General features: G+C 65.0%; 54 protein-coding genes and 2 tRNA genes (2 of these 56 cut by a window edge). 34 read left to right on the top strand and 22 right to left on the bottom strand.

Annotated elements, in window-relative coordinates; translation table 11 throughout:
• Positions 1 to 1,070: the 3' portion of a Hint domain-containing protein gene (locus SJY40_RS10915; protein ID WP_378946198.1), read on the top strand. Its footprint begins 97 nt before the window's first position; the window shows 1,070 of its 1,167 coding nt (coding positions 98-1,167); its start codon lies off the left edge, out of view; it ends in the stop codon at positions 1,068 to 1,070.
• 89 nt (positions 1,071 to 1,159) lie between these two features.
• Here the strand turns inward: SJY40_RS10915 and opgC are convergent, their stop codons facing one another.
• From opgC to SJY40_RS10875, 8 genes are all read right to left on the bottom strand, one after another.
• A complete protein-coding gene (opgC, locus tag SJY40_RS10910) occupies positions 1,160 to 2,302 on the bottom strand; it encodes an OpgC domain-containing protein (protein WP_378946196.1) in 1,143 nt (380 codons plus the stop codon).
• Entirely contained in the window at positions 2,299 to 4,392 is a 2,094-nt protein-coding gene (mdoH, locus tag SJY40_RS10905) for a glucans biosynthesis glucosyltransferase MdoH (protein ID WP_378946193.1), read from the bottom strand. Before mdoH ends, opgC begins: the two co-directional genes overlap by 4 nt.
• On the bottom strand, positions 4,368 to 5,936 hold the full coding sequence (locus tag SJY40_RS10900; protein ID WP_378946190.1) for a glucan biosynthesis protein: 1,569 nt from the start codon (positions 5,934 to 5,936) through the stop codon (positions 4,368 to 4,370). The genes mdoH and SJY40_RS10900 overlap by 25 nt, the downstream gene beginning before the upstream one ends.
• A 130-nt stretch (positions 5,937 to 6,066) precedes the next feature.
• Entirely contained in the window at positions 6,067 to 8,313 is a 2,247-nt protein-coding gene (gene ptsP / locus SJY40_RS10895; RefSeq protein WP_378946187.1) for a phosphoenolpyruvate--protein phosphotransferase, read from the bottom strand.
• A 67-nt stretch (positions 8,314 to 8,380) separates the two neighbouring features.
• Positions 8,381 to 9,637, bottom strand: a complete 1,257-nt coding sequence (locus tag SJY40_RS10890) for an aspartate kinase (protein ID WP_378946184.1) — start codon at positions 9,635 to 9,637, stop codon at positions 8,381 to 8,383.
• A gap of 84 nt (positions 9,638 to 9,721) precedes the next feature.
• Positions 9,722 to 10,132, bottom strand: a complete 411-nt coding sequence (locus SJY40_RS10885) for a DUF1178 family protein (RefSeq protein WP_378946181.1) — start codon at positions 10,130 to 10,132, stop codon at positions 9,722 to 9,724.
• Between the two features lie 35 nt (positions 10,133 to 10,167).
• Positions 10,168 to 11,370 carry a 3-deoxy-D-manno-octulosonic acid transferase gene (locus SJY40_RS10880; protein WP_378946179.1) on the bottom strand — a complete coding sequence of 401 codons (1,203 nt, stop codon included), beginning with the start codon at positions 11,368 to 11,370 and terminating at the stop codon, positions 10,168 to 10,170.
• A 27-nt stretch (positions 11,371 to 11,397) separates the two neighbouring features.
• Positions 11,398 to 11,471, bottom strand: a tRNA-Cys gene (locus SJY40_RS10875).
• 149 nt (positions 11,472 to 11,620) lie between these two features.
• On the opposite strand from SJY40_RS10875, the gene SJY40_RS10870 reads away from it, so the two are divergent.
• Genes SJY40_RS10870 through SJY40_RS10860 form a run of 3 tightly spaced genes read left to right on the top strand, consistent with a single transcriptional unit; the run spans position 11,621 to position 14,219 of the window.
• Positions 11,621 to 12,274 (top strand): protein-L-isoaspartate O-methyltransferase, encoded by a 654-nt coding sequence (locus SJY40_RS10870; RefSeq protein ID WP_378946176.1) that lies wholly within the window; start codon positions 11,621 to 11,623, stop codon positions 12,272 to 12,274.
• Positions 12,275 to 12,324: 50 nt separating this feature from the next.
• Positions 12,325 to 13,656, top strand: a complete 1,332-nt coding sequence (locus SJY40_RS10865) for a TolC family outer membrane protein (protein WP_378948392.1) — start codon at positions 12,325 to 12,327, stop codon at positions 13,654 to 13,656.
• A gap of 23 nt (positions 13,657 to 13,679) precedes the next feature.
• Positions 13,680 to 14,219: a hypothetical protein gene (locus tag SJY40_RS10860; protein ID WP_378946173.1), complete on the top strand. Its 540-nt coding sequence runs from the start codon at positions 13,680 to 13,682 to the stop codon at positions 14,217 to 14,219.
• 9 nt (positions 14,220 to 14,228) lie between these two features.
• On the opposite strand, the gene SJY40_RS10855 is transcribed toward SJY40_RS10860, so the two are convergent.
• The 3 genes from SJY40_RS10855 to surE are packed head-to-tail and all read right to left on the bottom strand — an operon-like array spanning position 14,229 to position 16,843.
• A complete protein-coding gene (locus SJY40_RS10855; protein ID WP_378946170.1) occupies positions 14,229 to 15,335 on the bottom strand; it encodes a LysM peptidoglycan-binding domain-containing protein in 1,107 nt (368 codons plus the stop codon).
• Between the two features lie 36 nt (positions 15,336 to 15,371).
• On the bottom strand, positions 15,372 to 16,028 hold the full coding sequence (locus tag SJY40_RS10850; RefSeq protein WP_378946167.1) for a protein-L-isoaspartate(D-aspartate) O-methyltransferase: 657 nt from the start codon (positions 16,026 to 16,028) through the stop codon (positions 15,372 to 15,374).
• Positions 16,025 to 16,843: a 5'/3'-nucleotidase SurE gene (gene surE / locus SJY40_RS10845; protein WP_378946165.1), complete on the bottom strand. Its 819-nt coding sequence runs from the start codon at positions 16,841 to 16,843 to the stop codon at positions 16,025 to 16,027. Before surE ends, SJY40_RS10850 begins: the two co-directional genes overlap by 4 nt.
• A gap of 207 nt (positions 16,844 to 17,050) precedes the next feature.
• Here surE and SJY40_RS10840 point away from each other — a divergent pair, with 207 nt between their 5' ends.
• A complete protein-coding gene (locus SJY40_RS10840) occupies positions 17,051 to 17,965 on the top strand; it encodes a sulfite exporter TauE/SafE family protein (protein ID WP_378946162.1) in 915 nt (304 codons plus the stop codon).
• On the top strand, positions 17,965 to 18,846 hold the full coding sequence (locus SJY40_RS10835) for a TIGR02186 family protein (protein ID WP_378946160.1): 882 nt from the start codon (positions 17,965 to 17,967) through the stop codon (positions 18,844 to 18,846). The genes SJY40_RS10840 and SJY40_RS10835 overlap by 1 nt, the downstream gene beginning before the upstream one ends.
• A gap of 105 nt (positions 18,847 to 18,951) precedes the next feature.
• Here the strand turns inward: SJY40_RS10835 and SJY40_RS10830 are convergent, their stop codons facing one another.
• Positions 18,952 to 19,908 carry an L-malyl-CoA/beta-methylmalyl-CoA lyase gene (locus SJY40_RS10830; RefSeq protein ID WP_378946158.1) on the bottom strand — a complete coding sequence of 319 codons (957 nt, stop codon included), beginning with the start codon at positions 19,906 to 19,908 and terminating at the stop codon, positions 18,952 to 18,954.
• A gap of 167 nt (positions 19,909 to 20,075) precedes the next feature.
• On the opposite strand from SJY40_RS10830, the gene SJY40_RS10825 reads away from it, so the two are divergent.
• Complete coding sequence (locus SJY40_RS10825; protein WP_378946156.1) at positions 20,076 to 20,936, top strand: D-amino-acid transaminase; 861 nt, start codon at positions 20,076 to 20,078, stop codon at positions 20,934 to 20,936.
• Between the two features lie 77 nt (positions 20,937 to 21,013).
• Here the strand turns inward: SJY40_RS10825 and SJY40_RS10820 are convergent, their stop codons facing one another.
• On the bottom strand, positions 21,014 to 21,754 hold the full coding sequence (locus SJY40_RS10820) for an N-formylglutamate amidohydrolase (protein WP_378946153.1): 741 nt from the start codon (positions 21,752 to 21,754) through the stop codon (positions 21,014 to 21,016).
• A gap of 114 nt (positions 21,755 to 21,868) precedes the next feature.
• Here SJY40_RS10820 and pyk point away from each other — a divergent pair, with 114 nt between their 5' ends.
• From pyk to SJY40_RS10775, 9 genes are all read left to right on the top strand, one after another.
• A complete protein-coding gene (gene pyk / locus SJY40_RS10815) occupies positions 21,869 to 23,314 on the top strand; it encodes a pyruvate kinase (protein WP_378946150.1) in 1,446 nt (481 codons plus the stop codon).
• Positions 23,314 to 23,544 (top strand): hypothetical protein, encoded by a 231-nt coding sequence (locus tag SJY40_RS10810; RefSeq protein ID WP_378946148.1) that lies wholly within the window; start codon positions 23,314 to 23,316, stop codon positions 23,542 to 23,544. Before pyk ends, SJY40_RS10810 begins: the two co-directional genes overlap by 1 nt.
• Positions 23,545 to 23,657: 113 nt before the next feature.
• Positions 23,658 to 23,858, top strand: a complete 201-nt coding sequence (rpmI, locus tag SJY40_RS10805) for a 50S ribosomal protein L35 (protein WP_378948389.1) — start codon at positions 23,658 to 23,660, stop codon at positions 23,856 to 23,858.
• Between the two features lie 15 nt (positions 23,859 to 23,873).
• Positions 23,874 to 24,233: a 50S ribosomal protein L20 gene (gene rplT, locus SJY40_RS10800; protein ID WP_108503121.1), complete on the top strand. Its 360-nt coding sequence runs from the start codon at positions 23,874 to 23,876 to the stop codon at positions 24,231 to 24,233.
• A 125-nt stretch (positions 24,234 to 24,358) separates the two neighbouring features.
• A complete protein-coding gene (locus SJY40_RS10795; RefSeq protein WP_378946146.1) occupies positions 24,359 to 25,456 on the top strand; it encodes a calcium:proton antiporter in 1,098 nt (365 codons plus the stop codon).
• Positions 25,456 to 26,799, top strand: a complete 1,344-nt coding sequence (locus tag SJY40_RS10790; RefSeq protein WP_378946144.1) for a cytochrome P450 — start codon at positions 25,456 to 25,458, stop codon at positions 26,797 to 26,799. The genes SJY40_RS10795 and SJY40_RS10790 overlap by 1 nt, the downstream gene beginning before the upstream one ends.
• 69 nt (positions 26,800 to 26,868) lie before the next feature.
• Entirely contained in the window at positions 26,869 to 28,275 is a 1,407-nt protein-coding gene (locus tag SJY40_RS10785; RefSeq protein WP_378946141.1) for an alanine/glycine:cation symporter family protein, read from the top strand.
• Positions 28,276 to 28,361: 86 nt separating this feature from the next.
• Positions 28,362 to 29,444: a phenylalanine--tRNA ligase subunit alpha gene (gene pheS / locus SJY40_RS10780; protein WP_378946138.1), complete on the top strand. Its 1,083-nt coding sequence runs from the start codon at positions 28,362 to 28,364 to the stop codon at positions 29,442 to 29,444.
• The gene (locus tag SJY40_RS10775; protein WP_378946136.1) at positions 29,441 to 29,731 is read left to right on the top strand and encodes a YrhK family protein; all 291 of its coding nucleotides are present in this window, start codon (positions 29,441 to 29,443) and stop codon (positions 29,729 to 29,731) included. Before pheS ends, SJY40_RS10775 begins: the two co-directional genes overlap by 4 nt.
• 5 nt (positions 29,732 to 29,736) lie before the next feature.
• On the opposite strand, the gene SJY40_RS10770 is transcribed toward SJY40_RS10775, so the two are convergent.
• Positions 29,737 to 30,036 carry a TM2 domain-containing protein gene (locus SJY40_RS10770; protein ID WP_108503115.1) on the bottom strand — a complete coding sequence of 100 codons (300 nt, stop codon included), beginning with the start codon at positions 30,034 to 30,036 and terminating at the stop codon, positions 29,737 to 29,739.
• A 237-nt stretch (positions 30,037 to 30,273) separates the two neighbouring features.
• Here SJY40_RS10770 and pheT point away from each other — a divergent pair, with 237 nt between their 5' ends.
• Complete coding sequence (pheT, locus tag SJY40_RS10765; protein ID WP_378946133.1) at positions 30,274 to 32,661, top strand: phenylalanine--tRNA ligase subunit beta; 2,388 nt, start codon at positions 30,274 to 30,276, stop codon at positions 32,659 to 32,661.
• 21 nt (positions 32,662 to 32,682) lie between these two features.
• Here pheT and oiaX read toward each other — a convergent pair whose 3' ends face one another.
• Both oiaX and SJY40_RS10755 read right to left on the bottom strand, forming a co-directional pair.
• Entirely contained in the window at positions 32,683 to 33,936 is a 1,254-nt protein-coding gene (gene oiaX, locus SJY40_RS10760) for a 3-oxo-isoapionate-4-phosphate decarboxylase OiaX (protein WP_378946130.1), read from the bottom strand.
• Positions 33,933 to 35,312, bottom strand: a complete 1,380-nt coding sequence (locus SJY40_RS10755; protein ID WP_378946127.1) for a four-carbon acid sugar kinase family protein — start codon at positions 35,310 to 35,312, stop codon at positions 33,933 to 33,935. Before SJY40_RS10755 ends, oiaX begins: the two co-directional genes overlap by 4 nt.
• Positions 35,313 to 35,401: 89 nt before the next feature.
• Here SJY40_RS10755 and SJY40_RS10750 point away from each other — a divergent pair, with 89 nt between their 5' ends.
• The 12 genes from SJY40_RS10750 to SJY40_RS10695 all read left to right on the top strand — a co-directional run bounded on the left by SJY40_RS10750 (position 35,402) and on the right by SJY40_RS10695 (position 47,824).
• Positions 35,402 to 36,232 carry a phosphogluconate dehydrogenase C-terminal domain-containing protein gene (locus SJY40_RS10750; protein ID WP_378946125.1) on the top strand — a complete coding sequence of 277 codons (831 nt, stop codon included), beginning with the start codon at positions 35,402 to 35,404 and terminating at the stop codon, positions 36,230 to 36,232.
• Positions 36,233 to 36,298: 66 nt separating this feature from the next.
• Entirely contained in the window at positions 36,299 to 37,276 is a 978-nt protein-coding gene (locus SJY40_RS10745; RefSeq protein WP_378946122.1) for a TRAP transporter substrate-binding protein, read from the top strand.
• Positions 37,277 to 37,327: 51 nt separating this feature from the next.
• A complete protein-coding gene (locus SJY40_RS10740) occupies positions 37,328 to 37,804 on the top strand; it encodes a TRAP transporter small permease (protein WP_378946119.1) in 477 nt (158 codons plus the stop codon).
• Complete coding sequence (locus SJY40_RS10735) at positions 37,801 to 39,078, top strand: TRAP transporter large permease (protein ID WP_378946116.1); 1,278 nt, start codon at positions 37,801 to 37,803, stop codon at positions 39,076 to 39,078. Before SJY40_RS10740 ends, SJY40_RS10735 begins: the two co-directional genes overlap by 4 nt.
• Before the next feature lie 106 nt (positions 39,079 to 39,184).
• Positions 39,185 to 40,126 carry a D-ribose ABC transporter substrate-binding protein gene (locus tag SJY40_RS10730; protein WP_378946114.1) on the top strand — a complete coding sequence of 314 codons (942 nt, stop codon included), beginning with the start codon at positions 39,185 to 39,187 and terminating at the stop codon, positions 40,124 to 40,126.
• Positions 40,127 to 40,189: 63 nt separating this feature from the next.
• Positions 40,190 to 40,819 carry a DUF2291 family protein gene (locus SJY40_RS10725; RefSeq protein WP_378946111.1) on the top strand — a complete coding sequence of 210 codons (630 nt, stop codon included), beginning with the start codon at positions 40,190 to 40,192 and terminating at the stop codon, positions 40,817 to 40,819.
• Positions 40,816 to 42,339, top strand: coding sequence for a sugar ABC transporter ATP-binding protein (locus SJY40_RS10720; protein ID WP_378946108.1), 1,524 nt, complete (start codon positions 40,816 to 40,818; stop codon positions 42,337 to 42,339). Before SJY40_RS10725 ends, SJY40_RS10720 begins: the two co-directional genes overlap by 4 nt.
• The gene (locus SJY40_RS10715; protein ID WP_378946106.1) at positions 42,336 to 43,397 is read left to right on the top strand and encodes an ABC transporter permease; all 1,062 of its coding nucleotides are present in this window, start codon (positions 42,336 to 42,338) and stop codon (positions 43,395 to 43,397) included. The genes SJY40_RS10720 and SJY40_RS10715 overlap by 4 nt, the downstream gene beginning before the upstream one ends.
• Before the next feature lie 4 nt (positions 43,398 to 43,401).
• Positions 43,402 to 44,424, top strand: a complete 1,023-nt coding sequence (locus SJY40_RS10710) for a Gfo/Idh/MocA family protein (RefSeq protein ID WP_378946103.1) — start codon at positions 43,402 to 43,404, stop codon at positions 44,422 to 44,424.
• Positions 44,424 to 46,193, top strand: coding sequence for a hypothetical protein (locus SJY40_RS10705; protein WP_378948386.1), 1,770 nt, complete (start codon positions 44,424 to 44,426; stop codon positions 46,191 to 46,193). Before SJY40_RS10710 ends, SJY40_RS10705 begins: the two co-directional genes overlap by 1 nt.
• Positions 46,194 to 46,216: 23 nt before the next feature.
• Entirely contained in the window at positions 46,217 to 46,942 is a 726-nt protein-coding gene (gene nanR / locus SJY40_RS10700) for a transcriptional regulator NanR (RefSeq protein WP_378946101.1), read from the top strand.
• Between the two features lie 24 nt (positions 46,943 to 46,966).
• A complete protein-coding gene (locus tag SJY40_RS10695; RefSeq protein ID WP_378946098.1) occupies positions 46,967 to 47,824 on the top strand; it encodes an exonuclease domain-containing protein in 858 nt (285 codons plus the stop codon).
• 8 nt (positions 47,825 to 47,832) lie between these two features.
• Here the strand turns inward: SJY40_RS10695 and SJY40_RS10690 are convergent.
• Together SJY40_RS10690 and SJY40_RS10685 are read right to left on the bottom strand one after the other, a co-directional pair.
• Positions 47,833 to 47,906 (bottom strand) — tRNA-Gly (locus SJY40_RS10690).
• Positions 47,907 to 47,951: 45 nt separating this feature from the next.
• Entirely contained in the window at positions 47,952 to 48,404 is a 453-nt protein-coding gene (locus SJY40_RS10685) for a nucleoside deaminase (RefSeq protein WP_378946095.1), read from the bottom strand.
• A 118-nt stretch (positions 48,405 to 48,522) separates the two neighbouring features.
• On the opposite strand from SJY40_RS10685, the gene SJY40_RS10680 reads away from it, so the two are divergent.
• Entirely contained in the window at positions 48,523 to 50,205 is a 1,683-nt protein-coding gene (locus tag SJY40_RS10680; protein WP_378946093.1) for a pseudouridine synthase, read from the top strand.
• A 34-nt stretch (positions 50,206 to 50,239) separates the two neighbouring features.
• Here SJY40_RS10680 and hemP read toward each other — a convergent pair whose 3' ends face one another.
• Together hemP and SJY40_RS10670 are read right to left on the bottom strand one after the other, a co-directional pair.
• Positions 50,240 to 50,419, bottom strand: a complete 180-nt coding sequence (hemP, locus tag SJY40_RS10675) for a hemin uptake protein HemP (protein WP_378946090.1) — start codon at positions 50,417 to 50,419, stop codon at positions 50,240 to 50,242.
• A gap of 139 nt (positions 50,420 to 50,558) precedes the next feature.
• Positions 50,559 to 51,509, bottom strand: coding sequence for a zinc ABC transporter substrate-binding protein (locus tag SJY40_RS10670; RefSeq protein WP_378946088.1), 951 nt, complete (start codon positions 51,507 to 51,509; stop codon positions 50,559 to 50,561).
• Positions 51,510 to 51,620: 111 nt separating this feature from the next.
• Between SJY40_RS10670 and SJY40_RS10665 the strand changes: the two genes are divergently transcribed.
• The 4 genes from SJY40_RS10665 to SJY40_RS10650 all read left to right on the top strand — a co-directional run bounded on the left by SJY40_RS10665 (position 51,621) and on the right by SJY40_RS10650 (position 54,076).
• Positions 51,621 to 52,124 carry a Fur family transcriptional regulator gene (locus tag SJY40_RS10665; RefSeq protein WP_378946085.1) on the top strand — a complete coding sequence of 168 codons (504 nt, stop codon included), beginning with the start codon at positions 51,621 to 51,623 and terminating at the stop codon, positions 52,122 to 52,124.
• Positions 52,118 to 52,873 (top strand): metal ABC transporter ATP-binding protein, encoded by a 756-nt coding sequence (locus tag SJY40_RS10660; protein WP_378946082.1) that lies wholly within the window; start codon positions 52,118 to 52,120, stop codon positions 52,871 to 52,873. The genes SJY40_RS10665 and SJY40_RS10660 overlap by 7 nt, the downstream gene beginning before the upstream one ends.
• Positions 52,874 to 52,890: 17 nt before the next feature.
• Positions 52,891 to 53,673 (top strand): metal ABC transporter permease, encoded by a 783-nt coding sequence (locus tag SJY40_RS10655; protein ID WP_378946080.1) that lies wholly within the window; start codon positions 52,891 to 52,893, stop codon positions 53,671 to 53,673.
• Positions 53,674 to 53,872: 199 nt separating this feature from the next.
• Complete coding sequence (locus SJY40_RS10650; protein WP_028725626.1) at positions 53,873 to 54,076, top strand: hypothetical protein; 204 nt, start codon at positions 53,873 to 53,875, stop codon at positions 54,074 to 54,076.
• Positions 54,077 to 54,239: 163 nt separating this feature from the next.
• Here SJY40_RS10650 and SJY40_RS10645 read toward each other — a convergent pair whose 3' ends face one another.
• On the bottom strand, positions 54,240 to 54,896 hold the full coding sequence (locus tag SJY40_RS10645) for a YjbF family lipoprotein (RefSeq protein ID WP_378946077.1): 657 nt from the start codon (positions 54,894 to 54,896) through the stop codon (positions 54,240 to 54,242).
• Positions 54,893 to 55,624, bottom strand: the end of a protein-coding gene (locus tag SJY40_RS10640; protein ID WP_378946074.1) for a YjbH domain-containing protein. Its footprint extends 1,476 nt past the window's final position; the window shows 732 of its 2,208 coding nt (coding positions 1,477-2,208); its start codon lies beyond the right edge, outside the window; it ends in the stop codon at positions 54,893 to 54,895. The genes SJY40_RS10645 and SJY40_RS10640 overlap by 4 nt, the downstream gene beginning before the upstream one ends.

The following is a 55,624-nucleotide window of genomic DNA, read 5'->3' as shown; positions in this document are numbered from 1 at the left end:
TTGGGTCCAGTGATCTGATCGATAGCTACAACGTGCAGGACGATACTTTGGGGCCGAATGTGGTCGTGGCGGGTGATTTTCTGGCGCCGGTGGTCGCAGGGACGCCGATACCCGGTACCTACCTTGGGTCGGGTGAACTGACGACATTGGCGATTGACCTAAACTTGATTGTCGCATCGGTCAGCGTAAAATTGAAACCGATCGCGGTCAACTATTTCCAGCGGGACGATGGCACCATCTTCGTCATCAGCGACGGAGAGATCTCGGATGCCGATCTGACCTTCGAGGTCACGACGACTACTTTTTTAACTGGATCCATAACAGCCGATGTGAACCTTTCGGGGCTGGATGCCGTAACCGGCGGCTTGCTGACCAACATTCTGGACACGGCGCTGATCCAATACGCCTTCGATGCCAACGGTCAGCTGACGCTGGATAATGCCGAGATCGATATCGTCTGTTTTGCCCGGGGGACCATGATCCGGACGATCCATGGCGATGTCGCGATCCAAGACCTTGCCGTGGGCGATATGATCGTAACCCGCGACGACGGCGCGCAGCCTTTGCGCTGGATCGGGTCGCAGCGACTGGATGCGATCGATCTGGCCGCGCACCCCCGCCTGACGCCGATCCGCATCCGTGCGGGGGCCTTGGGCGATGGCATGCCGCAGCGTGATCTGGTCGTATCGCCGCAGCACCGGGTGCTTGTGCGTTCAAAGATCGCGCAACGGATGTTCGGCGCGGATGAGCTGTTGCTGGCGGCCAAGCAGTTGCTGGCGCTGGAAGGGTTCGAGCTGGCGGATGATCTGGATCAGGTCGAATATTTCCACATCATGTTCGACCGTCACCAGGTGATCATGTCGAATGGTGCGCCGACCGAGTCACTCTATTGCGGTGCGCAGGCGTTGCAGATGGTCGGACCGGCGGCGCGGCAAGAGTTGCTGTCGCTGTTCCCGCAGCTTGCTGAAGACGACATGCAGGCCGAACCCGCCCGTGCCATCCCGCATGACAAGCGCGTCCGCAAACTGGCCCAACGGCATCAGGATCACGCCCGCGTGCTGTATCAGTAGGTGTCTCAGGCTCACGGGCCAAGCTCACGGGATGACATGAAAGGACCCTGCGCCGATGGTGCAGGGTCCTTTTGCGTTCATGGGGGCTGTCAGGCCGACACGGGTGGCGCGCTGCGACGTGACTTGCAGGCGCGCTGCCATGGCGCGCCATATTCCAGCCAGATAACCGATGCCCACCAGAGCGTCAGGCAGGCCCAAAGGTCGATGGCGAACCTGAGCCAGGCCGATTTGTCTTCGGGGTTCATCTGGAAGGCATCGCCCGACACCGACAGCAGCACGCAGATGGCAAAGGACCACAACCCGCCGCGCCCGATCTGCTGAAAGGCCACGCCCAGTCTGGTCGCCGAAAACCACTCCATCGGGCGGGCGAATGGCACCGCGACCAGCCAGGCGGCCGCGACGATGGCCAGATAGCGGGTACCGTCCAGGTTCCACTTGTCAACCTCGCCGTAAAGCGCCTTCATCGCGGCACGCAGGGCAAGGGCGGGTTCGCCGATCCGTGCGGCAATGACGATGGTGCAGCCAAAGACGAACATGCCAAGCGCGATGACTGTCAGGATGTGCCGATAGGGCCGCAGGCGGGGCATCATCTGTTGGCGGAAAAGCCCCATCGCCGTGCCGGTAAAGAACAGCATCTGCCAGCCGAAGGGGTTGAACAGGAATCCGTTGCGATTGCCGAAGGTCGGAATCAGGGCGTTCAGCTGCGGCGCGAACCACCACATGACGACCGATCCGATCGCCACCACCAAGGGCCAGCGCATCATCAGCGGCACCACCGCGATCGACGACGCAATCAGCACGACATAAACTGCCAGCACGTCGATGATATTGGGCTGCAGCCACATCGACCCGACGCCCGCGACATAAAACAGCGGGTTCTCCACGATCCAGATGGCGTATTGGTTCCAGATGGCGGTATGGGGCCGCCCCGACGCCCAGAGGACCGCCGACAGCGCAGCCATGACCAGCGCGCCCAGTATCATGGCGCGCCAGACCTCGAAGCTGCGGCGGGCAAAGCGGCGGCGGGCGGCGGGGCGACCCTCTTTAGCCTCGACGCTGCGCCAGACCATGCCGACCAGAAAGCCGGACAGCAGGACGAACAGCTCGGAGGCGTCGAAGATCGAGAAATTGGGCAGGGTGACAGACCGCAGGACCGACAGCGGCATGTGGTTCACCATGATGCTGACGAGGGCATAGCCGCGCAGCATATCAAGCGTGATCAGGCGTTTCATGCGGGTAGGCTGCTCCAACGGGTCAGCAGGGCAGGGTCCAGGACCATGGCATCTGTTTCGCTGCGGTCCATGTCGTCCAGCGCCTGACCGCGGGTCGCGGCATGGGCGATCTTGGCCTCGGCGGTGATGCGGGCAAGGCGCAGGCCACGCGGTTGGCTGTCAGGAAGGCTGTCCAGCATGGCGATGTGACGGTGCATGGATTGCGGATCGGCCGCAAGGCGTTGCAGGCTGTCGCGCCCGGTCACGGGTGCCGGCAGGCGGCGGGTGATGGCGGCGGCCTCGGTCAGGATGGCGGGGGGATTGCGTTCCTCGGGGGTCAGCAGCAGGCCGCGCATCCGGGCCCAACGGCCGAACAGCGGACTGGCCGACAGACGCGAGGTCAGCGGTGACAGGATCAACCCCGCCAAAATGGGCGACAGCCAGATCAGCTGCTCGGGCGAGAATGTGGCAAGAACGATCAGCGTGCCCAGACCCAGAACCACATGCGCCCAGTGATGGCGCAGCACGACGCCCCAGCCCGGCATGTGACCGGCACGGACCTGCGCGTTCCAGCCGCTGTCACGGCCACTGAGGATCTCGAAGATCTGGCGGGTCTGCACCAGCATCTGCACCGGCGCGATCAGGGCCGAAAGCGTCGTTTCGAACAGGGCACTGGCCAGCACGCGCTTGCGACCACCGGCCTGCTGGGCCAGGGGCCTTGAAAAGGCCCGGAAGGTCGCGATCAGTTTGGGCAGCAACAGCAGCGTCATGGCAGCGATGAACAGCCACAGCATGCGCTGGCTGTCGAAAACTGGCCATTCGGGGAACAGCTGATAGGAGTTCGGGAAATATTCGGGCGTCGACAGCAGCACCGTCGCCGACAGCACCAGACCGACAAGGATCAGCGCCAGCCACAGTGGGCTCATCAGAAAGCCCATGATGCCGATGAAGAAATGCGCCCGGCTTATGCCGCGCAGGCCACGCATGCCGAACAGGCGGCTATGCTGCAGGTTGCCCTGCGCCCAACGGCGTTCGCGGGCGGCCATGTCCAGAAGCGTCGGCGGGCAGCCTTCGAAGCTGCCGCGCAGGTCGTGGTCCAGACGCACCTTCCAGCCGGCGCGGCACATGGCCGCGGCCTCGACGAAGTCATGCGACAGAATGGTGCCACCAAAGGGCGGCTTGCCCGACAGGCGGGGCAGACCACAAGCCTGCACGAAGGCCTCGATCCGGATCATCGCGTTGTGACCCCAATAGTTGCCGGTATCGCCCGACCACGCCGACACGCCGCGGGCGATCATCGGCCCATAGACCCGGCCCGCGAATTGCGTCAGCCGCGCAAAGATCGTTTCGCCGCCAACCAGCATCGGCATGGTCTGGATCAGACCCATGCGCGGATCGGCGTTCATGCGCGCCGACATGTGGCGGACCGTGTCGCCCGCGATGACACTGTCGGCATCCAGCACGACCATCTGGTCGTAGCGGCCACCCCAGTTCCGCACGAATTCGGCGACGTTGCCGGATTTGCGGTCTTCGTTGGACAGGCGGCGGCGGTACCAGATCGGCAGGGGCGACATCTGTCGGGCCTGATGCACCACCAGCGTCTCATTCACCGCAATTTCAGGGTCGCGCGTGTCCGACAGGATGAAGATCTCGGTCCGGTCGGCCATGCCCTCGGCCTGCAACTGGTTGGCAAGTGCGACCAGCAGGCCGGTGCTGACAGCGACATCTTCGTGATAGATAGGCATCACGATGACAACGCGGGCATCGTTCGGGCCCTCGGGGGTCGTCAGCCGCGGCGCGAACAGCCCCGCCAGCACGCCGCAGAAGGAAAAGCCGACCCATGCAAATGTGGGCGTGAACAGCACCAGCAATGCGATCTGCATGGCGGTCGGATCATCGCCGAAGGCGGTCAGCATCTGGGTAAAGCCGATGATGGCAATGACCAGTGCGCCGCCGAAGGTCAGCAGTCGCGCCATCCATGTGCGCAGGTCGTTCATCTGGCGGGCGGGGCCACCCTTGGGCATGGCCTTGAAATCCTGCACGGGCATCTGCAGGGGGGCCAGGGGCGGGACGCTGGGGGTCACGTTCATGCCGTCCAACGGGTCAACCATGTTTCGCTGAGGGCGACGCCGTCCTCGGTGGTCAGCTTGGCCTGAAGTTCGGCGACCTGTTCACGGCCCGGTTCGAATTCAAAGGCCAGTCGCAGGACGTTCTGTTCGGCCAACGGCTTGATATAGGCATGGACGATCCGCCCGGTCGAGGCCTGGACCTGGAACTGGGGCAGGGTTTCGCGGAACAGGCCCAGATCGAAGTCGATGATGAAGCTGCGCGTGGTTTCCACGTTGATCGATCGTCCCGACCGCACCTGACGGACCTTGGCCAGCGGCAGATCGCTGGGGGGCAGGGCGGCAAACGACAGGCGATAGCGGTATTCGTGTCGCTGTCCGCGCACCAATGGCTCTTTGGGGGCCCAATAGCTGACGATATTGTCGTTGAATTCGTTTTCCACGGGGATCTCGACCAAACGGACCTCGCCCTCGCCCCAGTCACCTTCGGGCTGGATCCAGGCCGAGGGGCGCATGTGATACATCGCCTCGGCATCCTGATAGGTTTCAAAGTCGCGGGCGCGCTGCACCAACCCGAACCCCTTGGGGTCCTTGTCCACAAATCCGGAAATCTGTAGCGTTCGCGGCGCCATCAGCCCGCGCCACAGCGACTGGTCGGCGCCGGTCTGCATCTGCAGCCCGTCGCTGTCGTGGCAGGCGGGGCGATAATCGTTGACCGAGCGGCGACTGGCCGGGCTGAACCAGAACATCGAGGTCAGCGGCGCGATGCCGGTTTCACGCAGGTCGATCCGCGGGAACAGCGCCATGCGCGTGCGCACCATGGTCACCGCGCCGGGGGTCACGTCGAACTGGAAGGCGGCGCTGGCCGATTTGCTGTCCAGCACCGCGTGGATGCGCACGGTATCGGCATGGGTCTCGGGTTCATGGATCCAGAAATCCGTGAACAGCGGGAATTCCTCGCCATCGGGGCTGCCGGTCTTGATGGCAAGGCCGCGCGCCGACAGACCATAAAGCGTATTGCGCGCCACGGCCCGGAAATAGCTGGCCCCCTGGAAGACCAGAAACTCGTCCATGACGCCGGGGCGGTTCAGGAAGGTGCGCACGCGGAAGCCCGACCAGCCCATGTTGCCAACCGTTTCCAGATCGGGGCCATCGGGGAATTGCGCGGGGTCGAAGTCCAGCATGGACGGGTCGAAGGGGATCGGCTGGGGCATGCCGCCGCGCACCAGATTGATGTTGACCGGCTCATAGAAGATCATGCCGGGCGACAGCAGGTCGATGCCGAAACGGTCGCTGCCGGCCCAGGGGTCGCGGTCGCGCTTGAAGCGGATGCCACGATACTTGTCGTAATTCAGGTCCGCAAAGCTGCCGACCAGCTGCGAGACGGGCTGTTCATAGACCCGCGTCGCACGATCCTCGGCGATCTTGGCCACGGTTTCAAAGCTGAAAGCCTCGGGCTTGGCAGGGCCGAAGGCCTGGGCATCCTTGGCAGGATCGCCCTTGGTGTCCTGGGCTTGCGCCGGGACCGCCATCAGCGACCCGCCGGCAGCCATCGCGGTGGCAGCATTCAGAAATTGACGACGCTTCATATCGGGGGATATCTCAAGAAAACCGTGTGATCATAGGGTGCATGCGCGATTGCGGCAAGCATCAGCAAGTCCGGCGCGACGTATCGGCTGATACGCGCCATCTGGGCAACCCGCAAAACTGCGGTTTGGTTCACTGTTTAGCCAGCCATGCGGTGACCGGGCCACGCACGCTGTTCAATCCTTGGGCTTCTGCCTCGGCAATGACCTGTTGCAGTTCGGTGATGGACACCCGGCGGATCAGATGCTTGACCGGCCCGATGGAGGCGGGGCGCATCGACAGCCGCCGGATGCCAAGGGCGGCAAAGGTCAGCGCCTCGATCGGGCGGCCCGCGTCTTCGCCGCAGAAGGACACGGGCACGCGAGCCTCTTCGCATCGGGCAATGATCTGGCGCAGCAGGGCCAGGAAGGACACGTTCAGCGTATCGTAACGGCGACGCACCCGTTCGTTTTCGCGGTCTGCCGCGAAGAAGAACTGCTTTAGATCGTTGCCGCCGATGGACACGAAATCGCACATCTCGAAAAAGCGCTTGGGTGCGAAGGCCAGCGATGGCGTTTCCAGCATGGCACCCACGCGGATGTCGGTGGGCATGTCATGGCCAAGCCGCTGTTCGCGGGCCAGTTCCTGCATCAGGATGCGGTGGGCAGCCTCGTATTCGGTGATGTCGGCGACAAAGGGGAACATCACGTGCAAAGGCCGGCCCACGGATGCGCGGATCAGCGCCTGCAGCTGCATCCGCAACACGCCGCGCTTGTCCAGACCGACGCGGATCGCCCGCCAGCCCATCGCCGGGTTGGGTTCGTCCTGCGGCTTCATATAGGGCAGGACCTTGTCCGATCCTATGTCCAGCGTGCGGAACATGATCGGCTTGCCTTGGGCATTGTCCATGACGCGACCGTAAAGCCCCGCCAGTTCGGCCCGCCGCGGCACATGGTTGCGGATCAGGAACTGCAATTCGGTCCGGAACAGCCCCACGCCTTCCGCGCCCGACCCTTCCAGCGAGGGCAGGTCGGCCATCAGACCGGCGTTCATGTACATCTGCACCGTAGTGCCGCAGGTGCCGGTGGCGGGCAGATTGCGCAGGCTGGCATAGCGGTCCTGCGCCTCGGCCTGCATGGCGATCTTGTCCTGGAACGCCTTGGCCACCAATTCTTCGGGGCGCAGGTGGACGATGCCCTGATCGCCGTCGATCAGGATGGGATCGCCGTTCAGCGCCTCGGTCGTGATGCGGGTGGCGTGGATGACCAGCGGAATCGCCAGCGCACGGGCCACGATGGCCGCATGGCTGCCGACCGAGCCTTCTTCCAGCACGACCCCCTTCAGGCGGCGGCCGTATTCCAGCAGTTCCGCAGGGCCGATATTGCGGGCGACCAGAATCGGATTGTCGGGGATTTCCGCGCCGGTATCGCTGCCTTGGCCGGTCAGAATGCGCAGAAGGCGGTTCGACAGGTCGTCCAGATCGTGCAGCCGATCGCGCAGATAGGGATCGGCGGCCATTTCCAGACGGGCACGGGCGGCGGATTGTTCCTTTTCGACAGCGGCTTCGGCGGACAGGCCAAGGCGGATATCCTCGGCCATGCGTTTCAGCCAGCTGCGCGAATGGGCGAACATGCGGTATGTTTCCAGAACGGCGGTATGTTCGCCGTCGCCGTCCATGTCGGCGGCCGCCACCATCGTATCGACGCGGCTGCGCAGCTTTTCGACGCCCTCATGCAGGCGGGCCAGTTCGGTTTCCGGATCGTCGCCAACGGGGTTGGCGATGACGACGCGGGGTTCGTGCAGCCAGACGCAGCCTTCGGCGGCACCTTCCTGACCGGTCGCGCCACGGATCATTAAAGGGAAGCGATGCGCCAGCGGCATGCTGTCGGCATTGCTGCCCTGGAATGCGCCCAACTCGGTCATTTCGGCCAGAACCATGGCGACGACTTCCAAGCCATAGACCTCGTCCTCGGTGAACTGGCGGGCGGTCGAACATTGCACGACCAGCACCCCGAGCCGTTCACCGACGCGTTGGATCGGGACGCCCAGGAAGGCGGGGAAGACCTCTTCGCCGGTTTCGGGCATGAAGCGGAAACCCGCGGCCGAGGGTGCATCGGCGGTGTTCACATGCCGACCGGTGCGGGCGACGCGTCCCACAAGGCCCTCGCCAAGACGCAGGCGGGTCTGGTGGACGGCTTCGGGGCGCAGACCTTCGGTCGCGCAAAGCTCCAGCGTGTCGGCATCGCGGAACAGATAGATGGAACAGACCTGCGTCCCCATCGAATTGGCGATGTGGTGGGTGATCTGGTCCAGCCGGTCCTGCCCGCCACCGGCCGCAGCAAGAATTTCCTTCAGCCGCCTCAGCAGCTTGCGCGAGTCGCTGTCCGTGCGATCCTGCATCGCATGTCCGCCTTGTGCCTTGCGCATCAGCCCCGCCCGAACGGGCGAGGCCCCAGTCGAACCGGCCTTATGCCTGTTCCAATTCAAAGGCATCATGCAGTGCCTGCACGGCCAGTTCCATATATTTACGGTCGATCAGCACCGAAATCTTGATTTCGGAGGTGGCGATGACCTTGATGTTGACGTTGTCATCAGCCAGCGCCTTGAACATGCGGGCGGCGACGCCCGTGTGGCTGCGCATGCCGATGCCGACAACGCTGACCTTGGCGACCTCGGTATCGATGTTCAGGTCGTCATAGCTGATGGTGCCGGCCGCGCGGGCCTCTTCCATGGCCTTCTTGGCGCGTTCCACTTGGTTGATCGGAACCGAGAAGGTCATGTCGGTCACCGAACCCGGGTGATCGTCGTAATCCTTTTCCGAGATGTTCTGGACGATCATGTCCACGTTCACGCCCGCATCGGCCAGGGGCGCGAAGATCGCGGCAGAGATGCCGGGGCGGTCCTCGACCGTGACCAAGGTGATCTTGGCTTCGTCGCGCGACGAGGCGATGCCATTAACGACTTTCGATTCCATGATTTCATCCTCATCGCAGATCAGCGTGCCCGAAGTGTCATCCGTTTCCTCGAACGAGGAAAGGACGCGCAGGCGGACTTTGTAACGCATGGCCAGTTCGACCGAACGGGTCTGCAGCACCTTGGCACCAAGACTGGCCAGCTCCAACATCTCTTCGAAGGCGATGCGGTCCAGCTTGCGGGCCTTGGATGTGATGCGCGGGTCGGTCGTATAGACGCCGTTAACATCGGTATAGATGTCGCAACGCTCGGCCCCGAAAGCGGCGGCAAAGGCCACGGCGGTCGTGTCGCTGCCACCACGGCCAAGCGTGGTGATGCGGCCATCGGGCGCGACGCCCTGGAAACCGGCAACCACCGCGACCTTGAAGCCCTCGGCGAACTTCTGGTCAAGGTTGTCGCGCGGAATGTCCACGAAACGGGCGGCGGAATGCGCGGCGGTCGTGTTGATCGGCACCTGCCAGCCCTGCCAGCTGCGCGCCGGAACGCCCATCTCCTGCAGGGTCAGCGACATCAGACCGGCGGTCACATTCTCGCCCGAGCTGACGATGGCATCGTATTCGCGCGCATCGAACAGCGGAGAGGTCTGTTCGACCCATCCCACCAGTTCGTTGGTCTTGCCCGACATCGCGCTGACGATGACGATGACGTCATAACCACGCTCGACCTCGCGCTGCACCTTGCGGGCGGCGTTCTTAATCCGGTCCAGATCGGCCACAGACGTGCCGCCGAATTTCATCACCAGAAGCGGCATATTCGGGCCCCCAGCCAAAGGTTGTTTGTCGGCGGGGCTTGTATGGGTGGAAAGACGAAAGGGCAAGGCCCAGTTCGCGCAAGATCAGTTCGCCTTCTGGCGCGGCACGAAGGGCAGGGGGGCGATGGGGACGCCGTCCTCGATCAGCTTGCGGGCGTCTTCGATGCGGGCCTCGCCGTGGATGGCCCGTTCGGGGGCGCTGCCCTGATGCATGGCGCGGGCCTCGGACACGAAGTTGCTGCCGACGTAATCCGAGGTTTTCTCGACATGCTGGCGCAGCTTGTCCAGCGCGGTTTCCGCCGGGGCGCCGGTCGGGCGTGGTGCGGTGGTGGTCTCGGATACGGCGGGGGCCATCAGCGTCTTGTCGACATCGGTCGATCCGCAGGTGGTGCAGGTTACCTGACCGGCCGCGCGCATGGCATCATAGCCGTCCGACGACCGGAACCAGCTGTCGAAAACATGCCCGTTGGCGCAGCGCAGAGCATAGCGGATCATCGCGAAGCCTTTTTTGTCATGCAGTCTATATCGGGTCAGGCGGGCCGCTGTGCAAGTTCGGCCAGCGCGGCGACAAGTCCCGCCGGATCGCCTGCCCGCGTCATCAGCAGCTGTCGCGCTGCCCCGCCCATACGCTGTGCCCGGGCCGGATCTTGGGCCAGACGCAGGATCTGGTCGGCCATATCGTCGGCGGTTACGGCGCTTGCCGCCCCCGCCGCCTGCAAAGCGCCAAGGGATTCAAAGAAATTGCCGATATGGGGACCGTGCAGCAGCGCGCAGGCCCTTGCCGCGGGTTCCCAAGGCGTGTGACCGCCGTGATCCTGCAGCGATCCGCCGATGATGCAGATGCCCGCCGCCGCATACCAACGCGGCATCTCGCCCAAAGTATCAGCCAGCAGAACGCCACCGGCGGGGGGTAGATCGGCCCCGGCGCTGCGGCGCAGGACCGGCAGGCCGCGCGCGGAAATCAGGGCTGCAATGGCGTCGCCCCGGTCGGGATGGCGTGGTGCCAGAATCAGTCGCAGATCGGGGCATCGGGCCTGCGCCGCCTGGAAGGCATCGAGAATGGGTGCGTCTTCGCCGTCATGGGTCGATGCCGCCAGCAGCGTCGTTTCCCGCATCGTGTCATGGGCGGGGATGGGCACCGAGGCCGGATCAAGCAGCTTGAGGTCCAGCCGTGGCAACAGCGCCGAGGTCGGCAGCCCAAGCGTCAGCAGGCGCGCCTCGCTGGCCTGATCCTGGGCCGACAGCGCGTCGATGCGGCCCAGCATGGGCCGGATGATGCGCGGGAATCGCCCCCAGGTTCCGGCGGAACGCTCGGACAGGCGTGCTCCGATCAGCGCCTGCGCAACGCCGCGTTCGGACAGCAGGCGCGACCGCAGGGGCCAGAACTCGGCCTCGATGCTGATGGCAAGGCGGGGACGGCAGGCGTTCAGGAACCGCTCCAATGATCCGGGCAGGTCCAGCGGTGCCAGAATCGCGGGCAATCCCCAGCCGGCGGCCAGATCGCGGCCGGTTTCGCTGTTGGCGGTGATCTGCACCGAATGGTGTTGTGCCAGCAGTTCGATCACCCGTCGCGCGGATGTCAGTTCACCCACCGACGCGCCATGCACCCAGATGTCGGCGGGGCGGGGCTGGGGGCCGCAGGCCAGACGTTCGCGCAGGCTTTCGGAACCGCCCAGACCGGCGCGCAACCGCAGCGCGGCTTCTGCGATGCGGGTCGTTGCGGCATATATCATGGGAAGCACCCTCGGCTGGGGTCGAAGTGGAGGTGGGTACCGGAATCGAACCGGTCTTCACGGATTTGCAATCCGGTGCGTAACCTCTCCGCCAACCCACCGCCGTCGAGAGTGGGCATGGCTTAATGGATTGCTGCGGCCCTTGCAAGACGCGATCTGGATCATGCTGCAACGCGTCATGTCCGGCGTTGCCCAGATCGCCCAAACATGGCAATAAGCGGTCAAAGAGGTCGAGCAGAGGTTCCCCGACATGAGCGATTTCGCCGCCCGGCGCACGATGATGGTGGACACGCAGGTCCGTCCCAGTGATGTCACCAAATTTCCGGTGATCGATGCGATGCTGGACATCCCGCGTGAGGAGTTCGTCCCCGCCAGCCGCCGCGCCGTCGCCTATTCGGGCGAAAATCTGGACATCGGCAATGGCCGCGTCCTGCTGGAGCCGCGCACCCTGGCCAAGATGGTCGATGCGCTGGATATCCAGCCGAACGAACTGGTGCTGAATCTGGGCTGCGGCTATGGCTATTCGGCCGCCGTCGTGTCGCGCATGGCCGAAGCCGTCGTCGCCATCGAGGACAGCGAGGAACTGGCCGCCGAAGCCGAGGCCCGCCTTTCTGCCGCCGGCATGCACAACGTCGCGGTCCTTCGGGCCGATCTGACCGAAGGTGCGCCCAAGCAGGGACCCTACGACGTGATTCTGATCGAAGGCGCTGTCGAGGAGGTTCCGCCCGCCATTCTGGACCAGCTGCGCGACGGTGGCCGCATCGCCGCGCTGTTCCGCGAGGGCAATCTGGGTGTCGCCCGCATCGGGCACCGGCTGAATGGACGGGTCACCTGGCGTTATTCCTTCAATGCGAATGCGCCCATGCTGCCGGGCTTTGAACGCGTACGCGGATTTTCGTTGTGAGGTCGCTGGCCCGCCTTGCAGGTGTCGCGCTGTTGGGTCTGGCTGCGGCCATGCCTGCGCGGGCTGAATCGCTGGCCGACACGATGGTCGCGGCCTATCGCCACTCGGCGCTGATCGATCAGAATCGCGCCGTGCTGCGGGCCGCCGATGAAGATGTCGCCGCGGCCGTCGCGGCCCTTCGGCCGGTGGTCGAATGGGTGGCCCAATATGGCGCGGCCCGCGACGAAGGTTCCACGACCCGCCGTTCGACCTCGCTCAGCATCGATGCGTCGCTGACGCTTTATGATTTCGGGCGTTCGCAGCTGGCCATCGACGGTGCCAAGGAGACGGTGCTGGCCACGCGTCAGGCGCTGGTGGCAATCGAACAGCAGGTGTTGCTGGACGCGGCGCTGGCCTATTTCAACGTCCGTGAGGCCATCCAGCAGGTCGCATTGCAGCAGAACTCGGTCGAGGTTCTGTCGCGTGAACGACAGGCCGCGCAGGACCGCTTCGACGTCGGCGAGATTACCGTGACCGATGTCGCGCTGGCTGATGCCCAGCTGGCCGCAACCCGCGCCAGCCTTGCTGCCGCGAACGGCGATCTTGAGATTCAGCGCGAGGGATATCTGGCCGCGACCGGCAAGCTGCCCGGTACGCTGTCCGCCCCGCCGCCGCTGCCCAAACTGCCCGCCAACCTGAACGAGGCGCGCGCCATCGCGCAGCGCAGCCACCCCTCGGTCCTGCAGTCGCAGCGTCAGGCCGCTGCTGCCGAAATCAGCGTGGCTGCCGCCGCTGCCGAACGCAACCCGACGCTCTCGGGGACGGCCAGCGTCGGTGTCAGCCGTCAGCCGCAAACGGCATTGAACGGGAATTACGGCAGCACGAACAGCGCCAGCGTCGGGTTGCGTCTGGATCAGACGATCTATTCCGGTGGCAGGCTGTCGGCATCGCACCGCAAGGCGATGGCGCAGCGCGATCAGGCACGCTCGTCGCTGCTGAACACCTCGCGGCAGGTCAGCCAGAGCGTCGGGGAAACCTGGGCCAACATCGCCGTGGCGCGTGCGCAGATCACCGCGATCGCGCAGCAGATCAGTGCGGCGCAGCAGGCATATGATGGCGTGCGCGAGGAAGCCCTGCTGGGTGCCCGCACGACGCTGGACGTGCTGGACGCGGAACAATCGCTGCTGGAGGCGCGGGCCGACCGGATCACGGCGGAATCCAACCTGCAGTTAGCTCATTATCAACTTCTGGCTGCTATGGGTCTGTTGACGGTAGAAAACCTGAAACTGGGAATTCCGACCTATGACCCATCGCAATACTACAATGCCGTGCGCAATGCGCCGGCCACCAGCAAGCAGGGCGAAAGCCTTGATCGCGTGCTGCGCGCCATCGGCCGCAACTGATACGCTGACCGGCGGTTTGCAGCATGGCTAGGCCGCGCCGCAAACCCGCCCCGGTCCCCGCGCTGCGCCTGTCGCGCAAACGCCGCAGCAATCGTTCCACCCGTGCCCAGATCACGCCGCCGCCCAGCGACGCCATGCGTCTGCGGGCCGAGATCGGCAGCACGGTCCGCAGCATCCGCGACATGATCGACGCCGACGCATCGGTGCTGTTGGCGCCGGATGTGGTGGTCGCATCCAAGGCCCCAAGACGCCCTATGCTGATCCGTATCTGGCAGGCATTCAGGACACCTGTTCCGGTCCGGCCGGAGCCGATGGCGGCGGCGCAGCCCGATCCGGTGATCGATGCCGTATCTGTCCCGCAGGAACCGGCCCCGCTGCCGCCTCCTTCGGCGGAGGATGTGGCGCGGATCGTCATGGGGCATCCGGACCTGCAGAACCAGCTGCATGCCGCCGTCCAACAGCAGCTGGAGGGTGAGATGGGGCAGAAATTCTCGGCCAACCTGCGGGCGGTCATCCGTGCGCAGGTGGCGATGGCGGTCGAGGATCAGATGATCGACATCTGAGCGATGGCCTCAGTTCAGCATCTTTTCGGGATCGACGCTCTCAAAGCCGCGGCGGACCTCGAAGTGGACAAAGCCGTCGTCGCCCGCCTTGCCAAGGTTCTGGCCCGCGCTGACGCTGTCGCCCTTGGCGACATTCACGCCCTCTAGTCCAGTATAGACCGTCATCAGGTCGCCGTCGTGCCGGACCACGATGATCGGAACGCCCGAAGTGTCGCGCGTGATCGCCGCTACGCTGCCTGCGCCTGCCGCCGTGACCGGCGTTCCTGTCGGGGCGGCGATGTCGATGCCGTCATTGCGACCCTTTTCATAGACGCGGATGATCGACCCCGCGACCGGCATCCGCAACGGACCCCCACCCGAGGCGGCAGTCCGGGTCGAGCCGAGATCCGTCGTCGGTGCCTTGGGTGCGGGATCGGATGCAGGCGCGGTCGTTTCGTCGGGCAGCGGCGTCGCGGCCGAAGGGGGCTTGGGGGTCGGGCTGCCGGTGCCCGGCACGGTGGTCGCCAACACATCGGGTTTTTCGCCGGGCTTCGGCACGATCAGCCTTTGACCGATGCGCAGCTCCATATTGGCAGGCAGGCCGTTCCACGATGCCAGATCCTGCACCGTCACATCGTATTTGCGGGCGATGGACCAAGCGGTCTCACCCGAGGCGACGATATGTTCGGATGGGGTCTGCGGCGACAGGGTGGCAGTTTGGGTCTTGGTGCCCTTGGCAAAGGGGTCGGTGACGATGGCCGCAATGCCGCCGGGTTTCGCCACGGTGCCGGGGGCCACCTTGGTGGGCAGGACCAGAACCGCGCCGCCGCGCAGGCGGGCGTCGGCGGGCAGCGCGTTATGTGCCGCCAACTGCGACGCATCCAGCCCAAGGCGCGCAGCGACCGAAGCCGGCGTATCACCGGCCTGCGCGACCGCGACCTGCCCGTTGGCAAAGGTGATGACGCCGCGATTGTCGGCCTGCGGGCGGGGGGCTGCCTGGGCTGCGGCAGGTGCGGTATCAAGCCCGCCCTTCATCCAGCCACGCAGATCGGGATCAAAGCCGCCTTGGGTCCCGCAGGATGCCAGCGCGAGTGATGCGATCAGGCCTCCTGCGACGCGAAACGAGCCATTGTTCATGATGATATCCTCAGCCTGCCTGTAATCGGCCGGGGGTCATGTCTGGCCCAACCCCTCGACCAGCGGAACGAACCGGACCTGCCGCAATTCGTCGTAATCAAAGCCGGTTTCGGACCGGCTGACGCGGATCAATGTCTGGACCGCGTCCGACTGACCGACGGGCACCACCATGATACCGCCGATCTTCAGCTGTGCCAACAAGGGACCGGGCGGATCTTCGGCGGCGGCGGTCACAAGAATGCGGTCGAACGGCGCCTGATCGGGCAGGCCCCGCGACCCGTCGCCGACCTGGGCGATGATGTTATAGAGGCCCAGCTGGTGGAAGATGGCTTCGGCTTCCTGCACAAGGCGGCGGTGGCGGTCCACGGTATAGACGCGGCGGCACAGCCCCGACAGGATCGCCGCCTGATAGCCCGAGCCGGTGCCGACCTCCAGCACGGTGTCGCGGGGGCCGATGGCCAAGGCCTGCGTCATCAGGCCGACCACAGATGGCTGGCTGATCGTCTGGCCGCAGGGGATGGGCAGGGGGGTGTCCTCATAGGCGCGGTCGGCGAACTGACCGCGCACGAACAGCCCGCGGTCGATCCCCTCCATCGCCTCCAGCACGCGGGGATCGGTGACGCCCCGAGACCGCAGCTGGAACAGGAAGCGCATCTTGCGCTCGGCCGGGCTGTCTTCGGGCTCGTCGTTCATTCGGCAGCCTCGCCGGGAAGGGTCAGGTCGTTCAGCGCAGCCCCCAGATCGGCCAGCGAATCATGGCAGGTCAGATCGGCGCGCATCGGGGTGACCGAGACATAGCCCTCCAGGTTCACCGCGACATCGGTGCCGTCCTGCGCGGGTGCCTGCTGCGATCCGCCCGCGACCCACATGAAGCGGCGTCCGTTCGGTGCCGTCTGCGGGACGACGCCAAAGCGGGTGCCGTGACGCTTGCCCTGTCGCGCGACGCGGATGCCCTGCACATCGGCGGCGGCGACGGGCGGGAAGTTGATGTTGTAGAACAGCCGGAAATCCGCATCCGAGGTCCAGTCACCATGATCCAGCAACCGCTGGATCACCGCTGCCCCATGCAGCCGCGAGGATTCGAAGGGATCGGCCAGTTTCGCGGTCTGCGGTCCCAGATATTGCGACAGGGCGATGGCGGGCAGGCCTTGCAGGGCGGCTTCCATCGCGCCGCCGATCGTGCCGGAATACATCGCGTTCTCGCCTGCGTTATTGCCGCGGTTGACGCCCGACAGCACCAGATCGGGCAGGGCGTCTGCCATGATGTCGCCCACGGCTGCCAAGACGCAATCGGCGGGGCTGCCCTCGGCGGCAAAGCGGCGGGGGGCAAGTTCGGCGATCATGGTGGGGTGGGCATAGCTGATGCAATGGCCGACGCCCGATTGTTCGAACGCGGGGGCCACGGTCCAGACCTGACCATCGGGGCCCGCCAGCTGCGTCGCGATCTGATGCAGCACCTCAAGCCCCGGTGCGTTGATGCCGTCGTCATTGGTGATGAGAATACGCATCCTGCCCCCTTGCGATCAGGCCCTGCATGTTCCGGCACCGGCAAGTTTCAGCCGGCGCACGCGGATTTGACCTTGTCTTTGCTTAGCCGCCGCATGGGCGCGCTTCAACCCGAACATGCGCAACCGTGACCGCGCGGGACGTAAAGCGGTTTGACCTGACATGCGGGGCGTAGCATGCTTGCCCTAACGAAACGGACCGCGACGCGTATGCAGATATACCTTCCCATCGCCGAGGTCTCGGTCAATGCCTTCACCTTGATGGGGCTTGGCGGCCTTGTCGGCGTCATGAGCGGCCTGTTCGGCGTCGGTGGCGGGTTCCTGATCACGCCACTGCTGTTCTTCATCGGCATCCCCCCGACCATCGCCGTGGCCACCGGCGCCAATCAGGTCGTCGCATCATCCGTGTCGGGCGTCCTGGCGCATATGAAGCGCAAGACCGTCGATTTCCGGATGGGGGGCGTCTTGCTGGCGGGCGGTCTGATCGGGTCGGGTCTGGGCGTGCTGGTCTTCAACATCCTGCAGCGGCTGGGCCAGGTCGAGCTGGTCGTCCAGCTGTGCTATGTCGTCTTCCTAGGTCTGATCGGCGGGATGATGCTGCAGGAAAGCCTGCGCGCCCTGCGCCGTGCCCGTCACCCCACAGGACGCAGGCGTCTGCATCAGCACAATTGGGTCCACCGCCTGCCGTTCAAGATGAAGTTCCGGACCTCGGGGCTGTATATCAGCGTCATTCCGCCCCTGCTGGTCGGGGTCGCCGTAGGGGTGCTGGCGGCAATCATGGGGGTCGGTGGCGGCTTCATCATGGTGCCCGCGATGATCTATCTGCTGGGGATGCCGACCAAGGTGGTCGTGGGGACGTCGTTGTTCCAGATCACCTTCGTGACCGCCTTTACGACGCTGATGCATGCGGTCAGCTATAACACCGTCGATGTGATGCTGGCGCTGCTCTTGATCATCGGGGGGGTCATCGGGGCGCAGATCGGCACGACGCTGGGGGCGAAGCTGCGGGCGGAACAGCTGCGCATCCTGCTTGCGCTGCTGGTGCTGGCCGTCTGCGCCAAGCTGGCGCTGGACCTGTTCCTGACACCCGAGGATATCTATTCCATCGTGACGCGGGCGCGCTGATGACCAGACATGCATGGATCGCCGCCCTGTTTATCACGCTGCTGCTGCCAGCCGCGGTCGCGGCGCAATCGCGCGGGTCGCTGGTGCCGCAGGATGAAACGACGGTAGATTACCCGCTGTTCCCCGATCCGGGCCGCCCGCGCAGTGCCGTTCCCGAAAACGAGGACAGCCCGGCCGAACAGGTCGTTGCGGGGCTGTCCGACAGTTCCGTTGCCATCACCACCAGCTTTGACGGGTCCGAGATCCTGATCTATGGCGCCGTCCGCCGCGAGGTTCCCATCCCCGATGGCCAGCTGGATGTGATCGTCACGATCGAGGCGCCTTCGCAGCCCATGACCATCTGGCGCAAGCAGCGGCGTTTCGGCATCTGGGTCAACACCGAGCGGGTCGAGGTCGGGGCGGCGCCCAGCTATTACGCCGTCGCCAGCACGGGGCCGTTGGACCAGATCCTGCTGCCGGGGTGGGACAGCCGCTATCGCATTTCCCTGCCGCAGGCCCTGCGTGCCTTCGAGGGTGCCCCCGAGGTTGCCGATGCCCCGGCCTTCACGCAGGCGATGGTGCGTCTGCGCCAGAAGGACGGCCATTTCCGGCTGGACGAAGGCGGGATCGAGCTGGCCGAGGACACGCTGTTCCGCGCCGACATCCGCCTGCCCGCCAACCTGCTGGAGGGTGACTACAAGACCCGCATCTTCCTGCTGCGCGACGGTCAGGTGATCGACGTCCACCGCGCCGCCATCGAGGTCCGCAAGGTCGGTCTGGAACGCTGGTTGTACAATCTGGCCTTCGATCAGCCACTGATCTATGGGCTGATGTCGCTGGCGGTCGCCGTCTTCGCGGGCTGGGGTGCCTCGGCCGGGTTCCGCAAGCTGCGGCGGGGCTGATCAGCGCGCCTGAAATGCGACAGGCCCTGCGACGGTGCGCAGGGCCTGCTCCTCCCCCTTGGTGCGGTCCCGACCCCTCCACTGGTCCGGTCCGCGGGGTGTTCCTTAGCCTGCGATCAGCTCGGCCTGACGGACGATGACCTCGGCCTGTTTGATCGAGGCGATATCGACCAGACGTCCCTTGTACACGGTCGCACCCGCGCCGTCTCGTTTTGCTTGCTCCATTGCGGCAAGAATTTCGCGGGCCTCGGTAATGGCGGCCTCGTCGGGCGAAAAGACGGTATTGCACAGCGCGATCTGGCTGGGGTGGATGGCCCATTTGCCGACCATGCCAAGCGTCGCGGACCGGCGTGCCTGCGCGACGAACCCGTCCTGATCGCTGAAATCGCCATAGGGACCGTCAACCGGCAGCAGCCCATGCGTCCGGCAGGCGGCGACGATGGCCGTCTGCGCCCAATGCCAGGGATCGGGCCAGTATTTCTGGCCGTCGCGCACCATATAGTAATTTTCCTGCGTCCCGCCGATGCCGGTCGTAGCCATTCCCATGGATGCGGCGAAATCGGCGGCGCCGAGGCTGATGGCCTGCATGCGCGGGGATGCGGCGGCGATTTCCTCGACATGACAGATACCGGCGGCTGATTCGATGATCACCTCGAAGGCGATGGGCCTGGTCCGGCCCTTGGCGCGTTCGACGGCGGTGACCAGCGCATCCACGGCATAGATGTCGGATGCGTTCCCGACCTTTGGGATCATGATCTGGTCCAGCCGGTCACCCGCCTGTTCCAGCAGATCGACCACGTCGCGATACCAGTATGGCGTGTCCAGCCCATTGATCCGCACCGACAGTGTCTTGTCGCCCCAATCCACATCGCCGATCGCCTGAATGATGTTGGAACGCGCGCGGTCCTTGTCATCGGGGGCGACCGAATCCTCGAGGTCGAGGTTGATGACATCGGCAGCTGACTTTGCCATCTTCTCGAACAGCGCTTCGCGGGATCCGGGGCCGAAAAGCTGGCAGCGGTTCAGGCGGGCGGGGGGCAGCGGTTGGGAACGAAAGCTCATGCGCGGGTCCAGTTCGGAAAGATTCGGGCCTGAGTTGGTAATAATCTTTCGCTGCGGTTGCATCAAGAAGTTTTCCTGCACCGCGGCATGAAAGGCCGATCCGCTTGACGGGCAGGCCGGTTTGGGCGCAGGACGACCGCCATAATGCGACGCCTCAGGAGGATCAGATGACGCGGACGGTTTATGTGAATGGCGATTATGTGGCCGAGGATCAGGCGACGGTTTCGGTCTTTGATCGCGGCTTCCTGATGGCCGACGGCGTCTATGAGGTCGTCAGCGTCCTTGGCGGCAAGTTGATCGATTTCGACGGCCATATGGTACGCCTGAAGCGGTCGCTGTCGGAACTGGCCATCACCAACCCGCTGGAAGATGCCGCCTATCTGGACGCGCATCGCAAGCTGATCGCGGAAAACGGCATCACAGACGGGATGATCTATCTGCAGGTCACGCGCGGCAATCCGGGCGATCGCGATTTCGCCTATCCGCCCGCCGACACGGTGCCGACGGTGGTGATGTTCACGCAATCCAAGCCCGGCCTGGCCGATGCACCCGCCGCCAAGACCGGCTGGAAGGTAATTAGCGTCGAGGACCTGCGTTGGGGACGCCGCGACATCAAGACGGTGCAGCTGCTGTACCCGTCGATGGCCAAGATGGAGGCAAAGGCACGCGGTGCCGATGATGCATGGATGGTCGAGGATGGCCGCGTGACTGAAGGCACCAGCAACAACGCCTATATCGTCAAGAATGGCACCATCATCACCCGCGAACTGAGCCATGACATCCTGCACGGCATCACCCGCGCCGCCGTCCTGCGTTTCGCCGCGGAAGCGCAGATGAAGGTCGAGGAGCGGTCCTTCACGATTGCCGAGGCGCAGGAGGCGGATGAGGCCTTCGTGACCTCTGCCTCGGCCTTCGTGATGCCGGTGGTGCAGATCGACGGTGCGACGGTCGGCGACGGGTCGGTCGGCCCGGTCGCGGCGCGCCTGCGCGAGATCTATCTGGAAGAGACGATGAAGACCGCGATCTGATCGGGCGTCTGATTTGCGTCCCGCGACGCCGGGGGGCTTGCCGCCCCCCCGGACCCCCCGCAGGGCGCGCTTGTGGATCACAGCCCGCTGGCCGCCAATGTCGCGGCGATGACCGGCGCGAGGCGCACGGCCCATTCGGCCTGACCTTCGGGGGTGGCAATCAGGTCGTTCCTGATCTCGATCAGCATATTCGGGCGATTGCGCGACAAGGCATGGCGGTCGATCGAATCACCCTGAAGATGCCCGGTATAGGGCTGGTTTTCACCCGTCACCCACCCTTGATCGCGGCAGGCCTGCACCATTGCCGGACCAAGCCGCGCATCATGGTGCGAATAGAGGATGCCCACCTGCCAGGGACGCGGCGGCCTGCCGCGCAGTTGCGGCGTGAAGCTGTGGATGGCGCAGATGCAGCGGTCAGCGTGGCGGTCGGCCAATTCGCCCAAGGCCGCGTGATAGGGGCGGTGCAGCCGCGCCAGGCGGCGTTCGCGTTCCGCATCATCGGCATGCTTGTTGGCCGGAATGACCGTCCCGTCGTAAAGCCGCATCAGCAGGGTCGGGTCATCCTCGCCACGGTTGGGATCGATCACCAGGCGCGAGAAATGCGACAGGATCGCAGGGGCGTCCATGATCCGCGCCAGCTGCCGCGTCAGTCCTGCGGCCCCCACATCGAAGGCGATATGTCGGGCCATGTCTGCGGGCGCGATACCCAGATCGCCACCCGACACCCAGTCGGGCACGTGATTCGCGGCGTGATCGCAGGTGATCAGCCAGCGGGAGGGGCGTGTCGCCCCTTCGATGTGGAAGGGTGGGGGCGTCATGGTCCGGTCATCACTGTTGCTGCAGGTTGTCTACGACGGATGCGCGGCAGACGCCAGTTGCCCACACGCTGCAATTGCGGCATAGATAGCGCTAAACTTAGATAGGGCGGGATGATGAGACGACATCGCAACGTGAAGATCGTGGCAACCCTTGGACCGGCATCTTCGACCAAGGAAGTGATCCGCGATCTGTTCGAGGCAGGGGCCGACGTGTTCCGCCTGAACATGAGCCATGGCAGCCATGACGACCATCGGGAACGGTACAACACCATCCGCGAGATCGAGGCAGACACCGGGCGGCCGATCGCCATTCTTGCCGACCTTCAGGGTCCCAAGCTGCGCGTTGGTCCTTTTGGTTCGGGCCCGCAGGATCTGGAAGTCGGCGACAAGTTCCGCTTCGATCTGGATGACACGCCGGGCGACAAGACCCGTGTCATGCTGCCCCATCCGGAAATCTTCGCGGCCCTGATCGAAGGCAGCGAACTGCTGGTCAACGACGGCAAGATCCGCCTGACGGTTGAAAGCTGCGGCGCCGATTTCGCCAATTGCGTCGTCACCGTCGCGGGCACCATTTCCGACCGCAAGGGCGTGAACGTCCCCGACGTGGTGCTGCCGCTGGCCGCGCTGTCGGACAAGGACCGCGCCGATCTGGAATTCGCCTGTGAACTGGGCGTCAACTGGCTGGCGCTGTCCTTCGTGCAGCGTGCCGAGGACGTCGAGGAAGCCATTGCGCTAGCCAAGGGCCGTGCCGCGGTTCTGTCCAAGATCGAAAAGCCCGCCGCCGTGCGTGCCTTCGACGAGATCCTGAAGGTTTCGGACGGGATCATGGTCGCACGTGGCGATCTGGGGGTCGAACTGCCGGTCTATTCCGTGCCGCCGATCCAGAAGCGTCTGGTCCGTCTGTGCCGCAGCGCCGCCAAGCCGGTGATCGTGGCGACGCAGATGCTGGAATCGATGATCGACAGCCCGATGCCCACCCGGGCCGAGGTCAGCGACGTCGCCAACGCCATCTATGAAGGCGCCGACGCCGTCATGCTGTCGGCCGAAAGCGCCGCCGGCAGCTTCCCGATCGAAGCCGTGCAGACGATGGACAACGTCGCGAAATCGGTCGAGGCGGACAAGAACTATCGCTCGATCATCGAGGCGGCCCGCAATGCCAGCCTGTCGTCGGTTCCCGATGCCATCGTGACTGCCGCGCGCGAAATCGCGGAAACCACCGATGTCGCGGCGATCTGCGCCTTTACCCAATCGGGCAAGACGGTCAGCTTGGTGGCGCGCGAACGTCCCCGCGTGCCGATCATCGCACTCAGCCCGCTGGAAACGGTCACGCGCCGCCTGTGCCTGACTTGGGGCACGCATTGCGTGATCACCCCGCGCCTGAGCCGCTTCAAGGAAGCCGTGGTCAACGCAACCCGCGCTGCCCGCGATTACAACTTTGCCGATGAAACGCGGCAGGTCGTGGTGATCGCAGGTGTGCCCTTCAACGTGGCGGGCAGCACGAACATCATCCGGATCGCGCCCTGCGACGACCGGCTGATCTTTGCTTCGGACGCCGAATAATGCTGGCGGCCGATCTTCTGCTGCTGGGGGGCATTGCCCTTTGCCTGCTGTCGGTGGTTCTTGCCGTCGTGCAGCTGGCGCGCACGCAGGCACCACGCGCCGCGATCCTGGTCTTCGTGGCCGGGATCCTGGTGCTGGTCTTCGGCGCCTCGGTCGATCCCGATCCGTTCCACCCCGATGATGTCGTCTCGGCGTTCCAGCGCGTGACGGCATTCGCCACCGGCGGCTGATCGGGGGTTGCCAACCGCGGGGCGTCGTCCTATACGGCGCCCTTCCTTACACATGCGGCCGGCCGATCTTGGCATTGCCGAGTCGCATGATCACTCTGACGAAGGAGACGAAAATGCCGAAGATGAAGACCAAATCGGCCGCGAAAAAGCGGTTCTCGATGACGGCCTCGGGCAAGGTCAAAGCAAGTCAGGCCGGCAAGCGCCACGGCATGATCAAGCGCACGACCAAGTTTATCCGCGACGCTCGCGGGACGACGGTGCTCTGCGCAGCAGACACCAAGATCGTCAAGAAATACATGCCCTACGCTCGTTGATCAGGAGAACCACAGATGTCCCGCGTTAAATCCGGTAAGGTGACGCACGCGCGTCACAAGAAAGTCCTTGATCAAGCCAAGGGCTACTATGGCGCACGTTCGCGCAACTTCCGCACCGCCACGCAGGCGGTCGACAAGGCCAACCAATACGCGACCCGCGACCGTAAGAACCGCAAGCGCAACTTCCGCGCCCTGTGGATCCAGCGTATCAACGCTGCCGTTCGTCTGGTCGATGCCGAAATGACCTATTCGCGCTTCATCAACCTGCTGTCGAAAGCCGGCATCGAGGTTGACCGCAAGGTCCTGGCCGATCTGGCCGTGAACGAGCCCGACGCATTTGCGGCGATCGTGAACCAAGCCAAAACCGCTGCCTGATCCTTCGGGGCAGCACACAACTTTGAAAGGCCCGTCCCCGCGCAGGGGGCGGGCCTTTTTCGTGCCGTGATCGTGATGGACCGTGCAGATTGTCGGGGTCGGGTCGCGGGCGTATCTTTCCCGCCATGAAAACCCTGAACAAACTGTCGCGGGAAACCGCGATCTTGGCCGTGATCGCCACGCTGGCGGTCTTCAACATGTTCGGCCACGGCGTTCTGGCACCCGGGGCCGGGGCCGTCGGCGCGCTGTCGTTCCTGTGGCTGATGGGCGTGATGGTCTGGGGCGCATCCGCCGTCGTCCGCCATGCCGAAGCGCTGGCCGAACGCCTGGGCGAACCCTATGGCACGCTGATCCTGACGCTGGCCGTCGTCTGCATCGAGGTCGCCCTGATCGGGTCGGTGATGCTGTCGGGCGACGGCGGTCCGACGCTGGCGCGCGACACGATGTTCGCCGTCGTGATGATCGTGCTGAACGGGCTGGTAGGGCTGTCCCTGCTGCTGGGCGCGTTGCGGCACGGCGAACAGAGCTATAATTTCGCAGGCGCCTCGTCCTTCCTTACGGTGCTGGTGCCCTTGGCGGTCTTTGCGCTGGTGCTGCCCGATTACACGATCTCCAGCCGGGACGGTAGCTTCACGGGTGGGCAGGCGCTGTTCTTCTCCATCGTGACCTTCGCGCTGTATCTGGTCTTCCTGTCCATCCAGACCGTGCGCCACCGCGGCTTTTTCACCGAGCCCGAAGATCCGCCCGCCGTCCGTCACGGCCACGCCCGCTATGCAACATGGGCGCATGGGCTGCTGCTGATGGCGACGCTGTTGCCCATCGTGCTGCTGTCGAAAAAGATGGCGGGTTTCGTCGATCACGGCATCAACGCCATGTCGCTGCCTGCGGCACTTGGCGGCGTTGTCATCGCCACCATCGTTCTGGCATCAGAGGGGATGTCGGCGGTTCGTGCCGCCATGGCAAACCGTCTGCAGCGTGCCGTGAACTTGTGTCTTGGTGCGGCGCTATCGACCATCGGACTGACGGTGCCTGCGGTGCTGATCATCGGCATGGTCACGGGGCAGGGGGTGATCCTTGGCCTCGGACCGCAGATGCAGGTGCTGCTGGCGCTGACGTTGCTGACTTGCGTGCAGACATTCGGGGCGCGCCGGACCAATGTTCTGCATGGCGCCGTCCATCTGGTGCTGTTCCTGGCCTACCTGGCCCTGATACTGGAGCCGTGATGACAACCGAACCCGTCAAGGTGCCGCTGGCCGTCCGTCCTTTGGGGGCGATCGGCACGGTGATGACCGCCCGCCGCAATCTGCTGGAACTGATCCCCGGGATCGCCGTGCGCCAGCCCATCGTCTCGGGCAAGACGGGGCTGCGCTGGCACATGGTCATGGACCCGGGCGCGCTGCGCCATATCCTGAAGGACCGGGTCGAGGATTATCCGAAATCGGTGACGACCAAGCTGATCCTCGAACCCGCCATCGGCAACAGCATGTTCGTGGCCGAGGGCGCCCATTGGCGCTGGCAACGCCGCGCCGCCGCCCCCGCCTTTGCCCATCGCCATGTCGAGGCGCTTGGTCCCGTGATGACCGCCGCCGCCGAGGCGTCGTCGCGTCGGTTGGCCGCCGCGCAGGGGCCGGTCGATCTGTTTCAGGAAACCGTGGCCGCCACCTTCGAAGTGATTTCCGACGTTACATTTTCCGGCGACGGGATGTTCGACCGCGATCATGTCCATAAATCCATCGACGCCTATATCGCGCAGACGGCCAAGGTGTCGCTGATGGACGTGCTGGGGCTGCCCGCATGGCTGCCGCGTCCGGGGCGGCTGTTCGCGGGGCCGGGGCTGAAGCGGATGAAGGCGGTGGCGGATCAGGCCATCGCCTCGCGCGCCAAGGCGCCCAAGGATGGCGCGCCCGATTTGCTAGACCTGCTGCTGGACGCCCAAGACCCCGAGACCGGCCGCGCCATGAACCGCGATGAATTGCGCGACAATCTGCTGACCTTCATCGTGGCGGGGCATGAAACCACCGCGCTGACACTTGGCTGGGCCCTGTACCTGATGGCCTTCGACCCTGCCATTCAGGAACGCGCCGCCGCCGAGGCCCGCGCCGTTCTGAGCGACCGCGCCGCCACCGCCGCCGATTACGGACAGCTGCCCCTGATCCAGCGCATCGTGAACGAAACGCTGCGCCTTTATCCACCTGCCGCCTTCCTGTCGCGGACCGCGCAGGCACCCGATACGCTCTGCGGGCGGCAGGTCAGGCCGGGCGACACGGTGATGATCCCGGTCTATGCGCTGCATCGTCACCACCTGCTGTGGGACCGGCCCGATGCCTTTGATCCAGACCGCTTTCTGACGACGCCCGATCGCTATGCGTTTCTGCCCTTCGGCGCAGGGCCGCGTATCTGCATCGGCGCCAGCTTCGCCCTGCAAGAGGCCGTCATCATCCTGTCCACGCTGCTGGCGCGGTTCCGTTTCGATGCCATTCCCGGCCGCGATCCGCAGCCCCGGATGATCCTGACGCTGCGCCCCGAAGGCGGTGTCTGGCTGAACGTGCGGCCCCGCCACGAGTGACCGCCAAGCTTGCGTCTGCTCACACGGGTGTTACAGGATGCGCAAAGTTTTAGCAGCCTGGGGACCGTGATGAACGCCATCATCGACTTTCTGAACACCTTCTTCTGGGGTTACGTGCTGATTTATGGCCTTCTGGCCGTCGGTCTTTATTTCACCTTTCGCCTGGGGCTGCTGCAATTCGTGCATTTCGCCGAGATGTGGCGCTGTGTTCGCGGATCGGACGACACCGACCGCAACGGCATCTCTCCGTTCCAGGCACTGTCGGTGTCGCTGGCCAGCCGCGTGGGCACCGGCAACATCGCAGGCGTCGCCGTGGCGCTGACACTTGGCGGGCCGGGGGCGATCTTCTGGATGTGGATGGTGGCGCTGGTCGGCATGGCCACGGCCTATGCGGAATCGACGCTGGCGCAGCTGTACAAGGTGCATGGCAGCGACGGCATGTATCGCGGCGGTCCGGCCTATTACATCTCGCGCGGGTTAAAGATGAACTGGCTGGCAGGGCTGTTCGCGGTCTCGCTGATCATCTCGTTCGGGCTGGTCTTCAACGCGGTCCAAGCCAATTCGATCGCGCAGGCGGTGGACGTGGCCTTCGGCATCAGCCCCGCGCTGGTCGGCGTGGTCGTGGCGGTCCTGTCGGGCGTCATTATCTTCGGCGGCATTCCCCAGATCGCGCGCACCGCACAGATGGTGGTTCCGGCGATGGCTGGGCTGTACCTGTTGGCCGCGATTATCGTTTTGGCGATGAACCTGCCTGCCGTGCCCGGCATCCTTGCGGGCATCGTGAAATCCGCATTCGGCATGCAAGAGGCCGTCGGCGGCGTCACCGGCGGCGTGATGGCTGCGATGATGAACGGCATCAAGCGCGGGCTCTTCTCGAACGAGGCGGGCATGGGCTCGGCCCCCAACATCGCTGCCGTGGCCGTTCCGGCGCCGCACCACCCCTCTAGCCAGGGCTTCGTGCAGGCTTTGGGCGTCTTCATCGACACCATCCTGGTCTGCACGGCGACAGCGGTGATGATCCTGCTGGCCGATGTCATTCCGTCAGACGAACTGACCGGCGTGAACCTGACGCAGGCGGCACTGGCCGACCACTTTGGCGGCTTCGGGCATATCTTCGTGGCGGTGGCGATCTTCTTCTTCGCCTTCACCTCGATCATCGGCAACTACAGCTATGCCGAAAACGCGCTGTCCTTCCTTGGGGCGGGCAAGCTGGGCATCATGATCCTGCGCGTCGTGGCATTGGCCATGGTCGTCTGGGGATCGCTGCAGGCCGTCAGCACGGTGTTCAACTTTGCGGACGCCAGTATGGGCTTGATGGCCACCATCAACCTGATCGCCATTCTGGCGCTGTCGGGCACCGTGGCCCATGTCACGCGCGACTATCTGCGCCAGCGCAAAGCGGGCAAGGAGCCCGAATTCCACATCGCAGATCACCCGGGCATCGCGCCCGGCGTCAAGGGCGACATCTGGAACTGAGCGAACTTGGGTCGCGCGGGTTGGCCAAGGCTTCCCCCGCGCGGCCCTGCATGCTAACGCGGGGCCAACTGGAATGAGGCCCCCCGATGGACGATCTGACCCCGCTGCGCCAGCTTTGGCTTGACCGCATCAACTCTGCCACCGATCCCGCCGCCATCGAGGAGGTGCGTCTTGCCGCCCTTGGCAAGAAGGGCGAGATCAGCCTGAAGATGCGCGAATTGGGCAAGATGACGCCCGAGGAACGCCAGACCATCGGCCGCAGCCTGAACGAGCTGCGCGACGAGATCGACGCCGCCCTGCGCGCCCGCAAGCTGTCCCTGGAAGACGCCGCGCTGGAAGCACGCCTGTCCGAGGAATGGCTGGACGTCACCATGCCGGGCCGTCCGCGTCCCCGTGGCACCATCCACCCGATCAGCCAGGTCACCGAGGAAATCACCGAGATCTTCGCCGACATGGGCTTTGCCGTGGCCGAAGGCCCGCAGGTCGAAAGCGACTGGTACAATTTCGACGCGCTGAACATCGCGCCAGAACATCCCGCGCGTCAGGAACATGATACCTTCTTCATGCATCGCGCGCCCGGCGACGACCGCCCGCCGCATGTGCTGCGCACCCATACCTCGCCGGTGCAGATCCGCGCCATGCAGGATCAGGGCGCGCCGATCCGCGTCATCGCGCCGGGTCGCGTTTACCGCATGGATATGGACCAGACGCATACGCCGATGTTCCACCAGATCGAGGGTCTGGCCATCGGTCGTGACATCAGCATGGCGCAGCTGAAATGGACGCTGGAGGAATTCTGCCGCGCCTTCTTCGAGGTCGATGAGGTCGAGCTGCGCTTCCGCGCCAGCCACTTCCCCTTCACCGAACCCTCGGCCGAAGTGGACATCCGCTGTTCCTGGGAAGGCGGCCAGCTGAAGGTCGGGCAGGGCAAATCTTGGCTGGAGATCCTGGGATCCGGCATGGTGCATCCGCATGTGCTGCGATCCGCGGGCATCGATCCCGACGAATGGCAGGGCTTTGCCTTTGGCATCGGCATCGACCGTCTTGCGATGCTGAAATACGGCATTCCCGACCTGCGCGCCTTCTTCGAAAGCGATCTGCGCTGGCTGCGCAACTATGGCTTTGCGGCCGGTGACACGCCCAGCCTGTCGGGCGGTCTGTCCGCATGAGCCTGCTGGGCGGCATCTTCCAGCATCACCGGCGCGAGGCATCCGATGCCACGCGTCGGACCTATGCCCGGTTCGAGATCGCCCATACCATCGTCGATTTCGGCGCAGCGCTCTGCTTCATCATCGGTTCGATCATGTTCTTTTCCGATGACTGGCAGACGCCCGCGACGTGGTTCTTTACCATCGGCTCGTTCCTTTTCGCCGCCAAGCCGACGCTGAAGCTGTGGCGGGAAATCAAGCTCTATCGCATGGGCAAGACCGAGAAGCTGGCCGACCGCATCGGCTGAGGCACTCAGGCCAGGCGGCGCCGGATGTCGTTCTTGTCGCGGTCGATCATGCCGGGGATCAGGAACAGGTCGATCACGCACCAGAGCGCGACGAAGGCCACCGGGATCCAGCCGATCAGGATCGGCGTCATCAGCCAGCCCAGCCCCCAGGTGACCAGCATCAGCAGTCCGCTGATCCAGCGACCCAGATACATGCGGTGCACGCCGAACCCCCACAGGAAGATCAGCAGCAGATAGGCCACGAAGGGCGATTTCGCCTCGTTCGCGACGCGCTGTTCGATCAGAAGCTGTCGGTCGGTCTGCATCCTGTCTGGGCCTTTCTGATGGCGGGCCAACAAGGGCCCTTTTCCCTCACGTAGGTTGCGATGGCTGCCGTGCAAGGGCTCGAACGGCGATAAGCCGCCCCCGGAACCGCCGCAAAACCCGCCGATGGGGGCAAAAAACGATGATGCGACTTGACCCTTGGCCCCTTGCGCGGTTCAAGGCTGCAAACCCACCCCCGCCACATGCCTGCGCGGGCCGGAACCCGGAAAGCCACAGTCATGAAGTTCACCCTGTCCTGGCTCAGAGAGCATCTCGAGACCACCGCCACCGTCGAGCAGATCGCCGAGGCGTTGACCGACATGGGGCTGGAGGTCGAAGAGATCGTCAACCCCGCCGCCAAGCTGGGCAGCTTCACGCTGGCGCGGGTCGAACATGCCGAACAGCATCCCGACGCCGACCGGTTGCGCGTCTGCCGCGTGATGACGGATGAGGGCGAAAAGCAGATCGTCTGCGGCGCACCGAACGCGCGGGCGGGCATCACGGTGGTTCTGGCCAAGCCCGGCGATTACGTTCCCGGTCTGGATGTGACCCTCAGCGTCGGCAAGATCCGCGGCGTGGAAAGCCACGGCATGATGGCATCCGAGCGCGAGATGGAGCTGTCGGACGAACATGACGGCATCATCGAGCTGCCCTCGGGCGAGGTCGGCCAGCGCTATGTCAACTGGCTGGCGCAGAACGCGCCCGACAAGATCGACCCGATGATCGATATCGCCATCACCCCGAACCGCCCCGATGCGCTTGGGGTCCACGGCATCGCCCGCGATCTGGCGGCGCGCGGTCTGGGCGTGCTGAAGCCGGTCCCGGCTGCGAATGTTACCGCCGGTTTCGACTGCCCGATCGGCGTGACCATCGCCGATGACGTGGCCGCCAAGGCGCCCTTCTTTGCGGGCCGCATGGTGCGCGGCATCAAGAACGGTCCCAGCCCCGAATGGCTGCGCAAGCGCCTGACCGCCATCGGCCTGCGCCCGATCAACGCGCTGGTCGACATCACCAATTACTTCACCTTCGACCTAAACCGCCCGCTGCATGTCTTCGACGCGGCCAAGGTCACGGGCAATCTGACCCTGCGCGGCGCGCATGCGGGCGAGGAACTGGTGGCGCTGGACGACAAGACCTATGCCCTGCCCGAAGGCGCCGTCGTCATCTGTGACGACAAGGGCGTCGAAAGCATCGCCGGCATCATGGGCGGCGCGGCCTCGGGCGCGCAGGACGACACCGTCGATGTTTTCGTCGAGGCCGCCTATTTCGACCCCATCGCCACCGCCACCGCGGGCCGCGCGCTGAAGATCAACAGCGACGCCCGCTATCGCTTCGAACGCGGCATCGACCCGGCCTTCACGCTGCAGGGGCTGGATCTGGCCACGCAGATGGTGCTGGACCTTTGCGGGGGGCAGGCATCGACGGTCGTCACCGCGGGCCAGATGCCGCAGCCGGACCGCGCCTATCGTCTGGACCCGGCGCGCACCACCCGCCTGATCGGCATGGACATCCCCGAGGCCGACCAGCGCGCCACGCTGGAGGCGCTTGGCTTCCGGCTGGAGGGCGACATGGCGCATGTGCCGTCCTGGCGTCCCGACGTGCTGGGCGAGGCCGATCTGATCGAGGAGATCGCCCGCATCGTCAGCCTGTCCAAGCTGCAGGGCAAGCCGCTGTCGCGTCCGCAGGCTGGCGTTCCCAAGCCGATCCTGACGCCCTTGCAGATGCGCGAAAGGACCGCGCGCCGGATGGCGGCATCGCTTGGTTACAACGAATGCGTCACCTACAGCTTCATCGACCAGCCCTCGGCGGCGCTGTTCGGGGGCGGGCAGGATGCCGTGCGGGTGGAAAACCCCATCAGTTCCGAGATGTCGCATCTGCGCCCCGACCTGCTGCCCGGCCTGCTGGCCGCTGCCGCCCGCAACCAGGCGCGCGGGGCCGCCGATCTGGCCCTGTTCGAGATGGGCCCCGTCTTCACCGGCGGCGAGCCGGGCGATCAGGCCATGCGCATCACCGGCCTGCTGGTTGGCCATAACGCCGTCCGCGACCCTTACGGCAGCCGCCGCAAGGTGGATCTCTATGACGTCAAGGCCGACGTCGAGGCGATCCTGCAGGTCATCGGTGCTCCTGCCAAGGCACAGATCAACCGCAAGCTGGAGGCATGGTGGCATCCGGGCCGCGCGGGCAATGTCGCGCTTGGCCCGAACGTGCTGGCGACCTTCGGCGAGGTTCACCCCCGCATCCTGCGCGAGATGGGCGTCAAGGGTCCCGCCGTGGCCTTCACGCTGAACCTGGCCTCGGTGCCCTTCCCCAAGACGCGCACGACAACCCGTCCGGCGCTGGACGCCGCGGGTCTGCAGGCCGTCGACCGCGATTTCGCCTTCGTCGTCAACCCCAAGGTCGAGGCGCTGACCTTGGTCAATGCCGCCGCAGGGGCCGACAAAGCGCTGATCCAGTCGGTCTCGGTCTTCGACCAGTTCACGGGGCTGGAGGATGGCCGCAAGTCCATCGCCATCACCGTGCGCCTGCAGCCGCGCGACAAGACCCTGACGGATGCCGATATCGAGGCGGTCGCCGCCAAGGTCATCGAGAAGGTCCAGAAGGCAACCGGCGGCACGCTGCGCGCCTGATGCCATCGGTGGGGCTGCCCTTCAGGGGCGGCCCCATTTTTCATGGGCGGCCCTGAAATCGGGGTCCTCGGCCGCGGCCTGCTGGATGGTCAGCCCCGCCTGCGCGGCCTGCCATGCATGCCGGATCGATCTGACGCCCGCGGCGGGGCCGTTCGGATGGCCGTGGATGCCGCCTCCGCCCAGATACATCAGGTCCAGCGTCTGGCCGGTGCGCTGCCATGTCTCGAAGGCCTGTCCGCCCCATTGCCCCGAACAGACGACCGGCAGAGGGCGGTCGGCGGGGCTGAAGATCGGGCGGGTGACATCGGCGAAGGACTGTACGAAGCTGTCGTCGGGTTCCCAGTATTTCGCGCCGATGCCGTTGATCTGGAACTGATCGACCCCCAGCAGCCGCCAGATCTGCTGATAGGGGCCGAAGTCATAGCCCAGCCCCGGATGGCGGGTCAGCAGGTCCCAGCCGTTGCGATGCGCGTGCAGGCACAGCTGCGATCGTTTGCGCAGGAAGCTGAAGCCTCCGTGCCCGACCGAGTTGATGTTGACGACCGCTGCATTGCCGCCCTGCGCCACGACGTGATCATGGTTGCGCATCATCACGTCGGGATCGGCCGATGAGATGCCAAAGGCATACATCACCCGCTTGCCGCTGCGTTCGGCATGGTCGCGGATCACCGGCATGATCGCATCGACACGGGCCTTCAGCGGGGCATAGGCGGGCGACATCATCTTTTCGTCGTCCTTGATGAAATCGACGCCCGCCTCGCAGAGCATCCTGACAACCTGCGCCGTGTCCTCGGGCGACAACCCAAGCGAGGGCTTGATGATGGACGCTATCATCGGTCCCTGCGGCACGCCCATCAGTCGGCGCGACCCCTCGATGCCGAATTGCGGGCCGGGGTGGCAGGCGAAGGCTTGCGGCAGGTCCAGTCCCACGACGCGGATGCCGGTCAAACCGCGCATGGCGAAGACTCCGCCCGTGGTAACGGTCATCAGGGCCGCGATGTCGGTGCCGATGGAATCAAGCGGATAGGCGATGGTGGCGCGGGCGCGGCGGAAGGGGCCGGTGATGCCCGCCCCTTGCGGAAACGCGGGGTGGTCGTGATCGGGCAGGGGGGTGACGTTTTCGACGCGGGCGGCGTGGCGGGCGCGCAGGGCCTCGGTCTCGCCCGGAAGTTCGGTGAAGGTGCCGGTGGATTGATCGGCGGCGATCTTGGCGGCGATGGCCTCGGGGTCGCCCGGCGTTTCGATCAGATAGGTGACGCGGATCATCTGGGTCATGATTGGGCCTTTCGGGTCGTGTCGCGGGGTCCGCCGCCGTCGCGGATCCAGCCGAAGTAATCCTGCGACCCCATCTGGCCACCTTTCAATGCAATCTCCAACCCGTCATGCGGGCCGTCGCCATAGGCTTGGCACAGCGCCGCGCCGGGAATGGTGGGGGCCTTGGCGACCAGCGCCGACAGCCCAAGCTGGCGCATGGCATGGCCGGAGCTGTCGCCACCGGAAATCACCGCGCGGCGAATGCCCGATCCGCGCAGGACGGCGTCAAGGATGCGGCCAAGGGCCTGCCCGATGCGGCGGTTGGCCGTTTCGGGGTCCATGCCGCTGGCGGCCAGGGCATCGCGGAAGGCGGCCACCTGCGGTCCCTGATGACCGGCGGCGGAATGCACGAGCGGGCTGCGGCCGTTCTCGGCTGCCTGCAATGCGGCGCGGGTGGCGCGGGTCTCCTCGGACGACAGATCGGCGTCCGATCCACAGGCGGCGCGGGCATCGAAGGGGATCAGTACAAAGCCGTTTTGCCCCGCCCAGTCCAACTGCGCCGCCGTCACCGGCGACACCGATCCTGACACGGCGGCGATCCGGTCAACCTTGCCCGCCGATGCGGGGGGCGGTGCGGGCGGGATCATCCCGATGTTCTGCCAATGCCGGACCAGCGCATATTCGATGCCCTGACTGCCCGCGACCAGTCCCATCCGGTCGCGGTTGTCCCAGATTAACCGGCCTGCGGCAGCCTCGGATGCGGGCTCCATGCTGTCGATCGAGAGGATGCGCGCGCCTTGGGAGATCAGCGCATTAAGGCGGGGTTGGGGGTCTGTCAGTGCCTCAAGGTCGATCAGACCCAGGGGCAGGTCGGTCTGGGCGGACAGATGGCGCAGCAGGTCGGATTCGGTCATCGGCGTCACGGGGTGATGGGCCATGACCGGATGGCGGTCCAGACGGAAGACACCATCGGGCGTGCCCGCGAACAGATGCCCAAATGCCTGATAGCGCCGCATCTGGGGGGCCGCCGTCAGCAGCGGCACGGCCTGCGACGGGCGGACCTGCAGCGCCGCCTCGATGGCCGCGCCGATGGATCCGCTGTGCGGGGCCGAATCAAAGGTCGAACAGATCTTGTAGTGCAGCAGGTCGGGGGACAGCCCGTCCAGCACGGCGAACAGATCGGGCAGGTTGTCCCGCATCCAGTCGGGCCCATGTGCGCGCGCCGTCGTGGCAATGCCGATGCCCCGCGCACCCGCGAACCGCTCCAGCAGTGCATCCGAGGGCACATCCGTGAACAGGACCGAGGCGACGCCCGCGAATTGCAAAACCTCCATCACGGCGGCGGACCCTGTGAAGTCGTCCCCCAGCCATGCGACCAGCGGCGTGTTTTTTCGCATATGCCCCCCGAGCCATGCTTGACATGATGCCATCATTATCATCTCATCATACCAGTTAAAGCAAGATCTGATTCCGTTGGGGGGATGACATGACGAAAGTGGCGCTGTTCGGGGCTGGCGGGAAAATGGGCGTGCGTCTGGCCACCAATCTGGCCAAGACCGACTTCGATGTGGCCCATGTCGAGGCAAGCGAAGTCGGTCGCGACCGACTGAAATCGGAAACCGGGCTGGATTGCGTGGCGCAGGACGCCGCGTTGCAGGATGCGCAGGTCGTCATTCTGGCGGTGCCCGATACCGTGATCGGCAAGGTCGCCGCGCAGGTGGTTCCGACGCTGGCCCCCGGCACGATGGTCGTCGTGCTGGATGCGGCCGCACCCTTTGCCGGCCATCTGCCGGAACGCGACGACATCACCTATTTCGTGACCCATCCCTGCCATCCGCCCATCTTCAACGACGAATCCACGCCCGAAGGCCGGGCCGATCACTTCGGCGGTGTCGCAGCCCAGCAGGGCGTCGTCAGCGCGCTGATGCAGGGCCCGCGCGAACATTATGAATTGGGCGACCGGATCGCCCGTGCCATCTATGCCCCCGTCGCCCGCACCTATGAGGTCACCGTCAAGCAGATGGCCATGCTGGAGCCGGGCCTGTCGGAAACCGTCTGCGCCTCGCTGCTGACCGTCATGCGCGAGGCGATGGATGAAACCGTCCGCCGCAGCGGCGTCAGCCATGAATGCGCCCGCGACTTCCTGCTGGGCCATATGAACATCCTTGGCGCGGTGATCTTCGAGGAACGCCAAGGCGCGTTTTCCGACGCCTGCAACAAGGCCATCGAGTTCGGCGTGCCGATGCTGATGCGCGACGACTGGAAGCGCGTCTTCGAATGGGACGAGATCGAGGCCAGCATCCACCGCATCACCTGACGACCAACCCGGCGCCCGCGGGAGGGCGCGCGCCGGGTCTTATCATCCAAGGGGGGAAATACAGACATGACCAAATTCACCAGCCTCGGCTTTGCCATGGCCGCCATGATTGCCGCGATCCCGATGGGGGCGCAGGCGCGCACGATGAACATGGCCTTCACGCCGCCCGCCGACAGCCATTACGGCGACGCGGGCCGCGCGTTCGCTGAAAAGATCGCCGAACTGTCGGATGGCGAATTCGAAGTTTCCTTGCGTCCCGCGGGGGCCCTTGGTGGCGAACGCGACGTGATCGAGGGGCTGCAGATCGGCACGGTCGAACTGACGATTTCGTCCACCGGACCCATCGGGAACTTCGTGCCTGCCGTCTATGCGCTGGATTTCCCGTTCCTGTTCAAGGATTACGACAGCGCCCATCAGGTGCTGGATGGCGAAATCGGGCAGGATATCCTTGACCAGTTCAGCGATCACGGCCTGGTCGGTCTGGCTTGGGCGGAAAACGGGTTTCGTCATGTGACGAACTCGATCCGGCCCATCGAAACCCCCGAGGACCTTGAGGGTCTGAAGCTGCGCACCATGGAAAACGAGGTCCATATCGCCGCTTTCAAGGCCGCCGGTGCCGCCCCGACCCCCATGAGCTGGACCGAGGTTCTGACATCGCTGCAGCAGGGCACCATCGACGGGCAGGAAAACCCCATCACCATCGTGACCGCCAACAACATGTGGGAAATCCAGGACAACATCACGCTGACGGGCCATGTCTATTCGCCCGCCGTCGTCGCCATGTCCGCGATCCACTACGACGCGCTGACCCCCGAACAGCAGGGCTGGTTCCGCGAGGCAGCCCATGCCGCTGCCGAAGCATCCCGCGCCACCGTGGCCAAGAACGAGGTCGAGGGCATCGCGCTGATGAAGGAAAACGGCATGAACGTTGTGGAAAAAATCGACAAGGATGCCTTCATCAAGGCCGTCCAACCCGCCTATGACCAATATGCCGATCAGTATTCGCCCGAACTGATCCAGCGCATCCGCGACGCGCAGCAGTAAACCCGACCGGACCGGGTCAGCCCGGTCCGCCCATCCTGCACGGGGAACATCATGACACCACTCCGGTCCACGGGCGAGGCGATCGTCCGGATTGCGCATAACCTCTCGGCGTTGCTTCTGGCTGTCGCGACGGCGCTGGTCTTCTTTCAGGTCGTGACGCGCTTTGTCCTTGGCGACGCCGCCGGCTGGTCCGAGGTTCTGGCACGCGGGCTGATCGTCTGGTCCACCCTGCTGGCCGCTGCTGCGGGTTTCCGGCTGGGCGCGATGATCCCCATCGATTTCCTGCGCAGCCTACTGCCCGCAGGTTTGCAAATCTGGGTGATCCGGCTGGTCACTGTGCTGACGCTGACGCTGCTGGTGATCCTAGTCTGGCAGGGGTGGGCCATGACCATGCGCGTGCAGGCGCAGCGGGTCGCCATGCTGGGAACATCGATGAGTTGGTTTTATGCCGCCATTCCCGTGGGGGCCTTGGCCGCGATTGCAGGCGTGATCCTGCACCATCTTGAACAGGAAAACCCGCAGCCATGAACGCAGCCCTCGCATCCGCGCTGATCGCACTGTTCGCCCTGTCGGTTCCGGTGGCGGTGTCCATCGGGCTGGCCTCGGTCATTGCGATCCATTTCTTTTCGAACCTGCCCTTGCTGGTGGTCCCGCAGAAGATGTTCACGGGGCTGGACAGTTTCCCGCTGATGGCGGTGCCCTTCTTCATTCTGGCCGGCGCGATCATGACGCATGGCGGGATTTCGGCGCGACTGGTCGATCTGGTGAAATCCATGGTCGGGAACGTGCAGGGCGGGCTTGCCAGCTGCTGCGTGCTGACCTGCATGCTGTTCGCAGCGATTTCCGGGTCGTCGGTGGCCACGACCTTCGCAGTCGGGTCGATCCTGATCCCGGCGATGATGCGCCATGGCTATCCGGTGGGGATGGCGGGGGCGATCCAGGCGTCATCGGCCGAGCTGGGGGTGATCATCCCGCCCTCGGTGCCGCTGATCCTCTATGCCGTCTCGACCGAAACCTCGATCACGCGGCTGTTTCTGGCGGGGCTGGTGCCGGGGCTGCTGATCGCGGGCGGGCTGGTCGTGATGGTGCAGATCTGGTGCCGCATCAAGGGCTATGGCCTGCGCGACGCCGAGGGCCGCCAGCCGATCCTGCCCGCCCTGCGCCGGTCCTTTGGCGCGCTGATGATGCCGGTGATCATCGTCGGCGGCATCTATGGCGGCATCTTCACCCCGACCGAGGCCGCCGCCGTATCGGTGATCTATGCGCTGATCCTCAGCCTGATCGTCTATCGCGAAATCGGCTGGCGCGACCTGCCGGGGATATTCCGGGGGGCGGCCGTGTCGTCGGGGGCGATCATGCTGATCATCTCGGCGGCGGCTCTGTTCAGCTTCCTGATCAGCCTGTCGGGTCTGCCCAATGCCATCGGGGATTGGGCGCAGGACAACTTCGCCTCGGCGCTGACCTTCCTGCTGGGGGTGAACCTGCTGCTGCTGGTCGTCGGCATGTTCATCGAGACATCCGCCGCCATTCTGGTGCTGGCACCCATCCTGACGCCGGTGGCGATCAGCTATGGCATCGATCCGGTGCATTTCGGCATCGTCATCGTGGTGAATCTGGCGCTTGGCATGATCACGCCGCCCTTGGGGGTCAACCTCTTTGCCGCCGCCGCGGTGGCCAAGGTGCCGGTTCAGGCGCTGTTCGGGTCGCTGGTCTGGCCGATCCTTGTGGTCGTGTCGCTGCTGCTGGCGATCACCTATGTGCCGATGATCTCGCTTGGGATCGGCTGGATCGTCATGCCCTAAGGGTGCTAACTCATCATACCTGTTGACATGATGATGATTCGTGACCAGCATTCGAACGGTCAGAGAGGAACGGGCAGCAAGCCCGGCTGACCACAGGGAGGAAAACATGACATTGAAATCCAGGCTGATCAGTTCAGCCATCGGGCTTAGCATGGCCATCGCCATGCCTGCCCTTGCCAATGCCGAGGGTCTGATCGCCATCCTGACCCCCAGCCACGACAACCCCTTTTTCAAGGCCGAGGCCGTGGGTGCGGAAAAGCGCGCACAAGAGCTTGGCTATGAAACCGTTGTCATGGTCCATGACGACGACCCCAACAAACAGTCCGAGCTGTACAACACCGCCGTCGCGCGCGGCGCCAAGGCGATCATTCTGGACAATGCCGGCGCCGATGCCACGGTCGCCGCCGTCCAGAGCGCCAAGGACGCGGGCGTGCCATCCTTCCTGATCGACCGCGAGATCAAGGAATCGGGCATCGCCGTCAGCCAGATCGTCTCCAACAACTATCAGGGCGCGCAGTTGGGGGCCGAGGAATTCGTCCGGCTGATGGGCGAAAAGGGCCAATATGCCGAACTGCTGGGCCGTGAGGCGGACACCAACGCTGGCATCCGGTCGTCGGGCTATCACGACATCATCGACCAGTACCCCGATCTGGAGATGGTCGCCCAGCAGACCGCCAACTGGTCCCAGACCGAGGCCTATGAGCGGATGGAGACCATCCTTCAGGCCCATCCCGACATCAGCGGCGTGATTTCCGGCAATGACACCATGGCAATGGGCGCATGGGCCGCGCTGGAGGCCGCGGGCCGGACAGATGTGATCGTCGTGGGCTTCGACGGATCGAACGACGTGCGCGATTCCATCAAGGCGGGCGGCATCAAGGCCACCGTGCTGCAACCCGCCTATCGCCAGGCGCAGCTGGCCGTCGAACAGGCCGACGAATACCTGAAGAATGGCAGCACCGGGCTGGATGAAAAGCAGCTGATGGATTGCGTGCTGATCAACGCCGAAAACGCCGACAAGCTGGAAACCTTCGCGCTTGCCGAGTGACACCTGCGGCCCGGCGCGATGCCGGGCCATTCCCAAACCCCGGAGCGACGCATGACCCATGCGATGACCGCAGGCCTGGCGCTGATGCTGGCCTTGGGCGGCCTGACCGCCTGCAAGATCGTCCCCGACCCCGACCCGGAAACCACCGCCGCGCCGATGGATGACGCGCAGCGCATGGCGCAATTGGCGGGGCAGATATTCGACGACAAGCTGGTGCCCTTCGTGGCCGACCGCGCCGTCGATACCGCAACGCTGAAATCCGCGCTGGCGGGCGGGCTGGATGCGGCTGGCAAGGCGCATGGCGTCCGTCCGGGGTCCGAGGGAAGCCCGTGGAACTTCCTGCTGGCCGATCAGGGCAGCGTGGTTGCCGCTGACCGCAAATCCCGTGCCGCGAACATGGTGCTGGATACCGATGGCGACGGGCAGGGCGATGTGACGGTGCAGCTTGGGCCGGTCCTGCGCGGCACCTCGCTGCGCGATGCTGCGGATTTCCTGGTCTTCACGGATTTCCGCGACCAGATCGAATTCGCCAAACTGGGCCGCGCGCTGAACGACGCCGCCTATGAACGGATCACGCTGCCCGAAGGCGATCTGACGGGAATAATTTTCCAGTTCCAAGGCGCCGCCACCCTGCGCAGCGCCACCGAGGACATAGTCATTGTTCCGACGGTGCTGTCGCAGGTGTCGCCATGACCATCGGTTTGCAGATCCGTGGCGGCACCAAGATCTATCCCGGCACGCGGGCGCTGAAATCGGTGGATTTCGACCTGCACATGGGGGCGGTAAACGTGCTTGTCGGAGAAAACGGCGCGGGCAAATCGACGATGATGAAGGTCATCGCCGGCGTCGAACAGCTGACCGAGGGCCAGATCCTGATGGAGGGTCGCCCTGTCAGCTTCGCCGGCACGCAGGATGCCCGCCGCCACGGCATCGGCATCGTCTTTCAGGAATTGAACCTGTTCCCGAACCTGACCGTCGCCGAGAACATTTTCATCGGTCGCGAAATGACCCGTGCAGGCGTCGATATCGACATGGCCGCACAGCGCCGCGCCACGCGTGATCTGATGGCGCGGCTGGAACATGACATCTCGCCCGATGCCTTGGTGGGTGATCTGCGCGTGGGCCAGCAGCAGATCGTCGAGATCGCCAAAAGCTTGGCGCAGGACGCCCGCATCCTGATTCTGGACGAACCGACCTCGGCCCTTTCGGCCGCCGAGGTCGAGATCCTGTTCCGCGTCATCGACGACCTGCGCCGCGACGGGGTGGGCATCGTCTATATCTCGCACCGGCTGGAAGAATTGCTGCGGATCGGCGACCACATCACGGTGCTGCGCGACGGCGCGATCACCGGTGCCCGTCCGATGGAGGGCGTCGATCTGGCTTGGATCGTGCGCAGTATGATCGGCGAGGCTTCCAAGGATTACGCCAAGACCGACGACCACCCCTTCGGTGATGAGATTTTCCGCGCCGAGGATGTCTGCCTGCCCCGACCGGGTGGCGGGCTGGCGGTGGATCATGTGTCGATGTCGCTGCGGGCGGGGGAAATCCTTGGCGTCTATGGCCTGATGGGCGCAGGCCGCAGCGAGTTTCTGGAATGCGTCATCGGGCGGCACAGCCACGCGGCGGGTCGGTTCTTTGTCGCGGGTGAACCGCTGCGCAGCCGCAGCGTCGCGGGCCGCATTCGCCAAGGCATCGCCCTGATCCCCGAGGATCGCAAGAATGACGGTCTGGTCCAGATGCTGTCGATCCGGGAAAACATGACGCTCTCCAGTCTGGATGCCATCACGACCGGTTTCCACATGGATCTGGGCGCGGAAAAACGCACGGTCGCGGACTTCGTCAAGCGGCTGACGGTCAAGATCGCCTCGATGGAAAACCCGGTTTCCAGCCTGTCGGGGGGTAATCAGCAGAAGGTGGTGATCGGCAAGGCGCTGATGACCAAGCCGCGCATCCTGCTGATGGACGAACCTTCACGCGGAATTGATATCGGCGCCAAGGCCGAGGTCTTTCGCACCATGCGCCAACTGGCCGCCGAAGGGCTGGGCATCATCTTCGTCACCTCGGATCTGGAGGAGCTGATGGCCCTGTCGGACCGCATCATCGTCATGTCCAACGGCCGCGTCACTGGCGAATTCGACCGGCATGACGCCACCGAAACCGCCGTGGTCGCGGCCTCGGCCAAGGGCCACAGCACAGACAGGAACGTCGCATGACCCATACCGCCACGCAGGCCCCGCGGGGTCAATCCGGGCAGGCCCTTCTGGTGCTGCTGAAGGCGCGGACCTTCATCGCGCTGATCCTGGTCTTTGCCTTCTTCGCCTTCGCCGCGCCGAACTTCGTCTCGACCGCGAATATGGTGATCATGTCGAAACACGTCGCGCTGAACGCCTTTCTGGCCATCGGTATGACCTTCGTCATAATCTCGGGGGGGATCGACCTGTCGGTGGGCTCGATCGTCGGGCTGTGCGGCATGGTTGCGGGCTGGCTGGTGCTTTACGGCATCGATCTGGGCCTTGGCTGGTCGATCCAGTTCAACACGATCGAGATCTGCCTGCTGGTCATGGCCGTGGGCATTGGCGTCGGCGCGGTAAACGGTTTTCTGATCACCAAGCTGAACGTTGCCCCCTTCATCGCCACGCTTGGCACGCTGTACGTCTGTCGCGGGGCGGCGATGCTGTCGTCGGACGGACGCACATTCCCGAACCTGAACGGCAATCCCGAATACGGCTCCGATACCTTCCGCCTGATCGGGGCGGGCAATTTCCTGGGCCTGCCGGTGTCGATCTGGATGCTGATCGCCGTGGTCGTGGTCGCGGCCTATGTCGCGCGGCGCACGCCGCTTGGGCGTTATGTCTATGCGGTGGGGGGCAATGAACGCGGGGCGGCGCTGTCGGGCGTCAAGGTCAACCGGATCAAGATGTTCGTCTATATGTTCAGCGGGCTGTGCGCAGCGCTGGTCGGGCTGATCGTGTCATCGCAACTGGTCGCGGCACATCCCGCCACCGGTCAGGCGTTCGAGCTGAACGCCATTGCCGCAGCCGTGCTTGGCGGCACATCCATGTCGGGCGGGCGGGGCCGGATCGGGGGCACCATCGTCGGGGCCTTCGTCATCGGCGTTCTGTCGGATGGTTTGGTAATGATGGGCGTGTCGTCCTTCTGGCAGACCGTCATCAAGGGGCTTGTCATCATCGCCGCGGTGGTGGTCGATCAGGCGCAACAGAAACTTCAGGCGCGGGTTGCCTTGCAATCCGAAGCCGCAATGGGAAAGTGAATTCATGCTGAAAGGTGCTTTGATCGGCTGCGGGTTCTTTGCGCAGAACCAGATGCACGCGTGGCAGATGATCGATGGCGTGGACATCGTCGCCGTCTGCGACATGGATCAGGACCGCCGCGACCGGACCGCCAAGGATTTCGGCGTCGCGAAAACCTATGCCGATGCCGTGCAGATGATGGCGACCGAGGATCTGGATTTCGTCGATATCGCCACCACCGTCGGCTCTCACCGGATGCTGGTGCAGGCGGCGGCCGATGCGGGGTTGCACGTCATCTGCCAGAAGCCCTTCGCCGAAACGATGGAGGATGCCCGCGCCATGGTCGCCGCCGTCGAGGGCGCGGGCCGCACGTTGATGGTGCATGAGAACTTCCGCTGGCAATCGGCCATCCGCGCCGCCATCGCCGCGCTGAAGGAAGGGGCCATCGGCACGCCGTTCTTCGGGCGGGTCAGCTTCCGGTCGGGCTATGACGTGTTTTCGGGCCAGCCCTATCTGGCGACGGACCCGCGCTTCATCATTCAGGATCTGGGCATCCATATTCTGGACATCTCGCGCGCGCTGTTCGGCGATGTGGCGCGGATCGCAGCCAGCACCACCCGCATCAACCCCGCCATCAAGGGCGAGGATGTGGCCACGATGCTGCTGGACCACGAAGGCGGCGTCACCTCGGTCGTAGATTGTTCCTATGCCACGCGCCGCACGCCGGAAACCTTCCCGCAGACCCTGCTGGAGATCGACGGCGACCAGGGCACGCTGCGGCTGGATGCAGGCTATCGCGTGGTGATCCAGAACGCGGAGGGCGAGGATATCCGCGATGTCGCGCCGCCCCTGCTGCCTTGGGCCGAACGTCCGTGGCACAACATCCAAGAAAGCGTCCACCTGATCCAGGCGCATTTCATCGACTGCCTGCGGACGGGCGCGCAGCCGGAAACATCGGGTCATGACAACCTGAAGACTCTGGCCTTGGTCGAGGCCGCCTATGCCTCGGCCCGTGACGGATCGCGGGTGGATATGGCGGGCTGGTGATGGATCTGCGGGCGCTTTACGGAACCGACATTCCCCCCGTTCAGGGCCGGCGGCTGGTGGCGGGCGATGCCGCCGTCACGCTGGAAAGCGGCCAGCTGCGCCATCTGACCGTCGCGGGGGTCGAGGCGATCCGCGCCGTGTCCTTTCTGGTCCGCGACCGCGACTGGGGCACCGTGACGCCGCGCATCGATGATCTGACGATCACCGACGGCTGCACCGTCACCTATCGCGCCACCTATGACATGGGGACGGGTCAGATTGTGGCCGATATCGCGCTGAGCCTGCGCCCGGACGGGATGGAGGCGCAGGTGACGGCGCGCTGCTCGGGGCAGGTCTGGACCAATCGCGCGGGCTTCACCGTGCTGCATCCGATCCACGGTGTCGCCGGCGCCCCGGTGCGAGTCGAACATGCCGATGGCAGCGTGACGGACGGGTATTTCCCCGATCTGATCGCGCCCTGGCAGCCATTCCAGCAGATCACCGGCCTGATCCACCGCGCGGGCGACAGCCAGATCACTTGCCGCCTGACCGGCGACGTCTTCGAGATGGAGGATCAGCGCCAATGGGGTGATGCCTCGTTCAAGACCTACAACCGCCCGCTGGCCTTGCCCTGGCCCTATCAACCCGATGCGGTCTTTCGGCAGGCCGTGCAGGTGACATGGCAGCCTGCGCAGGGCGCGGCCCCGCCTGCATGGGTGCCGCCGACCCGCGCGGCGGTCTTCCCGCAGACGGCGCTGGTTCTGACGGGCCGTGATGCCGAACGCGCCGCCCAGACCCCCGATGATCTGCGCGGCATCAATCCGTCGCGCATCCTGTGCCATCTGGACGCCGCTGCGGGTCCGCTTGACCCCGATCTGGCGGGTTTTGCGCGGCTTCAGGCCCAGTTCCCCGACCTGGCGATGGATCTGGAGCTGATCGCGCTTTGCACCCTTGGCGGCGATCTGGATGCGGAATTTGCCGCCCATGCGCAGGCGGTGCGGGATGCGGGGTTGCGTGCGGCCTCGGTCATGGTGACGCCTTCGGTCGATCGGCAATCGACGCCGCCGGGGTCAGAGTGGCCTCCATGTCCGCCCATTGCCGATATTCACGCCGCCGCCCGCCGCGCCTTTCCCGATCTGCCCCTTGGCGGAGGCGTCGCCAGCTTCTTCCCCGAGTTGAACCGCAAGCCCGCGCTGGCCGGAGATGCGGATTTCGTGACCCACGGGCTGTGCCCGATCGTCCATGCCGCAGACGATCTGTCGGTGATGGAAACCCTGCAGGCGGTGCCGCATATCCTTGCCTCGGGGCGGGGGATCATCGGCGATCGCGATTACAGGCTGGGGCCGTCCACCATCGCCATGCGCCAGAACCCCTATGGCAGCAGGACGATTCCCAATCCGGACCGGGACCGCATCTGCATGGCGGATGATGATCCGCGTCAGGATGGCGCTTTTGCCGCCGTCTGGACGCTGGGGCTGGCCACGGCGATTGCGGGGGCGGGGCTGACGGTCTGGACGCCTGCCGCGCTTTATGGCCCGCGCGGGTTGATCCGCGATGACGGCACCGCCCGCCCGCTTGCAGCACTGGTCGCGGCATTGGCGGACTGCGCGGGCCAGCCGGTGGTGCGGGTCGAGCTGACGGAAGGGCGGGCAGTGCTGTCACTGCGCGACGCCACCTTCACCGGCAACCTGCGCCCGCAGCCTGATGACGCTGCGGACCTCGGCGGCTTCGGGTGGCGTCAAACGGCCGCTAAGGATTTGCACAGCCCCGCCGCAACGCCTAGGTCTTGAACGACGCAGCCAAGAGGCGATTGATGAAGAAAGATGCAGCCCCCATGGGTCAGGACCGGATCGTCAGGCGCAAGCTGTCGGACGAGGTCTTCGACCGCCTTCGCGCGATGATGGCCAGTGGTGAACTGCCGCCGGGCGCGCCCATGCCGTCCGAACGTGACCTTATGGAGCGTTTCGGCGTCGGCCGCCCCGCCGTGCGCGAGGCGCTGCAGCACATGCACACCATGGGGCTGATCACCATCAGTCACGGTGAACGCAGCCGGGTGAATGAACTGAGCGCGGACAGCGTCCTCAGCCGCGTCGATGATGTGGCCCGCATGCTGCTGTCTTCCGAACCCGAACAGCTGGAGCATCTGAAGGTCGCGCGCCGGATGTTCGAATGCGGGCTGGTGCGCGTCGCGGCACAGACGGCCACCGCGAAGGATGTCGCGGACCTGCGTGATCTGGTGTCCCAGCAGCGCGACCAGTTGGACGATGCCGCGGCCTTCGTGACCACCGACATGGCCTTTCACGCCCGCATTGCCGCCATTTCGGACAATCCGATCCTGATCGCGACCAGCCAGTCACTGCTGCGCTGGCTGTTCCATTATCACGGGCTGCTGCTGCATTGGTCGGGGAACGAGGATGTGACCCTGCGCGAACACGACCACATCATCGACCTGCTGGAGGCCCATGATGACGAGGCTGCCGTAACGGCGATGCAGGCGCATCTGGACCGATCCAACACGCTTTACCGGCACCACCACTGACGCCGCGGGCGAACGGAACCGAACATGCATTTCATCGACCGCGATTATCGCTTCGTCGCCATCGACGTCGAGACCGCCAATGGCAACCGCCACAGCATCTGTCAGGTGGGCATGGCGATGGTGGCCCATGACGGCAGCGTCGACACCCATGGCTTTTTCGTCGATCCCGCCGAACCGTTCCAAAGCTTCAATTCGCAGCTGCACGGGATCGACGCGGATACCGTGCGCGGCAGCCCGCGATTCGCCGATGCCTTGGCTCCGGTGCGGCAGTTTCTGGAACGCCATGCCCTGATCCAGCACAGCAATTTCGACAAGATGGCCTTCGATGCCGCCTGCGCGCGTGATGGTCTGACGCCATTGGCCAGCGCATGGTCCGACAGCGTGCGCATTGCCCGCAAGGCGTGGCCAGAGCTGCGCGGCTATGGCGGGCATGGTTTGGGCAACCTGAAGAAGGTGCTGAAGCTGGACTTCAAGCATCATGATGCGGTCGAGGATGCATGGGCTGCGGCGCAGGTGGTGATGCTGGCCGAACAGCGCACCGGGCAGGGATTCGCGGAACTGGGCGCGACGGCGGCTTCTAAGTCGCGCTATCCGACGAAGATCGGCTTGCCGGGGAATGAACAGGGGCCGTTCTTTGGCCAGTCGGTCTGCTTTACGGGGCGCTTGGGGCTGGACCGGATGCAGGCCTCGCGCATGGCGGCGGAGGCGGGGTTCGAGGTGCGCACCGGCGTCAGCAAGGCGCTGACCCTGCTGGTCGTCGGCGATCAGGATGCGGATGCGGCCGTCACCACCAAACAACGCCGCGCGCAGGATCTGATCGCGAAGGGCGCCGAGATGCGCATCCTGACCGAAACCGAATTCGGTGATTTGCTGACGATGTAGGGGATCTTTGGAGCGGGCGGCGGGAATCGAACCCGCGTCTCTTGCTTGGAAGGCAAGGGTCTTACCATTACACAACGCCCGCGTCGGGGTGACTTATATGCGGCCCTTGCGCGGGGTTCAAGCGGCCCTAGCGACGCGCGGCAAAGAAATCGCGCAAAATATCGCGGGCGGCATCGGCGGCCAGCCCGTCATAGACCTGTGGGCGGTGATGGCACTGCGCGTGATCGAAGACCCGCGCCCCATGCGCCACGCCCCCCATTCGCTGATCGCCTGCACCGTAATACAAGCGGTTGATTCGCGCCGCCGAAATAGCCGCGGCGCACATGGGGCAGGGCTCGAGCGTCACCCACAGGTCATGGCCGATCAGCCGTTCCGACCCGATGGCGGCGCAGGCGGCGCGGATGGCCAGAACCTCGGCATGGGCGGTGGGGTCCGAGAGTTCGCGGGTGCGGTTGCCCGCCGCCGCCACGACGCGCCCCTGCGGATCGGTGATGACGGCACCGACCGGCACCTCGCCGCGCAGGGCGGCGGCGCGGGCTTGATCCAGCGCCATGGGCATGTGACTGATGAAGGCGGCCATGAGATGCTTGTGGCAAGTCCCGCCTATCCGCGCAAGTCAGGGAAAGAAACGCTTCCCTCAGGCGGGTTCCGGGCGTAGAAGCCCCTCTTTGCCCCGCAGAGATGCGAAGGAGACGCGCATGAGCGACGAAAACACCCCCAAGAAAAACGAACTGGCCAAGGCTGACGGCACCGACCGTATCGCCAAGGTCATGGCACGCGCAGGCGTGGCCAGCCGCCGCGAGGCCGAACGCATGATCGTCGAAGGTCGCGTGACGGTGAACGGCAAGAAGATCGCCAGCCCCGCGCTGGACGTGAAGCCGTCCGACATGATCGTCGTCGATGGCAAGAAGCTGGACGAACCGCAGGAAACCCGCCTGTGGCTGTATTACAAACCGCTTGGTCTGATCACCTCGGAATCGGACGAATTGGGCCGCCAGACGGTCTTTGACGCCCTGCCGCGCGATCTGCCGCGGGTGATGACCGTCGGCCGGCTGGATTTGAATTCCGAAGGTCTGCTGCTGCTGACCAATGACGGCGATCTGAAGCGCCGGTTGGAGCTGCCCTCGACGGGCTGGCTGCGCCGTTACCGCGTGCGTGTGAACGGCACGCCAAGCGACATGACCTTCGATCCGCTACGCCGTGGCGTCAAGATCGAGGGCGAGGACTTCGCCCCGATGGAGATCAAGCTGGACAGCCAGCAGGGCGCGAACGCTTGGATCAGCGTCGGCATCCGCGAAGGCAAGAACCGCGAAATCCGTCGCGCCATGGCCCATATCGGCCTGCAGGTGAACCGCCTGATCCGCATCGGTTACGGCCCGTTCAAGCTGACCGGCATGGACAAGAACGAAGTGACCGAGGTCAAGCGCAAGGTCCTGCGCGACCAGCTGGGCGGCCTGCTGACCGGCGATGTCGAGGACAAGCCGCGCGAAATGCGTCCCCGTGGTGCCGAAAGCCGCTTCTCGCGGTCCGAGGATCGTGGTGATTCCGGCCCCCGCAGCTTTGGCGGCAAGCCCGGCGGCAAGGTCTTCGGCGCACGGTCGCGCGACGATGATCGCGGCGACCGCGGTGATCGCCCGGCCCGCAGCTGGGGCGACAAGCCCGCGCGTCAGGGCGACGGCGAACGGCCGCGTTTCGCAGGCAAACCCGGCGGTCCACGCCCCGAGTTCGGCGACCGTCCCCGTCCCGCAGGCGACAAGCCGCGTTGGAGCAAATCGGGTGGCGACGACCGCAAGCCCTATGGCAAGCCGCGCGATGGCGACGACAGCCGCCCCTCGCGCTTTGCAGGCAAGCCGGGTGGCGACCGCAAGCCTTGGGGTGCACGCGACAATGCGGATGGCCCGAAGAAGCCCTATGCCCCCCGTGATGGCGGCGACCGCAAGCCTTGGGGTGCGCGTGATAATTCGGATGGCCCGAAGAAGCCTTACACGCCCCGCGATGGTGGTGACCGCAAGCCTTGGGGTGCGCGCGACAATGCGGACGGCCCGAAGAAGCCCTATGCCCCCCGTGATGGCGGCGACCGCAAGCCTTGGGGTGCGCGCGACAATTCGGACGGCCCGAAGAAGCCTTACGCGCCCCGCGACGGTGGCGACCGCAAGCCTTGGGGCGCGCGCGACAAGGCGGACGGCCCGAAGAAGCCCTATGCCCCCCGTGATGGCGGCGACCGCAAACCCTATGCGCCGCGTGGCGAAGGGGGCGGCAAGCCGCGCCCTGCCGGTGGTGGCAAGAGCTTTGGCGGACCGCGGGGCGACCGGCCCTCGGGCGGGGGCTTCAAGCCGGGTGGAAAGCCCGGTGGCGGCAAACCGCGCGGACCGCGCAGCTGAACGGAAAAAGCCGGGCCATGTGGCCCGGCTTTTTTCATTTCGTCAGGATCAGCTTGCCCGCCCGCGTGATGCGCAGCTGATAGACCTGATCATCCAACGTGATCAGGGCCTGATTGCCTCCTTGAGTCAGCTGTTCGGCATCATGCAGCGGCAGATGCGCAAAAACCGAGGTCGAGCCGGGGCGGGTAAAGTCTGCGGGGCGGGTTGCGGTCATGATCAGCCTCTTGGTGTGGCGTGTGTATGCCTAAAGCTGACAAATTCGTTCAGGAATGTCAAAGTAATTTAGTCGGGTTTCTGTCGGAAAGGCAAGGGTTCGCCGCAATGACTTGATTCCACAGCCTTTCCATCTGCGTTTATTGATCGAAGCAAGCCACCAGCGTATCCGCGATGCCGGTCAGGATGTCGTCATACCGTTGATTTTCACCCTCGGCACCCTCGGGGCTCAGTTGACCGCCGGTGCGGGTGTTTGTGCCTTCGGTGACGGTAGTCAACAGAGCCGGGTCGTGGGCGTATTCAGGGAAAGCACAGACCGCCTGCGAAGCCTGAACCTGATCGCGCACCATCTGAACCCGTGCTGCGGATGGTGTCGTGGCATCGCCAAGTGACATGGGAACCGCTGATTTCAGTCCGAAGTGCCGGGTGAAATAGGAATAGGCATCATGGAAGACCACGAAACTGGTGTCCGACCAGGGCGCAAGCTGATCGGACAGGGTGCTGTCCAACGCGGCGATTCGCTTGGCGGCAGCAGCGGCATTGGCCTGATAGGTCGAGGCGTTCTGCGGGTCCTGTTCGGCAAGGGCGCTGGCGATGCTGTCCAGCCAAGGCGCGGCGTTTTGCGGGTTCAGCCATGCATGGGGGTCGATGCCCTGATGATCGTACCCCTCATGGTCATTGTCGTGGTGATCGTCGTGATCGTCATGCCCATTATCATGTGAATCATGGTCGTCGTGGCCATCGTCGCTGTCGGCATATTGGTGCAGGATCGTGCCCTCGACCGTCAGCAACCGCAGCTGTTGCGTCCGATCGGCAAGGTTCGCCGCTGATTTGTCCAGCCAAGGGGTCAACTCGGGGCCCATCCAGACCAGCAGATCGGCCCCCTGCAGGGCGCGCGCATCCGAAGGGCGCAAGGTGTATTGATGCGCGCTGGCGGCCCGGGGCAGCAGCACGTGGACCTGCCCCAGATCGCCCATCACCTCTTGGACCAAGGCACCGGTCGGGGACATGTCGGTGACGACGTCGGGGGCCGCAAGGGCGGGCAGGGCGACCATCGTCAGGGTGGCGGCAAGGATGGGCAGACGGGGCATCGACATCTCCGATCGGGGTTTGTTGCGATGGGCGGGTTTTGTGTGTTATAGAGTAACAAGTCAACTGAAATGTAATAAAGTAACGACGCCGCGTGAAAGGCTGATCTCCCTGTGACCGATGATGCAATCGCCGCCGCCTTCGCGCCGCATGACCACCAGCAATGCGCCCATCGCGCCCTGGACGAGGCCGCCGTCCGCCTGAAGGAACAGGGCGCGCGCCTGACCCCCGTACGCCGCCGCACGTTGGAGATCCTGCTGGAAAGTCATCGTGCCATGGGGGCCTATGAAGTGCTGGACCGCCTTGCCGCCGAAGGTTTTGGCCGCCAGCCGCCCGTCGCCTATCGCGCGCTGGAGTTTCTGGTGCAGCACGGGCTGGCGCATCGCCTGCAGCGGCTGAACGCCTTTGCCGCCTGCCTGCATCCGGGCGACGATCACCATCCGGTCTTCCTGATCTGCCGCAGCTGCGACAAGGTCGCCGAAGCCCCGGTCACCCCGATCCGCGATGCCCTGACCGCGGTCGCCCGCGACGGCGGTTTTCAGGTCGAACGTGCCACGATCGAGGCGCTCGGCCTTTGTGCCGCCTGTGCCGTGACCGAAGGCGACGCCGAATGCTGATCCGCGCCGAAGGGATGACCATCCACCGTCCCGGCACCGTGGAGCCGGTGCTGTCGGACATCGATTTCCGCATCGCCGCGGGCGAGATCGTGACGGTCGTCGGCCCCAACGGGTCGGGGAAATCATCGCTGATCCGGGCGCTGCTGGGCCAGATGGGACTGGCTGCGGGCAGCGTGATGCGCCAGCAGGGTCTGCGCATCGGCTATGTTCCGCAGCGCGTGCAACTGGATACGGCAATCCCGATGACCGTGCGGCGTTTCCTGTCGCTGCCGACCCGTGTCACCGACGCCGAGGCCGCCGCCGTGCTGGAACGCACCGGTGTTCCGGGCCTTGGTGCCCGCCAGCTGACCCAGCTGTCGGGCGGCCAGTTCCAGCGTGTGCTGCTGGCCCGCGCGCTGCTGCGGTCGCCGCATCTGCTGGTGCTGGACGAACCCACGCAGGGGCTGGACCAACCCGGCATCGTCGCCTTCTATCAGCTGATCGAGGATGTGCGTCGCGAAACCGGTGCCGCCGTCCTGATGGTCAGCCACGATCTGCTGGTCGTGATGCGGTCCTCGGACAGGGTGGTTTGCCTGAACGGCCATATCTGCTGCGAAGGCACGCCCCAGCATGTCAGCGGAGCACCGGAATACCGCGCCCTGTTTGGCGCCGAGGCGCAGGGCATGCTGGCCCTGTATCAGCACCACCACGATCACGATCATGATTGCGACCACGACCACGGCCATGCCCCTTCGGCCCTGCCGCATTAGCCTGACGAAAGACCAAGATGCTTGATGATTTTTTCTTCCGCGCGGTTCTGGCGGGACTGGGGCTGGCGCTGGTTGCCGGTCCCTTGGGCAGTTTCGTCGTCTGGCGGCGCATGGCCTATTTCGGAGATTCGACGGCGCATGCGGCAATTCTGGGCGTGGCGATGGCACTGGCCTTCGACATTTCGATCTATGCGGGCACATTGGCGGTGGCGACGGCAATGGCCTGTCTGGTTTCGGCGCTGGTGGCGCGGGGGCAGGCGATGGACACGATGCTGGGCGTGCTGTCGCATTCCGCGCTGGCCTTCGGTCTGGTCGCCATCAGCTTTGTGCCAAGCGCGCGGGCCGACCTCAGCGGCTATCTGTTCGGCGATATTCTGGCGGTCGGTCGGCTGGATCTGGCGCTGATCTGGACAGGGGCCGCGCTGGTTCTGGGTCTGTTGATCCTGCGTTGGCAACGGCTTGTGACCAGCAGCCTGAACGAAGAGCTGGCCATGGCCGCCGGCATCGACCCCCGCATCGAACGTCTGGTCCTGTCGCTGGCACTGGCCATCGTAGTTGCCCTGGCGATTCGAGTGGTCGGTTCGCTGCTGATTTCCGCCATGCTGATCGTCCCGGCGGCGGCAGCCCGCGGATGGGCGCGCTCGCCCGAGCGGATGGCCGCCGTCGCTGCGCTGATTGCCGCCGCTTCAGTCATCGCAGGGTTGTTTTCCAGTCTGCAGCTGGACACACCCGCAGGTCCGTCGATCGTTGCATCGGCCGCGCTGTTTTTCCTGCTGTCGCAGGCGCTTCGGCGCCATTAGTGCGGATATGTCACAGTAATTTCCAGCGTTTGCAGACGCAGGGAACGAAGCGGCGAAAAGGGGGTTGGCCAATATGCAACAGTGCATGCAGCCCCACGATTGATTCATTTCAATCCAGCTTTTCAAGTGACGGGGTTTGTGTAACTGTCGCAGCGATGTTGCCGGAAACGGCAGCCTTCAATCGAAACGGAGCATGATCATGACCAAATTCGCTACTTTCGCTGCCGCCCTCGGCCTGACCGCAACCTCGGCTCTGGCCGGTGGTTACGTCGCACCCGTCGTCGAAGTTGAGCCCGTCGTTGTCGAAGAGCAAGCCGCTTCTTCGAACGCTGGCCTGGTTGTCCCCGCCCTGCTGCTGCTGGGCGTTATCGCTGCAGTCGCTTCGGACGACGACGACAGCTGATCTCGAAGCGGATCTTCCTGATCCGTTTCCAAAAGGGCTGGCCATTGGTCGGCCCTTTTTCTTTTGTCCGCAGCTCTGCTGGCCCAAGTTTGCGACTTGAACGTCACGATATGAAAAAGCCGGCCCCGCAGGGCCGGCTTTTCGCACGATACGGCTGGCGCGCTTAGGGGCGCAGCGTCTGCACGGTGATATAGCCCAGACCCGGACCGACCCATTGGCGCGACACGGGGATCTGCCCGCCCTGCACCATATAGCTGTTCTGGAACGTCAGGCCGTGGCCCGCGCAATCCTCGACCACGACGCCTGCGTTGGGACCGGGGCCGGTGGTGCAGTCGAACTGTAGCGGGCGTTCCAAACCGTCACCGCCCAGATACCGCATGACGCGCGTGCCACGCCCAGATTGGCCCGCGCGGATCAGGGCCTCGGTTCCCGGTTCGGCCACGGCCAGATCGCGGCCCAGGCCCTTGGTGCCGACCAGCATGCCGTCGCGCAGAATCACGGCCTCCTCGGCGGGGGTCATATAGGTCCGCATCGCGCCGTTCTGACCCGTCATCGCCAGAATCTGCGTGCGGCCCAGGCTTTCGAAGCCCACCTGGATCAGCGGGCCGGAATTGACGCGCAGCGCCTCGGCCGCGCGTTCCTGTGCGGTTTTCGCGGGCGCCGTCGGGGCCGGGTCAGCGGTGCGGGCGCTGACGGCCTGTTGCACGGTGCGCGCCAGAACCGAGGCCGGGGTCGATCCGCCCTCATCGGGTCCCTGATTGCTGCAGGCGGCCAGCGCGGCCAGCAGGGTCAGCGCCATAGCGCCATATGCCTTGTTCATCGCCAGAAGCTCCCCCAGCCTTGATAGAGTTTGACAGTCTGGCTGTCGCGGACCTTGTCATACAGACGGTCGTTAACCTCCAACCTTGCGCCGCCGTCGCGCGACAGGGACCGGATCGTGGTGCTGGCGCGGTCGCGGGTCGGCGTGCCGGTGGCCCAGCTGATCGGGATCGACAGGGTGATACCCTTGTCAAAGCTGCCCTCGCCGAATTCCTCGGCGCTGAGATCGGTCTTGGTGGCAAAAGCGCCGACGCGCCAGCCGTTCTCGAATTCGCGGGTCAGGCTGACGGTCGCGCCCTTGTCGCCCGCCAGATACTGGCCGACATCCAGTTGCGCCGTGAAGCCTTGGCTGAATTCGTAATAGGCCGAAACATGTCCGGTGGTGACTTCGTAATCGCGGAAGTCGAACAGCCCGTCGAAATCGCGTTTGCGGACGCGGTTCACCTCGGCCCCGAAGGCCAGGGGCGAATTTGCGGGCTTCCAAAGCACCTCGGCCGAAACACCGCCATAGGCCTGTTCCAGCAGGCCCACCGTCACGCGGCTGTACACCTGTTCGGTGGGGCGGGCGAACCATGCCAGCGTCAGTTCGGGAATGACCGGGCTGGTATTGCCCGAATACATCCGCGTGTCGGACCGCACGCGCGGCACGCCTTCGGGCGTGGTTTCAAGGCTAGGATCGGCCAGGTATTCCTCGGCGGTATAGTGATCGCCGCGAACGCCGCCGTTTTC

The sequence above is a fragment of the Paracoccus sp. R86501 genome (genome assembly GCF_042466435.1).
In the GTDB taxonomy this organism is placed as follows: domain Bacteria; phylum Pseudomonadota; class Alphaproteobacteria; order Rhodobacterales; family Rhodobacteraceae; genus Paracoccus.
The sequence above is the reverse complement of the archived record's forward strand: the minus strand, read 5'-3'. Positions and strand labels throughout refer to the sequence as shown.

Excerpts from the sequence above, each read along its gene's own strand:
- opgC (WP_378946196.1), bottom strand. The coding sequence starts at position 2,302 with ATGAAACGCCTGATCACGCTTGATATGCTGCGCGGCTATGCCCTCGTC.
- mdoH (WP_378946193.1), bottom strand. The coding sequence starts at position 4,392 with ATGGTTGACCCGTTGGACGGCATGAACGTGACCCCCAGCGTCCCGCCC.
- SJY40_RS10900 (WP_378946190.1), bottom strand. The coding sequence starts at position 5,936 with ATGAAGCGTCGTCAATTTCTGAATGCTGCCACCGCGATGGCTGCCGGC.
- ptsP (WP_378946187.1), bottom strand. The coding sequence starts at position 8,313 with ATGCAGGATCGCACGGACAGCGACTCGCGCAAGCTGCTGAGGCGGCTG.
- SJY40_RS10890 (WP_378946184.1), bottom strand. The coding sequence starts at position 9,637 with ATGCCGCTTCTGGTGATGAAATTCGGCGGCACGTCTGTGGCCGATCTG.
- SJY40_RS10885 (WP_378946181.1), bottom strand. The coding sequence starts at position 10,132 with ATGATCCGCTATGCTCTGCGCTGCGCCAACGGGCATGTTTTCGACAGC.
- SJY40_RS10880 (WP_378946179.1), bottom strand. The coding sequence starts at position 11,370 with ATGATATATGCCGCAACGACCCGCATCGCAGAAGCCGCGCTGCGGTTG.
- SJY40_RS10870 (WP_378946176.1), top strand. The coding sequence starts at position 11,621 with ATGAGCGATTTCGCCGCCCGGCGCACGATGATGGTGGACACGCAGGTC.
- SJY40_RS10865 (WP_378948392.1), top strand. The coding sequence starts at position 12,325 with ATGCCTGCGCGGGCTGAATCGCTGGCCGACACGATGGTCGCGGCCTAT.
- SJY40_RS10860 (WP_378946173.1), top strand. The coding sequence starts at position 13,680 with ATGGCTAGGCCGCGCCGCAAACCCGCCCCGGTCCCCGCGCTGCGCCTG.
- SJY40_RS10855 (WP_378946170.1), bottom strand. The coding sequence starts at position 15,335 with ATGAACAATGGCTCGTTTCGCGTCGCAGGAGGCCTGATCGCATCACTC.
- SJY40_RS10850 (WP_378946167.1), bottom strand. The coding sequence starts at position 16,028 with ATGAACGACGAGCCCGAAGACAGCCCGGCCGAGCGCAAGATGCGCTTC.
- surE (WP_378946165.1), bottom strand. The coding sequence starts at position 16,843 with ATGCGTATTCTCATCACCAATGACGACGGCATCAACGCACCGGGGCTT.
- SJY40_RS10840 (WP_378946162.1), top strand. The coding sequence starts at position 17,051 with ATGCAGATATACCTTCCCATCGCCGAGGTCTCGGTCAATGCCTTCACC.
- SJY40_RS10835 (WP_378946160.1), top strand. The coding sequence starts at position 17,965 with ATGACCAGACATGCATGGATCGCCGCCCTGTTTATCACGCTGCTGCTG.
- SJY40_RS10830 (WP_378946158.1), bottom strand. The coding sequence starts at position 19,908 with ATGAGCTTTCGTTCCCAACCGCTGCCCCCCGCCCGCCTGAACCGCTGC.
- SJY40_RS10825 (WP_378946156.1), top strand. The coding sequence starts at position 20,076 with ATGACGCGGACGGTTTATGTGAATGGCGATTATGTGGCCGAGGATCAG.
- SJY40_RS10820 (WP_378946153.1), bottom strand. The coding sequence starts at position 21,754 with ATGACGCCCCCACCCTTCCACATCGAAGGGGCGACACGCCCCTCCCGC.
- pyk (WP_378946150.1), top strand. The coding sequence starts at position 21,869 with ATGAGACGACATCGCAACGTGAAGATCGTGGCAACCCTTGGACCGGCA.
- SJY40_RS10810 (WP_378946148.1), top strand. The coding sequence starts at position 23,314 with ATGCTGGCGGCCGATCTTCTGCTGCTGGGGGGCATTGCCCTTTGCCTG.
- rpmI (WP_378948389.1), top strand. The coding sequence starts at position 23,658 with ATGCCGAAGATGAAGACCAAATCGGCCGCGAAAAAGCGGTTCTCGATG.
- rplT (WP_108503121.1), top strand. The coding sequence starts at position 23,874 with ATGTCCCGCGTTAAATCCGGTAAGGTGACGCACGCGCGTCACAAGAAA.
- SJY40_RS10795 (WP_378946146.1), top strand. The coding sequence starts at position 24,359 with ATGAAAACCCTGAACAAACTGTCGCGGGAAACCGCGATCTTGGCCGTG.
- SJY40_RS10790 (WP_378946144.1), top strand. The coding sequence starts at position 25,456 with ATGACAACCGAACCCGTCAAGGTGCCGCTGGCCGTCCGTCCTTTGGGG.
- SJY40_RS10785 (WP_378946141.1), top strand. The coding sequence starts at position 26,869 with ATGAACGCCATCATCGACTTTCTGAACACCTTCTTCTGGGGTTACGTG.
- pheS (WP_378946138.1), top strand. The coding sequence starts at position 28,362 with ATGGACGATCTGACCCCGCTGCGCCAGCTTTGGCTTGACCGCATCAAC.
- SJY40_RS10775 (WP_378946136.1), top strand. The coding sequence starts at position 29,441 with ATGAGCCTGCTGGGCGGCATCTTCCAGCATCACCGGCGCGAGGCATCC.
- SJY40_RS10770 (WP_108503115.1), bottom strand. The coding sequence starts at position 30,036 with ATGCAGACCGACCGACAGCTTCTGATCGAACAGCGCGTCGCGAACGAG.
- pheT (WP_378946133.1), top strand. The coding sequence starts at position 30,274 with ATGAAGTTCACCCTGTCCTGGCTCAGAGAGCATCTCGAGACCACCGCC.
- oiaX (WP_378946130.1), bottom strand. The coding sequence starts at position 33,936 with ATGACCCAGATGATCCGCGTCACCTATCTGATCGAAACGCCGGGCGAC.
- SJY40_RS10755 (WP_378946127.1), bottom strand. The coding sequence starts at position 35,312 with ATGCGAAAAAACACGCCGCTGGTCGCATGGCTGGGGGACGACTTCACA.
- SJY40_RS10750 (WP_378946125.1), top strand. The coding sequence starts at position 35,402 with ATGACGAAAGTGGCGCTGTTCGGGGCTGGCGGGAAAATGGGCGTGCGT.
- SJY40_RS10745 (WP_378946122.1), top strand. The coding sequence starts at position 36,299 with ATGACCAAATTCACCAGCCTCGGCTTTGCCATGGCCGCCATGATTGCC.
- SJY40_RS10740 (WP_378946119.1), top strand. The coding sequence starts at position 37,328 with ATGACACCACTCCGGTCCACGGGCGAGGCGATCGTCCGGATTGCGCAT.
- SJY40_RS10735 (WP_378946116.1), top strand. The coding sequence starts at position 37,801 with ATGAACGCAGCCCTCGCATCCGCGCTGATCGCACTGTTCGCCCTGTCG.
- SJY40_RS10730 (WP_378946114.1), top strand. The coding sequence starts at position 39,185 with ATGACATTGAAATCCAGGCTGATCAGTTCAGCCATCGGGCTTAGCATG.
- SJY40_RS10725 (WP_378946111.1), top strand. The coding sequence starts at position 40,190 with ATGACCGCAGGCCTGGCGCTGATGCTGGCCTTGGGCGGCCTGACCGCC.
- SJY40_RS10720 (WP_378946108.1), top strand. The coding sequence starts at position 40,816 with ATGACCATCGGTTTGCAGATCCGTGGCGGCACCAAGATCTATCCCGGC.
- SJY40_RS10715 (WP_378946106.1), top strand. The coding sequence starts at position 42,336 with ATGACCCATACCGCCACGCAGGCCCCGCGGGGTCAATCCGGGCAGGCC.
- SJY40_RS10710 (WP_378946103.1), top strand. The coding sequence starts at position 43,402 with ATGCTGAAAGGTGCTTTGATCGGCTGCGGGTTCTTTGCGCAGAACCAG.
- SJY40_RS10705 (WP_378948386.1), top strand. The coding sequence starts at position 44,424 with ATGGATCTGCGGGCGCTTTACGGAACCGACATTCCCCCCGTTCAGGGC.
- nanR (WP_378946101.1), top strand. The coding sequence starts at position 46,217 with ATGAAGAAAGATGCAGCCCCCATGGGTCAGGACCGGATCGTCAGGCGC.
- SJY40_RS10695 (WP_378946098.1), top strand. The coding sequence starts at position 46,967 with ATGCATTTCATCGACCGCGATTATCGCTTCGTCGCCATCGACGTCGAG.
- SJY40_RS10685 (WP_378946095.1), bottom strand. The coding sequence starts at position 48,404 with ATGGCCGCCTTCATCAGTCACATGCCCATGGCGCTGGATCAAGCCCGC.
- SJY40_RS10680 (WP_378946093.1), top strand. The coding sequence starts at position 48,523 with ATGAGCGACGAAAACACCCCCAAGAAAAACGAACTGGCCAAGGCTGAC.
- hemP (WP_378946090.1), bottom strand. The coding sequence starts at position 50,419 with ATGACCGCAACCCGCCCCGCAGACTTTACCCGCCCCGGCTCGACCTCG.
- SJY40_RS10670 (WP_378946088.1), bottom strand. The coding sequence starts at position 51,509 with ATGCCCCGTCTGCCCATCCTTGCCGCCACCCTGACGATGGTCGCCCTG.
- SJY40_RS10660 (WP_378946082.1), top strand. The coding sequence starts at position 52,118 with ATGCTGATCCGCGCCGAAGGGATGACCATCCACCGTCCCGGCACCGTG.
- SJY40_RS10655 (WP_378946080.1), top strand. The coding sequence starts at position 52,891 with ATGCTTGATGATTTTTTCTTCCGCGCGGTTCTGGCGGGACTGGGGCTG.
- SJY40_RS10650 (WP_028725626.1), top strand. The coding sequence starts at position 53,873 with ATGACCAAATTCGCTACTTTCGCTGCCGCCCTCGGCCTGACCGCAACC.
- SJY40_RS10645 (WP_378946077.1), bottom strand. The coding sequence starts at position 54,896 with ATGAACAAGGCATATGGCGCTATGGCGCTGACCCTGCTGGCCGCGCTG.